This is a genomic window from Candidatus Magnetaquicoccus inordinatus (assembly GCF_004217665.1).
Classification (GTDB): Bacteria; Pseudomonadota; Magnetococcia; order Magnetococcales; family Magnetaquicoccaceae; genus Magnetaquicoccus; species Magnetaquicoccus inordinatus.
The window spans coordinates 1-40,375 of record NZ_RXIU01000009.1 but is presented as its reverse complement, the minus strand read 5'-3'; the positions used below and the strand labels follow the sequence as shown (position 1 = coordinate 40,375).

The 40,375-nt window shown below is 52.3% G+C and carries 35 protein-coding genes and 1 tRNA gene; 20 read left to right on the top strand and 16 right to left on the bottom strand.

Annotation, left to right across the window (positions count from 1 at the left end; genetic code table 11):
- The 11 genes from EJP87_RS17585 to EJP87_RS01770 form a co-directional block, all read left to right on the top strand.
- The coding region (locus tag EJP87_RS17585) for a L,D-transpeptidase Cds6 family protein (protein WP_320412205.1) at nt 1-580 on the top strand (580 nt) is incomplete at its 5' end.
- 100 nt (nt 581-680) lie between these two features.
- The gene (gene arsS / locus EJP87_RS01815) at nt 681-1,655 is read left to right on the top strand and encodes an arsenosugar biosynthesis radical SAM (seleno)protein ArsS (protein WP_130470155.1); all 975 of its coding nucleotides are present in this window, start codon (nt 681-683) and stop codon (nt 1,653-1,655) included.
- A gap of 11 nt (nt 1,656-1,666) precedes the next feature.
- Nucleotides 1,667-2,347: a TVP38/TMEM64 family protein gene (locus EJP87_RS01810; RefSeq protein ID WP_130470154.1), complete on the top strand. Its 681-nt coding sequence runs from the start codon at nt 1,667-1,669 to the stop codon at nt 2,345-2,347.
- Nucleotides 2,348-2,376: 29 nt separating this feature from the next.
- Nucleotides 2,377-4,497 (top strand): tetratricopeptide repeat protein, encoded by a 2,121-nt coding sequence (locus tag EJP87_RS01805; RefSeq protein WP_193771059.1) that lies wholly within the window; start codon nt 2,377-2,379, stop codon nt 4,495-4,497.
- Nucleotides 4,494-5,528, top strand: coding sequence for a substrate-binding domain-containing protein (locus tag EJP87_RS01800; RefSeq protein ID WP_130470152.1), 1,035 nt, complete (start codon nt 4,494-4,496; stop codon nt 5,526-5,528). Before EJP87_RS01805 ends, EJP87_RS01800 begins: the two co-directional genes overlap by 4 nt.
- Nucleotides 5,525-7,501, top strand: coding sequence for a sensor histidine kinase (locus EJP87_RS01795; RefSeq protein WP_130470151.1), 1,977 nt, complete (start codon nt 5,525-5,527; stop codon nt 7,499-7,501). The genes EJP87_RS01800 and EJP87_RS01795 overlap by 4 nt, the downstream gene beginning before the upstream one ends.
- A 78-nt stretch (nt 7,502-7,579) precedes the next feature.
- On the top strand, nt 7,580-9,151 hold the full coding sequence (locus EJP87_RS01790) for a response regulator (protein WP_130470150.1): 1,572 nt from the start codon (nt 7,580-7,582) through the stop codon (nt 9,149-9,151).
- 72 nt (nt 9,152-9,223) lie between these two features.
- Nucleotides 9,224-10,081, top strand: a complete 858-nt coding sequence (locus tag EJP87_RS01785; protein ID WP_130470149.1) for a sulfurtransferase — start codon at nt 9,224-9,226, stop codon at nt 10,079-10,081.
- Between the two features lie 37 nt (nt 10,082-10,118).
- Nucleotides 10,119-11,471 (top strand): signal recognition particle protein, encoded by a 1,353-nt coding sequence (gene ffh, locus EJP87_RS01780; protein ID WP_130470148.1) that lies wholly within the window; start codon nt 10,119-10,121, stop codon nt 11,469-11,471.
- Nucleotides 11,472-11,693: 222 nt separating this feature from the next.
- Entirely contained in the window at nt 11,694-12,677 is a 984-nt protein-coding gene (locus EJP87_RS01775; protein WP_130470147.1) for a malate dehydrogenase, read from the top strand.
- A 98-nt stretch (nt 12,678-12,775) separates the two neighbouring features.
- Nucleotides 12,776-13,969, top strand: coding sequence for a cofactor-independent phosphoglycerate mutase (locus EJP87_RS01770; RefSeq protein WP_130470146.1), 1,194 nt, complete (start codon nt 12,776-12,778; stop codon nt 13,967-13,969).
- Between the two features lie 124 nt (nt 13,970-14,093).
- Here EJP87_RS01770 and rpmB read toward each other — a convergent pair whose 3' ends face one another.
- Nucleotides 14,094-14,390, bottom strand: coding sequence for a 50S ribosomal protein L28 (gene rpmB / locus EJP87_RS01765; protein WP_130470145.1), 297 nt, complete (start codon nt 14,388-14,390; stop codon nt 14,094-14,096).
- A gap of 177 nt (nt 14,391-14,567) precedes the next feature.
- Between rpmB and EJP87_RS01760 the strand changes: the two genes are divergently transcribed.
- The 7 genes from EJP87_RS01760 to EJP87_RS01730 all read left to right on the top strand — a co-directional run bounded on the left by EJP87_RS01760 (nt 14,568) and on the right by EJP87_RS01730 (nt 19,911).
- Nucleotides 14,568-14,780, top strand: a complete 213-nt coding sequence (locus tag EJP87_RS01760; protein WP_130470144.1) for a DUF1858 domain-containing protein — start codon at nt 14,568-14,570, stop codon at nt 14,778-14,780.
- A gap of 138 nt (nt 14,781-14,918) precedes the next feature.
- Nucleotides 14,919-16,736 (top strand): tetratricopeptide repeat protein, encoded by a 1,818-nt coding sequence (locus tag EJP87_RS01755; RefSeq protein ID WP_193771058.1) that lies wholly within the window; start codon nt 14,919-14,921, stop codon nt 16,734-16,736.
- A 41-nt stretch (nt 16,737-16,777) separates the two neighbouring features.
- The gene (locus tag EJP87_RS01750) at nt 16,778-17,560 is read left to right on the top strand and encodes a lipoprotein insertase outer membrane protein LolB (RefSeq protein ID WP_193771057.1); all 783 of its coding nucleotides are present in this window, start codon (nt 16,778-16,780) and stop codon (nt 17,558-17,560) included.
- The gene (locus EJP87_RS01745; protein WP_130470141.1) at nt 17,561-18,496 is read left to right on the top strand and encodes a 4-(cytidine 5'-diphospho)-2-C-methyl-D-erythritol kinase; all 936 of its coding nucleotides are present in this window, start codon (nt 17,561-17,563) and stop codon (nt 18,494-18,496) included.
- A tRNA-Gln gene (locus EJP87_RS01740) sits at nt 18,476-18,550 on the top strand. The genes EJP87_RS01745 and EJP87_RS01740 overlap by 21 nt, the downstream gene beginning before the upstream one ends.
- Nucleotides 18,551-18,580: 30 nt before the next feature.
- Nucleotides 18,581-18,985 (top strand): DUF2784 domain-containing protein, encoded by a 405-nt coding sequence (locus EJP87_RS01735; RefSeq protein WP_227657403.1) that lies wholly within the window; start codon nt 18,581-18,583, stop codon nt 18,983-18,985.
- The gene (locus EJP87_RS01730; RefSeq protein ID WP_130470140.1) at nt 18,982-19,911 is read left to right on the top strand and encodes a radical SAM protein; all 930 of its coding nucleotides are present in this window, start codon (nt 18,982-18,984) and stop codon (nt 19,909-19,911) included. Before EJP87_RS01735 ends, EJP87_RS01730 begins: the two co-directional genes overlap by 4 nt.
- Before the next feature lie 37 nt (nt 19,912-19,948).
- On the opposite strand, the gene EJP87_RS01725 is transcribed toward EJP87_RS01730, so the two are convergent.
- From EJP87_RS01725 to EJP87_RS01685, 9 genes are all read right to left on the bottom strand, one after another.
- The gene (locus EJP87_RS01725; protein ID WP_227657402.1) at nt 19,949-20,545 is read right to left on the bottom strand and encodes an NAD(P)H-dependent oxidoreductase; all 597 of its coding nucleotides are present in this window, start codon (nt 20,543-20,545) and stop codon (nt 19,949-19,951) included.
- 104 nt (nt 20,546-20,649) lie between these two features.
- Nucleotides 20,650-22,410, bottom strand: a complete 1,761-nt coding sequence (locus EJP87_RS01720) for a HAMP domain-containing sensor histidine kinase (protein WP_193771056.1) — start codon at nt 22,408-22,410, stop codon at nt 20,650-20,652.
- 60 nt (nt 22,411-22,470) lie between these two features.
- Nucleotides 22,471-23,166: a response regulator gene (locus EJP87_RS01715; protein WP_130470138.1), complete on the bottom strand. Its 696-nt coding sequence runs from the start codon at nt 23,164-23,166 to the stop codon at nt 22,471-22,473.
- Between the two features lie 205 nt (nt 23,167-23,371).
- A complete protein-coding gene (locus EJP87_RS01710) occupies nt 23,372-24,163 on the bottom strand; it encodes a phosphate ABC transporter ATP-binding protein (protein ID WP_130470137.1) in 792 nt (263 codons plus the stop codon).
- Nucleotides 24,164-24,205: 42 nt separating this feature from the next.
- Nucleotides 24,206-25,066: a phosphate ABC transporter ATP-binding protein gene (locus EJP87_RS01705; protein ID WP_130470136.1), complete on the bottom strand. Its 861-nt coding sequence runs from the start codon at nt 25,064-25,066 to the stop codon at nt 24,206-24,208.
- Between the two features lie 38 nt (nt 25,067-25,104).
- Nucleotides 25,105-26,007 carry a phosphate ABC transporter permease PstA gene (gene pstA / locus EJP87_RS01700; RefSeq protein WP_130470135.1) on the bottom strand — a complete coding sequence of 301 codons (903 nt, stop codon included), beginning with the start codon at nt 26,005-26,007 and terminating at the stop codon, nt 25,105-25,107.
- Nucleotides 26,008-26,015: 8 nt separating this feature from the next.
- Nucleotides 26,016-26,948: a phosphate ABC transporter permease subunit PstC gene (pstC, locus tag EJP87_RS01695; RefSeq protein ID WP_130470134.1), complete on the bottom strand. Its 933-nt coding sequence runs from the start codon at nt 26,946-26,948 to the stop codon at nt 26,016-26,018.
- A 1-nt stretch (nt 26,949) separates the two neighbouring features.
- Nucleotides 26,950-28,047 (bottom strand): phosphate signaling complex protein PhoU, encoded by a 1,098-nt coding sequence (gene phoU / locus EJP87_RS01690; RefSeq protein WP_130470133.1) that lies wholly within the window; start codon nt 28,045-28,047, stop codon nt 26,950-26,952.
- Nucleotides 28,048-28,120: 73 nt separating this feature from the next.
- Complete coding sequence (locus EJP87_RS01685) at nt 28,121-28,990, bottom strand: phosphate ABC transporter substrate-binding protein (RefSeq protein WP_130470132.1); 870 nt, start codon at nt 28,988-28,990, stop codon at nt 28,121-28,123.
- 340 nt (nt 28,991-29,330) lie between these two features.
- On the opposite strand from EJP87_RS01685, the gene EJP87_RS01680 reads away from it, so the two are divergent.
- Together EJP87_RS01680 and EJP87_RS01675 are read left to right on the top strand one after the other, a co-directional pair.
- Complete coding sequence (locus EJP87_RS01680; protein ID WP_130470131.1) at nt 29,331-31,148, top strand: M3 family metallopeptidase; 1,818 nt, start codon at nt 29,331-29,333, stop codon at nt 31,146-31,148.
- A 133-nt stretch (nt 31,149-31,281) separates the two neighbouring features.
- Complete coding sequence (locus EJP87_RS01675; protein ID WP_130470130.1) at nt 31,282-31,638, top strand: phasin family protein; 357 nt, start codon at nt 31,282-31,284, stop codon at nt 31,636-31,638.
- Nucleotides 31,639-31,701: 63 nt separating this feature from the next.
- Here the strand turns inward: EJP87_RS01675 and EJP87_RS01670 are convergent, their stop codons facing one another.
- The 6 genes from EJP87_RS01670 to EJP87_RS01645 all read right to left on the bottom strand — a co-directional run.
- Entirely contained in the window at nt 31,702-32,604 is a 903-nt protein-coding gene (locus tag EJP87_RS01670) for a bacteriohemerythrin (RefSeq protein ID WP_130470129.1), read from the bottom strand.
- 34 nt (nt 32,605-32,638) lie between these two features.
- Nucleotides 32,639-34,054 carry an efflux RND transporter periplasmic adaptor subunit gene (locus EJP87_RS01665; RefSeq protein WP_130470128.1) on the bottom strand — a complete coding sequence of 472 codons (1,416 nt, stop codon included), beginning with the start codon at nt 34,052-34,054 and terminating at the stop codon, nt 32,639-32,641.
- The gene (locus tag EJP87_RS01660) at nt 34,051-34,794 is read right to left on the bottom strand and encodes an efflux RND transporter periplasmic adaptor subunit (protein ID WP_193771055.1); all 744 of its coding nucleotides are present in this window, start codon (nt 34,792-34,794) and stop codon (nt 34,051-34,053) included. Before EJP87_RS01660 ends, EJP87_RS01665 begins: the two co-directional genes overlap by 4 nt.
- 44 nt (nt 34,795-34,838) lie before the next feature.
- Nucleotides 34,839-36,548: a TolC family protein gene (locus EJP87_RS01655; protein WP_130470126.1), complete on the bottom strand. Its 1,710-nt coding sequence runs from the start codon at nt 36,546-36,548 to the stop codon at nt 34,839-34,841.
- A gap of 148 nt (nt 36,549-36,696) precedes the next feature.
- Nucleotides 36,697-38,802 carry a zinc metalloprotease gene (locus EJP87_RS01650; RefSeq protein WP_193771054.1) on the bottom strand — a complete coding sequence of 702 codons (2,106 nt, stop codon included), beginning with the start codon at nt 38,800-38,802 and terminating at the stop codon, nt 36,697-36,699.
- A partial coding sequence (locus tag EJP87_RS01645; RefSeq protein WP_130470124.1) for an Ig-like domain-containing protein occupies nt 38,799-40,375 on the bottom strand: 1,577 nt, incomplete at its 5' end. The genes EJP87_RS01650 and EJP87_RS01645, both read right to left, overlap by 4 nt.

The window sequence follows — 40,375 nt, the reverse complement described above, 5'->3', positions numbered from 1 at the left end:
TATTGTTCCCGCTGCCGAACGCGCCAAAGCCAAAGGTCTGAGTGGAGAGGCCCTGGTTGTCGATGCCATTCGGGAAAATGTCTATCAATCCTTGCACGATCTGCGGGAAAACAGCGCCGAATTGACCCATCTGGAACAGCATGGCAAATTAAAAATGGTGGGAGCCCTCTACCATATCGAAGATGGTACTGTCGAATGGTTGCCGGAACGGCTACCAACAGCCACAGCCTCTGCAGCCCGTGATGCGGTGGAACAATCGGTCTATGCCTGGGCCAGTGCCTGGTCGGGCAACAAGGTGGATCGTTATCTGGCCTGTTACGCCCCCGATTTTCGTTCCGCCGCGTTTGCCAATCGCAAAGAGTGGGAAGCGCAACGTCGTAAAACCATCCAGGCAGCCGGTGCAATCAGCATCACCATCGAACAGTTGCAGATTGCACTCCAGGATGCCAACCATGCCAAAGCAACCTTCGTGCAAGGCTATCGGAGCAAATCCTATCAGGATAAGGTCAAGAAAAGCCTCTCCTTGCAACAAGAGCATGGCAAATGGCTGATTGTCGCTGAAGAGAGCGGCAAAGCCTGATTGATCCTGTTTCCCCTGTGCTGCTGGGGCTTGCCGCATCGGCAAGCCCCAGCCAGGGAGAGCTTCCAGCCAAAACCTACCTACATGATTGGCGGTTGCCATGTCCTGCGCAAGCACCTTCCTGGACACCGTTCGTCCTTATCTGGCACAAAAACAGTTGACCACTGTTGGCTTGCAGGTGATTCAACTCAATTTGGGCCTGCGTTGCAATCTTTCCTGTCAACATTGTCATCTGGGGGCCTCGCCGCGTCGCTCGGAAAGCATGAGTTGGGCGGTAATGGAGCGGGTATTGCGCCTGGTGGATAAGAGTGGCTGCCGGGAGGTGGATCTGACTGGGGGAGCCCCTGAATATCATCCACTATTGCGCACCCTGATTGAAAATCTTCATCACAGGCAGGTGGCCGTGCAACTGCGCAGCAACCTGGCCATCTTGATGGAAGAGGATCCGCAAATGGCTACCCTGCCCGCCTTTCTGCGCGCCCATCAGGTCACCATTATCGCATCGCTCCCCTGTTATCTGCCAGAAAATGTCGATGCCCAACGGGGCAGCGGGGTCTATCAACAGACGATTGCAGCGCTGCACAAACTCAATCAACTGGGATATGGTCGCGAGGATCACTTGCCTCTGCATCTGGTCTATAATCCGGGCAAAGCCTTTCTGCCTCCCAATCAACAACGTCTGGAAGAGGAGTATCGGCAGCGCTTGTGGCAGATGCACGCCATCCACTTTCACCGTCTGTACACGATGACCAATATGCCGATTGGTCGTTTTCAAGCGGAACTGCGGCGCTCAGGAGAGGAAGAGCGCTATGGGCAGTTGTTGCGCAACAGTTTTAATCCGGCCACCTTGGAACCTTTGATGTGTCGCAAACAGATCTCCATTCGCTGGGATGGAGCGCTCTTTGATTGCGATTTTAATTTGGCCCTGGGTTGGCCTGCCAATGTGCCAGCACAAGAACTGCAACCCGATTATGACCCGCAACAACTGGCGCATCGTTCGATTGTCACCGGCAACCACTGTTTTGCCTGTACCGCCGGTTGTGGCTCCTCCTGTGGCGGCGCTTTGGCTGCCTGAACGACCGGCAGATGAAAATTTCATGGCAAGGGATGGTGGTGTTGCTGTTGCTGCTCGCGCTCGGCGGACTGCTGCAACATCTGTTGACCCTGGAAAACCTGAAAGAGCTCTATCAAAAGCTGCAAGCCTTTTATCAGCTCTATCCAATCGGTACAGCACTGCTTTTTTTTCTCAGCTATATGAGCATGACCGCCTTATCGTTGCCCGGATTAACCCTGTTGATGCTTGCTGGCGGAGCATTGTTTGGTTTGGCCTTGGGAACGCTGTTGGTCTCTTTTGCCTCCAGTATCGGCTGTGCCATGGCATTTTTATTGTCGCGTCATCTGCTGCGCGATTGGGTGCAAGCACGTTGGGGAAAAGAGTTGCATCCCATACAGGAGGGATTTGCCCGTGATGGGGCCGTATACCTGTTGAGCTTGCGCCTGCTGCCGATCATCCCCTCCTTTCTGGTCAACCTGTTGATGGGTTTGACCCCCATCCCTCTACGCACCTTCTATCTGGTCAGTCAGATAGGCATGTTGGCTGCCACCATGCTCTATGTTCAGGCAGGCAGTCGCCTCAGCCAACTCCATCATCCCGCAGATATTCTCTCTTTGGAGCTGTTTCTGCTTCTGCTCCTGCTGGCCATGCTGCCTGTGCTTGCCAATACCCTTTTGAAAAGATATAAATCAATATATTCCATTATGATCTAAAAATGGTTTCCGGCCATCCGGGAGTGAGTATGTCTGGCAACAAAAATCCTGCCCCCCCTGTGCACGAACTGTTCAATGCCGCCCGAAAAGGAGATCCTGCTGCCCAATGGGCCCTTTCTGTCGCCTGTCAGGAGGGTAATGGTCTGGAGGCTGATCCTGAAGCAGCAGGCAATTGGGCGCGAATGGCTGCCGAACAGGGATTGCTGGAGGCACAACTGTGGCTGGGCGACCTCTACAGCGATGGCGAAGAGGTGGAAGCGGATGGTCAACAGGCACTCTACTGGTATTGCCAGGCCGCAGCGCAAGGCAATCCTGAACATCAACTCTTTGTCGGACACATTTTTTACAATGGTCAAGGCATCAACCCGGATCCTGCGCAAGCAGCATTCTGGTATGGTCAGGCAGCAGAGCAAGGTGCTGCCGATGCCCAGTTCAGTCTGGGACAAATGTATCGCAGTGGAGAAGGAGTTGTGCAAAATCTTACCCTGGCCGCCGAATGGTTAGGGAAGGCGGCCCAGCAGGGTCATCGTGCCGCCAGCAAGGCTTTGGCACAACTGCGCGCCGAGCATGCGCAAACTCTCTCCAGCGCCAGTGAACGGTTGACTCTGCTGCGCAAGGGGGCTGAACAGGGTGATGCTGCTCTGCAACGACAACTGGGTTTACTGTATACACAAGGGGAAGGTATCGAGCGCAATGATGCCGAGGCGGTCTTTTGGTTTTACAAGGCTGCTGAGCAACATGATCGCGATGCCTGCTATTATTTGGGGCATGCCTATGCCAAGGGTGTGGGTATTGGCTGCGACGAACGAGTCGCCTTGCGCTGGTACCGCAAAGCGGCCGAAGCAGGCCATGCCGAGGCGCGTTTTGCCTTAGGCAACGCCTATCGCAAAGGTCAGGGTATCGCTGTCGATATATCGCAAGCGCTGCATTGGTATCGACTGGCTGCAGAGGCGGGTCATGCGGGCGCCCAAGCGGCCTTGGCCGCCCGCTATGCGGAAGGAGAAGGGGTCGAGCAGAATGCACTGGAGGCATACAGATGGTATCGTGCGGCTGCAGAACAAGGGCATGCCAACGCCCAAAATAATTTAGGCAATCTCTACCGCAGCGGCAAAGGTGTGGAACGGGATGATGCGCAAGCTGCCCACTGGTTTCGTTTGGCTGCTGAACAGGGTCATGCCATTGCGCAATATAACCTGGGCCAGTGTCATGTCCATGGTCATGGTGTCAGACAGGAGGATAAAGAGGCGCTGCTTTGGTTTCGCCGGGCAGCCGCGCAGGGACATAAAGGGGCGCAATATCAGTTGGGGCAGTGGTATGAGGCGGGTCGGATAGTCACCCAGGACCACAAAGAGGCGCTCTCCTTGTATCGCAAAGCGGCAGAGCAGGGACACCATTTGGCTATGGTGCAGTTGGCTCACTGTTATGCGACCGGCAATGGCGTGACACAAAGCTGGCCGGAGGCTGTGCGCTATTATCGGCAAGCCGCAGAGGCAGGGTGTGCAGAAGCGGGCTACCATTTGAGCCGGCTCTTTTGGCAAGGTTTAGGAGTCAAACAGGATGAGCTGCAGGCCCAAAAATTGTGTCGGCAGGCTGCACGCCAAGGTGAATTGGCAGCCCAGATAGAGTTGGCGCAGCGCCTGCTGAGTGGGGAGGGTATCGCCAGCAATGCCGGTGAAGCGGTGCAGTGGTTGCGCAAGGCGGTGAGTCGCAACGATCCACAGGCACAAAATCTGTTAGGTATTCTCTATCGTGATGGTCGAGGGGTGGCCAGTGATAGCGCCGAGGCGGTACTCTGGTTTCAAATGGCCGCCGAACAGGGATATGCCGAGGCACAAAACCATCTGGGTACACTCTATGCGTATGGCGATGGCATCGAGCAGGATCCGCAACAGGCGGAATATTGGTATCGTTTGGCAGCAGAACAGGGTCATGCCGAGGCACAACATAATCTGGGTATGGTGTTGGAAGAAGGAATTGCATCGGGCAAGGATCCTGCTGCGGCACACGCCTGGTATACTCTTTCGGCCAGGAGTGGCTATCGTGCTGCCGTCAAAGAGCGGGAGCGTTTAGGACATCGTCTGACCAGAAATCAGTTGGCAGAGTCGCAGCGCCTGGTCAGAGCCTGGGTGGAAGGGAAGTCACATCAATGAAACGGTATAAAACAAATTCAAGCATAAATGGTTGGCTAAGTTTCCTCCTGCTCATTCTGGCTGTATGTCTCTGGCAGAAGGAGCTGCATGCGGAACATATTGTACCGACCACCTTGCGTGGTCCTGCCTTTTCCCATCCCGATGAGGTTCTTGAAAAATCAGAAGAGTGGCAAAAACAGCCGATCCGTTATCGGGAACAGGATCTAGGAGCAGAGGTTGTTTTATTGCTGGATCAAAATATTTATCCGGGATTGCTGCCACTGATACAGGAGTTTGCGCGCAATCAGCGAATCAATGTCTCGGTACGAGAGGGAACCTGCGGTCCGGCGGCTGAAGGAATCAATCGCAAGGAGGTAGATATTGGCGGTTCCTGTTGTCCGGCGGCCAAGGTGGATCGTCTGCCCGGTTTGCAATGGCATACCATCGGTATTTCTCCTTTGGCAATTCTGGTCCATGACAAAGATCCGCTGCAACAGCTTACAGCAACAGAGGTCCGTGATATTTATCGCGGCAAAATCAGTCGTTGGTCACATTTGGAAAATATTGGCAAACACTATCCGAAAGAGTTGCTGGTGCGCCCAGTCACCCGCTTGCATTGTAAAATTCGCCCCGGTCACTGGCGGTTGATTCTGGATAATGAAGAGCAGTTTGGCTCACGCATCAATGAGGTGGGAACCATTTTGGATATGGTTACCACGGTAGCCAAACATCCTGGCACGATTGGGTATTTGGAAAACTGGCAGTTATTGAACGATCCGCGCTTCAATAACAAAGTCAGGGCGATTGCCATTGATGGGCAGGATCCAACAGATACCAACACTCTGAAAGAGGGGCGTTATCCCTTTTATTGGGTCTATAATGTTTCCACGTGGAGTGCCGAGCATCTGGCAAATGGCAAAGCACAACAACTGGTCGAATATCTAATGGCCAATGCCGGTCGCGTGGATCCCTCTTTGCGTTTGGTTCCCGCCACTGAATTGCGCAAAAAAGGTTGGCAATTCAGAGGAAATGAGTTGATCGGGGAGCCATGATGCCACAAGAATTGACTGGTTTTCGGCTGCTGTGGAGAAGAGTCTGGCGTCATACACCGTTGACCAGCAAAGCGTTGGTACTCACTGTGCTGTTGGGAATATTTTTTTGGGGAACCTTGGATTGGTGGCAATCGGCACGCATTCGTGAGTTGTTTCATGAAAAGATGCTGGAAGAGTTGCAACAACAAGCAGAAAAAGATCGATTAATTTTTGATGATTATATCCGCCAACAAGAGCAGGCGGTCCGTTTACTGGCGCAATTGACCCCTTTTGTGCGCTATGTGGATGAAAAAAATGCAGAGTGGCAAAGCGCTCCCCAACAAATAAAACACTGGAATCACGAAAATCGTCCCCCCTGGTTACCGCCACGCTCAGTGATGCGTGGTTGGGTGGCGGCCCCCTATATTCTCCTGCTGGATGCCAAAGGGGGACTGCGCGAACAGTTTGTTCGTGATGAGGGATTGGCACCGTTATCAGAAACAGAATTGGCGACAACGCTATCCCGTCTGTTGCGCTCTGAAGACTATACCCATATTGCCAGTGACAACCAGGGTGAGATCTTTTTATTGACCCTGTCTGGAATAAATGGCAGCAATCCGCTCAGCGAACCCAAGGCGCTGTTGGTCTTTTATGCGCCATTGAATCATGATTTTCTCTCCCTGTTCCGTACCCTGTCGGAAACACAAAGTGCTGTCGCCTTCATCCACGGAGAGAGCAACCAGGTGATTGCCTCGACGCAGCCGGATGTGATCAGCAAAGGGATGCCACTTGAGCAACTCGCTAAAAATTATTCCATTTTTGGTAAAAAATTCCTGGATTACAGCTTTGCCATCGATGTTCCCATCCATTTTGCCACCTTGGAACCGTTGTCCGCTTTGGCTGCCGCCAGTGAACAAATTGTCCGTGCCGAACGACACCAACGCACCATTGGCTATTTATTTATTGCGGCCATATTTTTGCTCTTGGTTTTTTTTATTGCCAAGAGAATCCAAGATTTTACAGAACGCATGTTGGGAACAGCCATTGACCGACTGGGTCTCAAACGAAAAAAGGTGGCATCTGGAGACCAGTTGCTGGTGATGGCCGAGCAGTTTTATTGGATGACCAATAAAATTGCCAAGTCGCGCATCAAGGAGGCTGCCCGGCAACTGGAGTTGCAACAAAACAATGAGGCGTTGGAACAATCGCTGATCATGATCAAACGCACGCAAACCCAGTTGATGGAAGCGGAAAAGATGGCCTCGTTGGGCAGCCTGGTCGCAGGAGTCGCCCATGAAATCAATACGCCAGTGGGGACCGGCTTCACGGCAGCCTCCTTTCTCGAACAACGTGGTCGAGAGTGCCGTCAATTGTTTGAGCAAGGCAATTTGCGCAAATCGGATTTGGAAAATTTTTTCCGTGATCTCAGTGAATCGACGGAGATGATTTCGCAAAATTTGGCGCGTGCGGCAGAGTTGATTCGCAGTTTCAAACTGGTTGCGGTCGATCGTACCAGTGAAGAGCGGCGTCTGTTTGCTTTGCATGACTATATCCATCATGTATTGCTCAGCTTGCGTCCCCGTTTGAAACACACCCACATCCAAGTGGAAGTGCTCTGCCCGGAGCATTTGGAAATAAACAGCTTTCCTGGTGTGTTTTCCCAAATCATCACCAATCTACTGGTCAACTCTTTGCAACATGCCTTCCTTCCCGAAGAGGAGGGAAAAATAATTGTCGAAGTAGTGGTAACAGAGGGTGACATATTGTTCTGTTATTCCGATAATGGCTGCGGCATGAAAGAGGCGGATCGTGCCCGCCTCTTTGAGCCTTTTTTTACTACCGCGCGCCATCGCGGAGGGACAGGCCTGGGGATGCACATTGTCTATAATCTGGTGACCCAGGTGCTGAAGGGATCCATTCAATGCAGCAGCAGCCCCGGCCAGGGAACCCGTTATGAAATTCATATCCCTTCCGAAAGTCGCAGTGAGGGTTAGATGACAAGCAAGAAGAGCCCCGGCCAGGAAAGCCGTCATGAACTTCATTTCCCTTCTGCAAGCCTATGTGAGGGTTAGATGACAACGGATCAAGATCGACTGGTATTTGTGAATGACCCTGCCGCCGAACAAGAGGATGCGGCCGCACATCTGCCGTGGAAAGTGATGGTCATCGACGACGATAATGATGTCCATTCACTGACGCATATGGTGTTGCGAGATTATCAGTTCGAGGGACGAAGATTGGAATTTCTCTTCGGCCACTCCGGACAGGAAGCCAAACGGCTGATGGAAGAAAATCCCGACACCGCAGTATTGTTACTGGATGTGGTGATGGAGCGGGAAGAGGCTGGTTTGGAAGCGGTCGATTATATCCGTAACCGCTTGGGCAATCGCTTTGTCCGCATCATTCTGCGTACTGGTCAACCGGGCCGCGCTCCGGAACAAAAGGTGATTACCAGTTATGACATCAATGATTACAAAGAAAAAACCGAACTGACCTCGCAAAAATTGATGACAGCCGTGACCGCATCGTTGCGCGCCTATCGCGACTTGAAAATTATTGAGGAGAATCGTCGCGGTCTGGAAAAGATTATTCTCGCCACACAAAGTCTGTTTGAAATGCAGTCGTTAAAAAAATTGGCCACCGGTATTTTGATTCAACTGGTGGCTCTGCTGGAACTGGAAGAGGGAGCATTGTATGTGCATCCGGCTGGTTTTGCTGCCACAGACAACAATGAAAGCCTGACTCTTTATGCGGGAACCGGACTCTATGAAGAGTTGATAGGCAAAACCGTTCAAGAAACCTCCAATCAGCAGGTGATTGCCCTGGTGGAAAGAGCCCTGCAGCGCCAAGAGAGTTTTTGTGAGGAAAATGTCTATGTGGGCTATTTTCGCACCCGCAATGGCTCGTTGAATCTGCTCTTTTTGCAAGGAAGCAAACCGCTCAATGCCCTGGATAAAAAGCTGATAGCCATATTTTCCAACAATGTCTCTTTGGCATTCGATAATGCCTATGCCAATCAGGAGATGCTGGAGACGCAACAAGAGCTGACCTTTTCCCTGGGGGCGGCGGTTGATTCACACTCCCAGCAAGCAGAGTTTCATTTACGCCGGGTGGCGGAGTCGGCTCGTTTATTGGCCAGACTGGCAGGGTTGTCTGATGAAGAGGCGGAGCTGATCTGGTTGGCAGCACCCCTGCACGATTTGGGTAAGATTGCCATTCCTGACACCATCCTGACCAAGCCGGGTCGCCTCTCTCCAGAGGAGTGGGCCATTATGCAGGCGCACACCGATGTGGGAGCACGTCTGCTCAAAAACAACAAACAACGGGTCTTGCAAGCAGGCGCCATCATCGCCGGAATGCACCATGAACAGTGGGATGGCAAAGGTTATCCCAATGGCTTGGCTGGTGAAGAGATTCCCATTTTTGCCCGCATCACCTCATTGGTCGATGTTTTTGATACACTTTCACATGATCGTCATTATGAAAAATCATGGAAAATCAATACGATCATTGATTTTATCACCCAGAATCGTGCAACACTTTTTGATCCCACATTGGTTGACCTCTTTTTGCTGCATCTACCGGAGTTTTTGCAGATTCAGACCTCCCTACCCAACCCCGCCCCCCATGAGCCAAGCAACTAGGATGGACAATGCAAGCGATGGGCACCAACAAAAGCATTTACCAATGATGGTCCAGTATTTGACAGGAGCGATATGAGCACATTGACTTCCGTGCCAGCGGATAACCCTTTTCCCTCTTTGTTTGTCGATACGGCTTGGTTGGCCGAACATTTACAAGATGAAGGGCTGCGCATTCTGCAAATTGGTGGTGAAAAATATTATCCGCAATTTCATATTCCTGGCGCATTGTTACTCTCTTACGGCGATTTGGTCTGCCAACGGGATGGGGTGCCGGCCATGCGACCGGAAAGCGACTATTTGTGTGAACGTTTTGGTCAGTTGGGTATCAACCGGGAAAATCCGGTTTTGATCTATGACACCGCAGGAGGTGCTGATGCAGCACGTGCGCTTTGGACACTGGCCACTCTGGGCCATCCGGCACTGGCGGTTCTCGATGGAGGATTGGGGGTCTGGTATCGGGAAAACAGACCGATGACCGGACAAATGAGCCCCCGACAGGCAACACTCTATTTTGCAGCTCCCAACCCGCAATGGCAGGCGGAGGAGAGAGATGTTTTAGACGCAGCAAAAGAGGATGCAACGGTTTGCCTGCTTGATACACGTTCGGTGCAGGAGTATCAGGGGCAAACCTCCCGCCCTCCGCATGGCCATATTGCGGGTGCCCGTCTCTTTCAGTGGATGGACAGCTTGCACAGCCAATTTGATCCGCGTTTGCAAGAGAGAGAGAGGTTGCTGCGCCTGCTGGCACAAGTGGGTCTGCAGGATCCGCAACAGGAGATCATCACCTATTGTGAAACCGGCCATCGCGCTTCCCATACCTGGTTATTGTTGCGCTATTTGGGATTTACGCACGTGCGTTTATATGACGGTTCGATTGCTGAATGGCGACTACTCAATCATCCTGTAGTTGCTGGTTCTCAGCCCCGTTGAAACAGTCATCCACTGTATTTTTGCTAGGAATTTGACCATGTTTGACGCCCTTTCTGATCGTTTTGAGGCAGTTTTCAAAAAATTGCGCGGTCGTGGCAGTCTGAATGAAAGCAATATTCAAGAGGCCATGCGCGAGGTGCGGATGGCCTTGCTGGAGGCAGATGTCAATTTGGCCGTGGTCAAAGCTTTCATTGCTCGGGTGAGCGAAAAGGCGATTGGTCGAGAGGTGTTGGACTCCCTTACCCCTGGACAGCAGGTGATTCAGGTGGTGTATGAGGAGTTGGTACAGTTGATGGGGGAGAAAAACAGCCGCTTGCAGTTGGCTACCCAGCCCCCGGCAGTGGTGATGATGGTGGGTTTGCAAGGTTCGGGAAAAACCACCACCACCGCCAAACTGGCCTCCTGGTTGCGGGAGAAGGAGCGGAAAAAATGTCTGTTGGCCTCTTTGGATGTCTACCGCCCTGCGGCCATGGAGCAACTGGCAACGGTGGGCAACCAGGTCAATGTGGCCACCCTGCCGATTGTGGCCGGTGAAAAACCGCTGGCCATTGCCCTGCGCGCTTTGGATATGGCACGCAATGGTGGCTATGATGTGCTCTTTTTGGATACCGCCGGTCGTTTGCATATCAATGAAGAGTTGATGCAAGAGTTGCAAACCGTCCAGAAACATATTGATCCGGTAGAAATATTGCTGGTCGCCGATGCCATGACCGGTCAGGATGCGGTGACAGTCTCACGCAGTTTTAATGAACAATTGGATATTACCGGCATTGTTCTAACCAAAACAGATGGAGACGCCCGTGGGGGCGCAGCACTTTCCATCCGCCAGGTGACCGGCAAACCGATCAAATTTTTGGGAACTGGCGAGGCTCTCGACAAACTGGAGGCATTTCATCCCGAACGGTTGGCCTCACGCATTCTGGGCATGGGTGATGTCTTGACCCTGGTGGAAACTGCCATGGCCAAGGTGGATCTGGCCGAAACAGCCAAACTGCAGCAAAAATTGCAACACTCCTCTTTCACTCTGGAAGATTTTTTGGCCCAGATGAGCCAAGTCAAAAAGATGGGTTCCATCTCTGATCTGGTCAATATGATTCCAGGGGTCAAACAGGCCATCAAAGGTCAGGATCTTTCGGCAGGCGAAGCACAGATGAAAAAGACCGAGGCGATCATTCTTTCCATGACGCTGCAGGAACGACGCAAGCATATGATTCTCAATGCCTCACGCAAAAAACGGATTGCCAAAGGATCCGGCACCACGGTGCAGGATGTCAATCAACTGCTCAAACAGTTTGTACAAGCGCAAACCCTGATGAAACGATTGGGGCGCATTGGACAAAAAGGGATGATGCGCGGCGGTTTGGGCAATTTAACCAGGCGTCCCTTTTAACCCTTTTCGCGCACCAACACTGGTCGATTCAGAGCAGACACTTTCCACATAACTTGCCCTCGGAAAGGAGGAGAGCACTTGCCAATTTCCTGCAGGTAGGTCATCCTGCAAGTGCAAGGGAGAGCTTTTCCCTGCAAGGTTGCGAAAACAATAAGCAGTTTTATCTTTTCAAATATAAATGATTTTCTTTTGCTCATCCATCTTCATGCCTGGGAGAAAATTATGTCCAAACCGATTCGTGTTGCGGTCTCCGGTGCTGCCGGCCAAATTGCCTACAATCTTTTGTTTCGCATTGCCTCCGGCCAACTATTTGGCAAGGAACAACAGGTGCATTTAAGCTTGCTGGAAATTCCCCAGGCGATGACCGCTTTGACCGGTGTGGTGATGGAACTGGAAGATTGCGCCTTTCCGAGCCTGGCTGGAATTGATATTTCTGATCAAGCAGATGTGGCATTTGATGGCATCAACTGGGCGTTGTTGGTGGGTTCCCGTCCGCGTGGTCCGGGTATGGAACGGGCGGACCTGATTCGTGTCAATGGTCCGATTTTTGTGGGACAAGGACAGGCCCTCAATAAAGCAGCAGATGACGTGCGGGTGATGGTGGTAGGTAATCCCTGCAATACCAACTGTCTGATTGCCATGAACAACAGTGATGTGCCGGCAGATCGTTTTTCGGCGATGATGCGTCTGGATCAAAATCGCGCCTCTGCTGCCTTGGCAAAAAAAGCAGAGGTATCGGTCTCTGCAATTACCAATATGGTGGTGTGGGGTAACCATTCCAACAATCAATATCCCGATTTTGAAAATGCCCGCATCAATCACCATCCGGCCATAGAGGTGATCAATGATTTGACATGGTTAAGGGATACCTTTGTCAAATCAGTACAGGAACGGGGAGCGGTCATCATCAAGGCGCGCGGTCTCTCCAGCGCGGCATCAGCCGCCGCTGCCATTCTGGATCATGTCTCCTCCTTGATCCATGCCACACCGGCAGGTGACTGCTACTCGGCAGCCATTCGTTCAGAAGGAACTTATGGGGTTGATCCCGGTCTGATTTTTGGGTATCCGATGCGCACCCTGGTGGATGGCACGAAAGAGGTCGTGGAAGGGTTGACCTTCACCCCATGGGCACATGAGCGTTTTAACTTTGTTCTGGACGAGTTGCGCAGCGAGCGCGAAGTGGTAAAAGATCTGCTGCGCAAATAGCAACCCCGCACAGGCAAGCGTCGCGCCCGGCAGTCGGCTGGTGGCAAGCAATCCCCCCGACTCGCCGGGTACTGACGAAGGCATGGATGGAGAAGATAATGAAGTATGTAATTTTTTTGGGCGACGGAATGAGTGATCGACCCATGGCTGAGCTGGATGGTCGCACACCCTTGATGGTTGCCCGTACCCCCAATCTGGACCGCATGGTCCGGGAAGGGATCGGCGGTTGGTCGTTGAATACACCAGCCGGTTATTATCCGGGCAGTGACATCGCCAATCTGGGTGTATTGGGATATGATGTCACGCAGAGTTATACTGGCCGCAGCCCTTTGGAAGCAGCGGCCATGGGAGTGGTCTTGGGAGAGCAGGATGTGGCGTTTCGCTGTAATCTGGTGACCCTCGCTGAGGACAATCGGATTATGGATGATTTTTCTGCGGGTCATATTTCGACCGAGATGGCGGCAGAGTTGATTCGCCATATCAACGACCAATTGGGCAGTGAAGAGTTTCAATTTTATCCCGGGGTCAGTTACCGTCATTTGCTGGTCTGGCGCAATGGACGGCAAAAGGTCAGCTCTGTACCTCCGCATGATATTACGGGCAAAGAGATTTTTGCTCATTTGCCACATGGTGAGGATGCCGAACCGATTGCGGCTTTGATGCGGGCCTCCTGGCCGTTGTTGGCCGATCATCCTGTCAACGAGGCGCGACGCCAGCGCGGGGAAAAACCGGCTACCAGTATCTGGTTATGGGGACATGGCACCAAACCGTTGTTGCAACCTTTTCGGGAGCGTTTTGGCCTCTCCGGGGGGATGATTTCGGCGGTCGATCTGATGCGCGGCATTGGCACCCATATCGGTTTTGAAGTGATTCATGTTCCCGGTGCAACGGGCTGGATTGATACCGATTATGAAGGCAAGGCACGGGCCTGTCTGGATGGTCTGACTCGTCATGACATTCTTTTTGTGCATGTCGAATCTCCCGACGAAGCGGGCCATGCGGGACGCTTGGATTATAAGATTCAGGCAATTGAAGATTATGATCAACGTCTGATTGGTCCGGTGTTGCAGAGCTTGGCCGAGCGGGGAGATTTTCGGGCGGTTGCCTTGCCGGACCATCCTACTCCGGTTGCCACGCGCACCCACAACTCTGATCCGGTACCTTTTGCCATGTTTGGCACGGGAATTGAGGCAGACAGCAATACGGCCTATGATGAGCGGTTGTTGCAAACCGGGTCACGGCAATTCAATCCCGGCACCGAGATGATCCGTTATTTTCTGGGCCTCTCTTGACCACTCTACCCACAAGGAGATCCCTCCATCCATGCTGTTACAGAGGGATCTCCTTGATAAGGATTCTGCCCCCAGTGGCTGCCTTGCGCAACACCAACGGGGCAGAAAACCGAATCACAATCAATCAGGCGTTGGCAGCAGCAGCTTGCCGTTGACCGATCAATTTTTGCAGTTGGCGCACGGGGCGTTCCAACTGATCAGGAGGACAGGTCAGCAAATAGATGTCCAGACCACCGACATGGTCGATGGTACGCAGGACACAGGAGGGCAACGACAAGCGCACAAAGGTTCCTAAAGTTGCGCTATACAGCGAACGCTCCTGCATGTTAACCAGCCATTGGTGACTGGTACGGCGATGCGAGTGAGAGACATTTTTTCCAGTTTGCGGGGGCTTGCCGCCAAGGGTCGCTTTCTTGGCCATATAATGGGTTCCTTTTTACTAATCAGGGATGATTGTGCTGGATGATTCACTAAAAACGCGCTATCTTATCCTTGTAGAGCGGTGCTCGTCAAGACTATGCTTAACGCATTGGTGATTATGATCCAGGCAAGGCATGGGCGTGGCTGTTGATGAATCTGTTTGCTGCTGGAGAGGACAATGACAGGGGAGATTGACCCAACCAAGAGCATGGCTCAGTTGGTGCAAGAATTTCCGCAGTTGGCGCGTATCCTTTGGGAAAAAGGGATCGAATGTTCTGAATGTATGGCCTCACAGGTCGATACTTTGCATGATGTGGCGCGCATGTACAAACTCGACATCAAAAGTCTGATTCAACAAATTCAATCGGCTGACACCAGCACGACGACGTGACTTTTCTTCAAAAATCGTCTATCCTGCATTAATTCAAATCTGTCATCGCTGTTGGCGAAGCGAGTGTGGAATTATATGAACTTCAATGAGTGGTTCTCGAAACGTTGGGTCCGCGTCTGGGTAACAGCGGGAGTTTTATTGTCGCTGATTGCAGCCCTATTGGGCGGCTGCTTTGCCCCTGGCCGAAACGATGCGGTCGACAATAGTGACAGCTCTTCTGGGACGGGCCAGGAGCAGGTGTTGCGTGCTGTGGCGCCCAGTATGCCGCATCAGCAACACAATGATCCCTTCAGCGTCGAAGTGCGTGAAGGTCGCGCCTACTATTATTATCTGCTGGGCCAATTTTTATTGCGCGAACGCAACTGGCATGATGCCGAACGGGCCTTGACCGAAGTGGCCAAAGCTGATCCCACCTCGGCAGAAACCCGGGTCATGGTTGCCCATCTGGCTACCCAACGCGGTGATCTGCCCAAAGCCATCCATTATGCCGAAGAGGCCATTGCGTTGGATGGCAAAGATGAAAAATCACGTCAACTTTTGGCTGGCCTGCTCACCGCCACCAAAATGTATGACAAAGCAGCCCTGCAATATGAAGAGATCTTGAAGATCAATCCAGATCAAATGACAGCGCGCCTGCAATTGGCACAACTCTACGGACGAACCAATCAGATTGAGTTGGCAAAAAAGAGTCTTACTCCCCTGTTCAACAAATCCTCGCAGGCATGGAAAGCCCATTTGGCTTTGGGACGTGCCTATGCCAACATTCCCGATCAAGAAAAGGCTGTCCTCCACTTTCGCAAAGCCCATCAACTTGATCCCGACAAACTGGAAACTGTGCTGGCTTTAGGGGCTGCCTTGCAAGAGTTGAAACGCCCTAAAGAGGCTGAGGCGGTCTATCGCTCCTTTTTGAACAGCCATCCCGACAGCAAAGAGATCCACAGTCGCATGGGACGCCTGCTGCTCAATCAGGATGATCAAGAGGCGGCACTGAATGAATTTCAAGCCATCAGTCAGATGGCTCCAGACAGTATTCCGGCACGTCTGACCTCGGCCTTGATCCTCTTGAGCCAACGTCGCTTTGAAGAGGCGTTGCAAGAGTTGCGTCTGGCAGAGGCAACCCGCTCCGACGATGGACGAGTCGCCTATTATTTGGGGCAGGTTTTGGAATCATTGGATCGTTTTACGGAAGCAGAAGAGACCTATAACCGGATTCAACCGACTGAGCCCTTTTATTCTGATGCCCAACTGCGCCTCTCTTTATTGGAGGCCGAAAGCGGTCGCCGGGAAGCAGGAGTCAATCGTCTGCGCTCCCTTTTGGCGGCCTACCCCATCAGCAATAAAAAAGCTGCCGATAAATTGAACAACAACTCACCAGCCGATCCCAAAGTACGGGTTACTCTGCTGGTCGCTCTCAGCGTCTTGCTGATGCAGGATGAAAAATATACAGAGGTCTATGATGTAACCACGCAAGGGTTGGCCATTGATCCGGATCATAACCGCTTGCGTTTCAGCCGGGCCATTGCCCTGGATAAACTCAACCGCTGGTCGGAAGCAGAACAGGATCTCTTGCATCATCTGAAACTCAATCCCAATGATGCCAATGCCTTGAACTATCTTGGTTATACCTGGACCGAACGCAATGAACGTCTCGAAGAGGCACTCAAGCTGTTGGAAAAAGCTTTGGCCTTGTCCCCAGGTGACGGATTTATCACTGATAGTGTGGGTTGGGCTCTGTTTCGCTTGAATCGCCTGGAGGAGTCTCTGCTGCGCATGCGCGAGGCTGTACGCCTGGAACCAAAAGATGCCACTATCACCGAACATCTCGGTGATGTTCTGCATGCTTTGGGCAAAATGGAAGAGGCCAACAATGTCTGGAAAAAGGCATTGGAACTGGATCCGGGCAACGAACGCTTGCTGAAAAAGGTTTCAGCAAATGCCTCTTCCACCACTCCTTGATGCGCAATGCCACCAGAAACAGCCGTAAGGAGAGCCGCTCGTTGACTTGTCGATTGTTTTGTATCAGCGGCTTATTGCTGTTGGGGCTGCTCACAGGTTGCACACCTCACCCTCCTCCTGTTCTGCAAACCCTGGCTGTCGCCCCGCATCTTGTTGCACAACGTTACCAAACAGATCAACAACAACGGCAACAACTTTTGCGCCAATGGCAATCCCTTGGCATATTGGAAATTCGCTCTGAAAAGGCCAATCGTCGTCTGCGTGCAGAGTTGCAGGGCACAGGCACAGAGAAAGCCAAGGTCACTCTCTTTGGCTTTATGCAAAATATTGCCGGCGTTATCGCCGTTACAGCAGAGCAGATTGAACTGGTCGATGCAGACAAACAACAGATCACGGTGGTTCCTGCCACTGCCGAAGGTCTCCACTATTTGTTGGGTATTGCCTTGCCACCGGAAGATTTATTGCACTCCTTGCTGGCCATGGCTGCCCCACTGCAAGGAGTAGACCCCGATGTGGCAGGGGGATGGTTAACCAAACAAGGAGAGAGCCTGCTGCTCGATCCCCGGAGTGGATTGGTTCGGGAACGCCAGGGAGAGACCCGCGAGGGGCGCTACCGGGTTGTTTATCAATGGTCCACAGAAGAAGAGAGCTCTGTACCCCCTTTGCCGCAACAGATTGCAATCGATCTGCAGCCTGCTGATACGCACATTCAGTTTCGCTCGCGGCAGTGGCAAATAATAGCACAACCCTTTGCAGCAGATACCTTTACCCTGCGTGCACGCTATCCCGATTTTACTGTCGAACATCCTTGGCAAGAGAGATAGATGCTGTTTCCTCCCTGCACTTTTACCGCACCAGCCAAAGTCAACCTGGGACTGCGCATTGTGGGCCGCCGGGAGGATGGGTATCATCGGCTGTGGAGTGTGATGAGCTTTTTCCCTCTCTATGACCATCTGACCTTTACAGCCGACCAATCAGCTATCACCTTGCGCTGCGAACCTTCGGTTACCGATCATGCTCACGATAATCTGGTTTGGCAGGCCGCCTGGCGTCTGCAGCAAGAGAGTGGCATCCGCTCCGGAGTTCATATCCACTTGCACAAAGCCATTCCACACGGTGCAGGATTGGGTGGCGGCTCCTCGGATGCTGCCCTGACCCTGCTCGCCTTGAACCAGCTCTGGCAACTGCATTGGTCACAGGAACAGTTGTTGGCATTGGGTGTCCAGTTGGGAGCGGATGTACCCTTTTTCCTTGGGCAGACCACCGCTTTGGCCGAAGGGATCGGGGAGCAACTGACTTTTCTGCCCTCGCTCCCGCAACTGCCACTGCTGTTGATCTATCCCGGCTGTACGCTCTCCACGGCACAGGTATTCCGGCAATGGCATAGCGAACGTGCTGCCGGAGAGGCGTATAACACTCCCCCCCTTGCTATCCCCACTGCGAAGGAGGCTCTTGTGCAGCAACTGCACAATGATCTGCAGGCAACTGCAATTAAGCTGCAACCGGAGATTGCCTTATTGGATGCTGCCTTGCGCCGCCACGGTGCGCTTGCGGCACTGATGTCTGGCAGTGGCAGCGCATTTTTTGGCATCTTTCGCCAACTTGAGGAGGCAAAAGAGGCTGCACGCAGCTTACGCACTCGCCATCCCGACTGGCAGATTTTTCCTGGAGTGACCTTTAATCAACACCCCTTTTCCTCTGCTTGGGAATCTGCTATAAAGGGGGCTGTAGCGAACGGATGGGCCGTCGCCAAGCGGTAAGGCCCCGGATTTTGATTCCGGTATCCCCAGGTTCGAATCCTGGCGGCCCAGCCAACTCCTCACACACCTCATTTTTCCTCTCCTATGGGTATGCTCTACCGCCTGTTTGCGGATTGTACAGCTCTCTTTCATATCAGTTTTGTTCTCTTTGTTCTGTTTGGTTCAGCACTCGTTGCCCGCTATCCTGTGCTTCTCTGGTGGCATCTGCCTGCCGTCACCTGGGGAGTAGCGATTGAATTGATCGGCTGGAACTGTCCACTGACTTATGTGGAAAACCATTTCCGCCAGTTGGCTTTAGAAAATGGGCAAGGTTGGAGTTTTGTTGATCTCTATCTTTTGCCCATCATCTATCCAGCCCTGTGGTTTCCTGGTGGATTTCCCTCTTGGGGCTTTCCGGTGATTGGCATTGTGGTGTTTGTCATTAATTTTTTTGCCTATCACCGCATCCGTAGAGGAAGAAAAGCCTCTGAGAAGGCTCCCAGCGCATGATCCCCTCTTATTTGGCTCTCTATCACTCTGGCCAATTGGCCAGAAGAGTTACTGAAGCTGAACAGAGAGCCCGTCATTGTGATTTATGTCCCCGATGCTGTGCGGTGGATCGCCACAAAGGCGAGCGTGGAGCCAGTTGCCATACCGGGATTTATGCGCGAGTGGCCAGTGCACATGCCCATTTTGGTGAAGAGGAGCCTTTGCGTGGCACACATGGCTCTGGCACCATCTTTTTCAGTGGGTGCAATCTGCATTGTCAATATTGTCAAAACTGGTCACTCAGTCATGGCGGTGAAGGAAGCGAACTCGCTCCCTATCTTTTGGCGCGGCAGATGCTGCAGTTGCAGGAGCAGGGCTGTCACAATATCAATTTTGTCAGCCCAACCCATGTGCTTCCGGCTATTCTCGCCGCACTGCTCGAAGCCATTCCGTTGGGCTTCAGCCTGCCTTTGGTTTACAACAGCGGCGGCTATGATTCCCTGACAGCGCTGGCACTGTTGGAGGGAATAATCGACATCTACATGCCGGATATGAAATACAGCGATGCCGCCATTGCTGAACGTTTGAGCCGGATCAAGGATTATCCCACCCACAATCGTGCAGCGGTCAAAGAGATGCACCGGCAGGTAGGAGATCTGCAGATGGATGCACGAGGGGTTGCCCAACGCGGTTTGCTGGTGCGTCATTTGGTCTTGCCGAACGGTTTGGCTGGGACAGCAGAGACAGTGCGCTTTCTGGCCGAGGAGATCTCGCCGCACACCTATGTGAACATCATGGGGCAATATCATCCCTGTTATCACGCCGAACGGATCCCCCAGTTGAACCGACCGCTGACGGTTGCAGAATATAAAGAGGCCGTGGCTCTGGCCCGCAGCCACGGCTTACGTTTGGATCAACGACATCGACAAGCTGGAATGTTTTTATAAAATGGCTGCTGTGTGCAGAAAGTATGGAGTCAATTGCTTATACTGCAGGAAAGTGCGCACGCAAATGGGCTTCCAATCGAGCAAAATCGGCTGCTATTTCTGGAGCCTTGTGCACATCATGACAGGCGAAAGTGGGCAAAGCCTGCATGCCGAGAAAACGAAAACTCAGATGCAATGGTAAAAACATGTCATCCACACCCTTGCCAGCCATGAAGGGCTCCTCGGGATTGCCAAAGGCTTCTGCCGGGGCATTATAGGTGAGCGAAAGCATATAACGTCGTGGCGCCATCCCTCCTCCCATTCCATAGTTGCGTTTGGGATCCTGGGAGCTGCGTCCATCACTGTAAAAAAATCCTACTGCCGCCCCTGCCGAAAAAATTTCATCGATATATTTTTTCCCGATCCAAGGCAAACCCATCCAATAAACAGGAGTTTGGATAATGATCACATCGGCCCAAAGATGCTTTTCCACCTCTTTGGCAATCTGATAGCCTTCATTAACAATAGTCAAGGCAACCTCATAGCCACTATTTTGTAACTGCTGCTGCATTCTGCTCACCAAAGAGGCATTCAATTGCCCAGGAGAGACTGGATAGGGTTGGTGGCAATTGATGATCAATACCTTTTGCATCATGGCATACTCCTGCCTACTGAAAGAAAAGATTGCGAATGAAAGTCATGTGTTATGCACAAGCTCTACACAGTTTATCAACCTCACATCATGCGACAAAAGAACCATCATGCCGGACAAACCGGTAGTGTAAACCAAAAACAGCATCCACTGGGTTGCACAGCAGACAATCCCACTTCCCCCCCCATCGCCTCCACCAACTGTCTGACAATCGCCAAACCCAGACCACTCCCCCCCATCTCCCGTGAACGCCCAGGATCCACACGATAAAAACGGTTGAACAGTTGCCGATGATGCTCTTCGGCAATCCCTTCGCCATTATCCTCCACAGCGATGATCATGCTCTTGTCATGATCAGGATGTGGCCTGCTGCGCAAAATAATTTGGCTCCGCATAGGTGTATAGCGAATGGCATTGGCCACCAGATTGAGCAAAACCTGTTCGACAGCAGAGGGATCGGCAAAAAGGGTGACATCGGCCCCAATTTGATTGCTTAGCACGATCTCCCGGCTTTCCATCCAATGGTGCAATGATTCACTGACCTGTTTGCTGAGTGGCAACAAAAAAAACTCCTGGCAACGAAGAGGATAACTTCCTGATTCCAAACGAGAGAGATCCAACAGATGCGCAATCAGTTGCGACATGCGCAGCGATTGGCGATAGATGGCCTCCACCAAAAAATTTACCTCTTCCGGCTCGTTGTTGCCATCCATCAAAGTTTCTGCATTCAAACGGATGATACTGATTGGGGTACGCAATTCATGGGAAGCGCTGGCAATAAACTCTCTTTGCACCTGCTGCAGACGATTTTTTTCAGTAATATCACGCAATAAAAGAATGCAACCTTGGCCATTGGCTGTGCAAGAACTGGTCAGCAATATCTGTCGCATATCACGCCCTGCCAGAACGATCTCTCTTCGACAGACCGCACCCTGACTGGGCGGCAGCAACCCCAGCAACTGCTCCTCTGGAATCAACTCTGACAGATTACGCGATACCGGAGAGGAGGATAAAGCAAAGATCTCCATCACCGCATGGTTGACCAGGATGATTTGGCCACGCAGATCAACAGCAATCACACCATCCAAAATCCCTTCCAGGATAATTTTGAGACGATCCCGCTCCAAAGAGACTGAAGCCATCACCTCTTCCAACTGGTTAAGCAGCAGATTGAACGAAGAGGCCAATCCACCCACCTCATCCTGGGAATCGGTAACCAACCGGCTATTGCTCTGCTGACCGGCAATAGATTTGGCCTGTTTGACCAAGGCACGCAAAGGCCTGGTAAACAAACGAGCAGCCAAACGACTCAGCAATGCAGCCAAAAGAGTGGCAAACAAAACGGAATATATGACCAAACGACGTAATGAAGCAATCTCCTCTTGCAAATCATGTAGCGAGCGAGCAAGACGGATGATCATCCGTTGCCCCCCCCGGTCAATGGCATAGGCCAAATAATATAAATCGGTATTGACCGTAGTAGAGGTGCGTATGGCACTGCCGACACCATGCAGCAGTGCTTCCGCCACTTCTGGCCGTTTATGGTGGTTTTCGATGGTTTGCAACTGATCTGCTGCAACCGATGAATCTCCTACAACCCATCCATCCCCATCAATAAAGGTGACCCGCATCGCCATGATAGTGCCAAGTTGGCCAGCCATCTCCTGATAGGTTGCAGGGGCAACCGGCGCGGGCAGAGCCTGCACCATCCATTCCATGCTCTGCAGATGACGCAGCAAATCGCTACGAATCAGATCCATGCGGACCGATTCCACAATCTCCTCAATAATCAGGCCGCAGATTGCCAGTGACACAACGATGATGGTGAGAAAATAATAGAAAAGCCTGTTTTTAATACCTTTATTCATAACAGGAACCATTTCATGGCCGCAACAATGGCTTTGTCATGAAAGCGAGGCTGATCTGCATCAAGGTACTGCTCGCAGACGGTAACCCATCCCATGTACGGTTTCAATATACTGCTCCGCTTGCCCCAATTTTTTGCGCAATCGATCGATGTGAACATCCACGGTTCGACTTTGTACATACGAATCAATACCCCACACATCATTCATCAAAACTTCTCTGGTTTGCACTCTGCCCCGTCGCTCCAAAAGCAGCGCCAACAGTTTGAACTCCATGGTGGTCAAACGTACCTCGCGATCTGCCGACCAGACCCGAAAAGCAGCCACATCCATGCGCAACAAACCAAATTGCAGCTCTTGCTGAGCGGTGCTGGCAAAATCTGGGGCTGTTCGGCGTAACAGAGCTTGGATACGCAACATCAGTTCACGCATACTGAAGGGTTTGACCATATAATCATCCGCACCCATCTCAAAACCGACAACCCGATCAATCTCTTCCCCTTTGGCCGTCAGCATCAGAATGGCGACAGAACGGGTACGGGGATCGGAGCGCATTCGCCGACACAACTCCAGACCGGAAATATCGGGCAACTGAAGATCCAACAGCACCAAATCGGGCAATAAAGCTTGCGCCATTTCCAGCAATGCCTGACTGCCGTTTAGCGCTTGGCGCACAGCATAATCGTTCTTGCGCAGATTCAAGGCCAAGACTTTGACAAAATCTTTTTCATCATCAACGATCAATACGATTTTAGACATGGTGTGCTGTTCCGACATGATACGATTTTAGAGATGGCATACTGTTCCGGCATAACTGGAGTGACCTGTCCGCATCATTCTCGCACTGAACTGGGAATAGCCATTGCAAAGCTGTTGCATCGATCAGTTTGGACAGGCCACTGCTTTGGTAATCAATTACACTCCAGGGCATGGGCTCCAGGGTGACAAGAAACTTGCGTCTGGATTATCCATAACGCCCTTCGATATAGTCTGCGGTTTCCCGATACTGCGGTGTGACAAACATTTTATCGGTATCGGTATGTTCTACCACCTTGCCCATGAGCATAAAAATGCACTCATCGCTGGTGCGCCGTGCCTGCGCCATGTTGTGCGTCACCAACAAAATGGAATATTCGCCACGCAACTCCCATATCAACTCTTCGACTGCAGCCGTCCCTTTGGGATCGAGCGCAGAGCATGGCTCATCCATCAACAAGACTGCAGGTTTAACCGGCAGCAATCTGGCAATACAGAGCTTTTGACGCTCCTCCAATGAGAGATCGATCGTTGCCTTTCTCTTCAGTTTATCTTTGACCTTGTCCCAGAGCAATACCCGCTGCAAAGCGGCTTCGACAATCTCATCCTCCTGCCGAGAGGAGAGTTTGACATCTGGAGGACGATGCAGACGATGACCAAAAATGACATTGTCATAGATGGAAATGGGTAAAGGATTGGGACGTTGGAAGACCATGCCAACCTGCTTGCGCAATTGGGAAAGATTGACATCGGGATCATAGATGTTTTTGTCAAGCACCTTGATCGCCCCGGTGATGCGCACATATCCCAAACGCTCGTTGATGCGGTCCACGCTGCGCAACACGGTGGATTTGCCACAACCGCTGGGGCCGATCATGGCCGTAATAATCCCCTGTTTAATCTCCAGATTGACATCAAACAAGGCTTGGAAGTGACCATACCACAAATTAAGATTGATGGTTCTGATGGCGATTTCCTGTTGAATTTCCTGCTTATTCATGGCTTTCTTTGTGTCCTGTCCTGGCTTGATTGGTTGATCGACCTAGCCGAAACGGCCATTGATATAGTCATCGGTACGTTGGTCACGGACTTTGCCGTTGAAAAGGGCATCGGTATCGCCGACCTCGACACAGGAACCATTGAGAAAAAAGGCGGTTCGATCGGCCAAACGATTGGCCTGCTGGACCAGATTGGTCACCAAAATGATGGTCATCTGGTTTTTCAACTCCTTTAACACATCTTCAATCCGCATGGTGGTCACCGGATCCACGGCAATGGAAAATTCATCCAGCATGAGCACTTCAGGATCCTGGGACAGAGCCCGGGCGATGGTCAGTCGCTGTTGCTGCCCTCCCGATAACAGGCTGCCCAGTGAGCCTAGCCGCTCTTTTACCTCGTCCCACAAAGCGGCTCTCTTCAATGATCTCTCAACAATTTCATCAATTTGACTCTTATTATTGATCCCACGCAAACGTGGTGAAAGAGCAACATTGTCATAGATGGAGAGGGGTAAACCTACTGGCAGAGGAAAAACCACACCAATCTTGCTGCGCAGGGCATAGACATTTCCCCAGGAAGTGACATCGACGCCGTTAAAAAGGACTGAGCCTTGCACATTCATGTTGGCGCGCATCATATCCATGCGGTTGATGGCATTCAGAAAAGAGGTTTTACCGCTGTTGGCCGGTCCGATGATGCCAAAAATCTGATTGACCGGTATGTCCAGGTTGACCCCGGATAGAGCCGTAAATGGGCCATAGCGGATGCTCAGATCACGAATGGAAATTTTATGGGCTGGTTGCGTCGCTGCAGAGCGCTCCAGACGCTCTTTTGGGCTGGTTGCTGCTGGAGTGGTTGCTCGTGTGGCTCCAGAATCGGTATGTGGATCAGAATGGCTGTTCATCTGTTTCTCTTCTCACGGTATCGGTTGTTGTCTGAGGTTTACCATTTTTTCTTGCTGCGCAGATACATGCGCAACCAGATGGAACAGGTGTTGATGATCAAGACGATACCGAAAAGCACCAGAGCGACCCCAAACGGAATCTGCTCTGGAACACCGGGCACCTGAGTGGAAATGGTGAACAGATGTAACGCCAGAGCCATGGTTTGATCCATCACACTGGAGGGCAGAAAGGGTAAAAAGAATGCTGCCCCAGTAAACATGATGGGAGCTGTTTCGCCTGCTGCGCGAGAAACCTGTAAAATAATGCCGGTAAGAATACCGGTCAGCGCATTGGGCAGCACCACATGCCAGATGGTTTGCCAACGAGTCGCCCCCATATTCCAGCAGGCTTCTCGAAAGGCAAAAGGAACCGATTGCAACGACTCCCAGGAAGCGACAATCACTACCGGCAAGGTCATGACTGCCAGAGTCAGACTGGCAGCCAGAATACTGGTGCCAAGGTGAAAAAAGGCCACAAAAGCGCCCAGACCAAAAAGAGCATGGACGATGGAGGGCACACCAGCCAGATTGATGGTTGCCAGGTTGATCACCCTGGTCAGCCAATGATCCTGTGGCGCATATTCACTCAGATAAATGGCTGCCGCCACTCCCAGTGGCACCGAGGCCAACAAGGAGATGGCCACCAACCATACGGTACCCAACAGTGCCGGCAGAATACCGCCCGCTGTCATGCCATTGCTGGGAAAGGTGGTCAAAAACTCCCAACTGATGGCGCTACCACCCTTCTGGAGCAGAGTGAAAATAATCAGAATGACCGGAATGACCAAAACCGCAGCCATCAGACCAAACAGAATCATGAACAGCTTTTGCACCTGAATATTTTTGAGGTTGATCGGTTCAGCCTGAAAGCGAGTGGATGTATGGGTTGCAGTTTGATTCATGGCGGTTCTCACTGGTTCTTGATCCCCCGCACGATCAGGTCGGCGGTCATGTTGATGATGAAAGTTATGCTGAAGAGAAAGATACCGATAGCAAACAGAGCCTGATAATGGTCTGATCCTACCGGAGTTTCACCCAATTCAGCGGCAATGGTTGCCGTCAAGGCACGAATGGAATCAAAGACACTGCCAGGAATGGTCAAAGCGTGACCACTGGCCATCAAGACCGCCATGGTTTCCCCAAATGCCCGTCCCACACCCAACAAAGCGGCAGAAAGCAAACCATTTTTTGCTGCGGGCAACACCACTTTGTAGATCACCTGCCATTTGGTGGCGCCCAGAGCTTCTGCCGCTTCGCGATAGGTATCTGGCACCGCCTTGAAAGCATCCTCGGCTATAGAGGTAATGATGGGAGCAGCCATCAAGCCCAGAATAATTCCAGAATTGAGTACATTCAGGCCGATAGGTACATCGAAGATATCGATAATCAACGGATTCATGATCATCAGACCGATAAACCCCCAAACCACCGATGGAATAGCGGCCAACAATTCAATCACCACTTTCAACCACTCGCGGGTTTTGCCACGGGCAAACTCAGCGATAAAAATAGCGGCACCAAAGGAGAAGGGCAGCGCTACTGCCATGGAAATCAGTGTCACCGCTGCCGTTCCCGCCACCATTGCCAGCGTGCCATAGCTGGCCTGAATGGCAGAGGTGGGGCGCCATTTGGGAGAGAGAAAAAACTCTGCCCAATCCAGTTGATGAATGATAAAACCAGAACCCTCCTTGAAAACAAAGACAAAGATTCCCAACACAAAAATGACTGCCGATATTCCACAGATAAACATGAAACTGTGAAACAGTTTGTCGATATACCAATCCCGATTGCGGACATCCCCTGCGGCGACCAGCGTACTTGCTTTCTCTAATGGAATGCTCATCTTACACCCCTTCTTCGCCGTTGAGCAGTTCCATCAACTGGGCAAGATTGGCCACCAGGGTACGGTAGATCTCCTCAAAACGTCCGGCATTTTCACCAAGAGCATTACCACCAGGAAGCGGACCCACATCCCATTCCAAAGCAACCGTATGAAAAGGAACCTCCAGCCCATTTTGCCCGACCGGACTGTTCAGACCAATTATGATATGTACCCCTCCCAACTCTGGAATGATCTGTTGCAGATTTTTGGGAGCAATGTTCTGCATGTTAAAACCGTGGTGGCGCATAAAATCGACCATGGCCGAACTGCATTCAGCAGCCGGTTGCCAGGCAGCACTGCGAAAACGTGCTTGCTCACTATATCCTTTACGCGCAATCACCTCTGCCATTGGCGCCAAAATGGAGTTGTCGGCATCCAAAAAGAGGATCTCATGAATACGCTGCGGAACGGTCTCACCTGCCAGGATAAAAAGAATCTCCTCGCAGACATTGGCCGCCCGATTTCCCACACGTTCCAGCATGTAGGATATGGTTTGCAGATCGAGCATCCGCATGGCCACCTCACGTCCCCCCTCCTGCCCACAAAAAGTGACCAGATCGTTGAGAATGACGTTGAGGTCAACGCTTACCTGACTGGAATCTTTCAATGTCGAACGCGCCAATTCCACATCTTCCGTAGCAAAAGCGCTCATGCTTTGCCGCAAAATGGCCTGCGTATGTTCAGCCATTATTTTCAAATCGCGCAGAATATTGCCCTCTGGAGGCTGGTGCAGATGAATGGCCTCTCTGGAGATGGTTCGGGCATAATCGCCCATCCGCTCCAACTCCATGACCATCTGAATCACCGAGGTGACCATGCGCAGATGTCCCGCGCTGGGCAGATGGCGAACAATAAAATTGTGACATTGCTTGTTGAGACGTGCGCATTGTCGATTGATGGGAAAATCACGCAGCACGGTCATGTTGGCCAGTTTTTCATCACCCGTGAATAATGCGGTGAGGCTGTCGGTCAGCGCCTGACCCACCATTCCCCCCAGCTTGACCACCTCCTCCTTGATCGCTGTAACATCTTTTTGCAGCTTTTCCTCATAAATAGGCATCTCTAAACCATCTCCATTCCATTAGTCCGTTGGGCAAGGCCACATATTGTCAATCCCTCACCAGGGGATCAGGTTATTTGCAAGGAACAGGTTTGGCTGGGGCATACCCTTTCTTGCTCACCAGACATTGACCATCTTTGGCCATGATCCAATCCAGATAGGCTTTAATTTCACCGGTCGGCTCGCCATTGGTATACATGAACAGTGGCCGGGCAATGGGATAGGTTTTATCAACTGCTGTCTCCATGCTGGGAACAACCGCTGCAGAGCTATCCTCTTTCTTGATTGCCAACATCTTGGTCGTCTCGTCGGCATAGGCCATACCACTGTAACCAATTGCACAAGGAGTCTTGCCGACTAAATCCACCACATCTTTGGATCCGTGCATATCACGGGTACCCATAATAAAATCCTTTTTATGCAGCACCGCTTCACGAAAATATTCGTAGGTTCCCGAGTTGTTCTGCCGAGAGATCAGAATGATTTTTTGCCCTTTGCAACCCGGAACCTCGACACCCAACTGTTTCCAGTTATTGACATCACCACCATCGCCATACATGCGTGCCAACTGTGCCAGAGAGATCTCCTTCAAAGGATTGCTCTTGTGCACAAAGACGCCCAGCGCATCAAAACCGATGGTCAACTCTTTGGGATGAATGTTATTCTTCTCTGCCAACTTGACCTCCTTTTGCTCAATCTGACGGCTGGAATTGGCAATATCCACAGTGCCATTGAGAAGCGCGGCAATGCCTGTACCGCTGCCACCACCTGTGACGGCAATCGCCACTTCCGGCTTGACCTTTTGATACTCTTCGGCCAATGCCTGCGCCACATTGACCAAGGTATCCGATCCTTTGTTTTGAATCATGGAGGCAGACCACCCTGTTGAAACAAGGCTCAACAGGGAAACAGCGGCAATAGTGGCGATGGGTTTCATTTTCATGATTATTCCTTTATGGGTAGGCTTGGTTGTCTTGTTGAGAGCAGCTCTCGACATTCTTGGCGAATTTGGTAATGAATATCATACAGTTATAAAATTTTGATCAAGCAGATATAAAAAAATTGTAAATTTTCGCGCCAACTCCTTTGGCGATGAGCCATCGCGCTTTCTGTGTAGGTTTTTTGTTTCATTTACCAGATTTATTCATCGATACAAAATATTGATAACAACACAATAACAACGACCTGTCTCACCAAAATCAAACAGCGGACTCTTGGCAAAAGAGAGGAGATAGTGTTACCCTGCCAATATTCATTAACTATTCAGGAGTATAAACAATACCATGAACAGCACCCCCTCCTTATCGCTTCCGGTTTGGGATCTGACTCCCATCTACCGTGACCTGGAGGATCCGCTGCTGCAGGAGGATCTGCAGTGGCTGCGCGACCACTATCCCGCCTTTTCTGCACAATTTCGGGGAAATTTATCGCAACGACTGGGTGATGCTCTGGAGGAGTGGGAACGCTTTGCCGAACGCTTAAACCGCATCTATTTTTATCTGCATCTCGCCCATGCGGCCCAGCTTGAGGATGAGGAGGTCAAAAACCGTTTGCATGCGGTCAATGTGCTGGTGGACAGTTTGAGCGGCGAGTATACCAGCTTTTTTACCATCGAGCTGGCTGCCCTCCCTGATGAGATCTGCCAACAGCACTATGCCACCGATGCCCGCTGCCAACGGCTGCGTCCCTGGCTGGAACAGGTGCGTCTGCAACGCCCTTTCATGCTCACTAGCGAAGTCGAAGCCGCCCTCGGCAAACGGGCCACCTTTGCAGCCTCCTCCTGGTCCTCCTTTTATGATGAGGTCGAGGCGGATTTGCGTTTTTCTCTCCCGGATGGTCCGGCCACTCTGGAACAGACTCTGCACCAGATGAATATCCATCCCGATGCAGAACAACGGTTTCAGATCATGAGCACCTTGAACAGCGGATTGGCTGGCCCGTTCGCCCGTTTTTCCGCGCAAGTGCTGAACATGGTGGTCGGCAGCAAACGGGTCGAAGATAAAGAAAGGGGCTATCCGCACCCCATGGCCTATCGCAACCGCCATAATCGTCTGCCTGATGCGGTGGTTGAGGCTTTGCACCAGGCGGTAGTCACAGAAGCAACGCCGTTATGCCAACGCTATTATCAACTGAAAGCCCGCCTGCTGGGCTTGCCCCTCTTGCGCTGGAGCGACCGCAATGCCCCCCTACCCTTCGCCGATCGCAGTCGTATCCCGTATGCCGAAGGCTGGCAGATCGTTCTCAATGCCTTTCAGCATTTCAGCCCGGAATTGGCGCAACTTGTCCAGGATCTGGCACAACGCGGCGCCATCGATGTACCGGCACGCCCTGGCAAACAGAGCGGTGCCTTCAACTATTCGGTAGTGATCCCAGGAGGAGTCACCCACTCTTATCTGCTGCTGAACTATCAGGAGAGCAGCCGCGATGTGATGACCCTGGCCCACGAACTGGGTCACGCGGTACACGGCTTGCTGGCTGGTGCAAGCCAGGGCGCCTTGTTGGCCTCTGCGCCTATGGCCTATGCGGAAACCGCCTCCATCTTTGCCGAAATGACCACCTTCCAATTTCTTCGCCAACGTCTGCAACAACAAAACAACCCGGCTGCCCTGTTGGCCCTGCTCACCGAACGGATCGAAACCTTTCTCAATTCCGTGATACGGCAAATTGGCTTTTCATTCTTTGAGCAAGAGGTGCACAACCATGAAGGGCGCTTGAGCGCCCAGGATCTTGGCCGTATCTGGCAAAACTCCCTATTCCGCTTTTATGGTGCCGAAGGCGAAACCTTTCAGTATGCCGCCACAGAAAATCTTTGGTGCTATATCAGCCATTTTCACAATCCATTTTATGTCTATGCCTATGCCTGCGGAGAGCTGCTGACACAAAGTCTCTATGCCGCCCAGGAAACTCTAGGCAACCAGTTTGAACCACTGTATCGCCAGTTGCTGCGTGCCGGAGGAGCACAGGATCTGCCGGAATTGCTGCGTCCTTTTCATTTGGATCCCTGTCATGCAGATTTTTGGCGCCAGGGAATTCGCAACAGTTTGTTGCCTCTCCTGCAAGAGGCCGAGGAGCTGGCCAAAACATTTGCCAAAACAGGATGAGCCAGACAAAAAAAATGTGTTTTTGGCAAAAATAGTGATTGACAGAGTGTGGGTAGAGGATTATGCTGCACTGCAACAAATGCTGCGGTGCAGCAATTACACTCTTCAAACCTCATAAACAAGGGGACAGACAATGGACGGAAATCTTGCCAAACAGATCATGGAAGCAAACAGCAAAATGTTGAATACTTTGACTGGTTTGCAAAAAATCAACGAGCGGATCATGAAAGAATTGGCCGAACGCCAGCTCAACAATGCCGAAACTCTGGTCAAAGCAGGTTCTGGTCAGATCAACAGCCTGGCAGGATTGAAGACAGTGGAAGATGTGGCGCAAGCGCAAGCCGGTATGGTGGCAGAGATGGGTCAGTTGATTGTCGACAATGCGCGTCAGACCCTGGATCTATTGAGCCGCAGCCAAGCCGAAGTCAATGAGTTCATCGAAAAGAATGTGCATGAGATGGTTGATCAGGTAAAATCGCAAGCATCATAAGCAATCGAACGAAGATGTTTGATGGCCGCCCCGTTGCCTCCCCGGCAACGGGGCTGGGTAGCCTTAAACAGGAGTGCTGTGCTCCGCCTCCGCCAGCGCCTGCTCACGATCGACCAAAGAGAATCCCTGACGCAACCACTCCTGAATGCCGCCGATCAATTCGCAAGCGGGCAGATCATGTTCCTGAAAGGCTTCCAAAGCAATCGCTGCCCGTGGTCCTGAGCGACAGATCAATATATACCACTGTTCACTGTCAAACTGCTCTGGGGCAAAACGGGCAGAAAAAGAGCGGCGAAAAGGTTCGGTATCTTGTCGGTTAAGCAGATTGTGGGCACAGGGATAGAGTTGTGAACCAGGAATAATCCCCTCCTCCTGTTCGCTGACGGTACGCAAATCAAGCAATACAGCGTTGCTGGCGGACAGCTCGATGATGCGCTTGAGTTGTTCGGCTGAGATCATCTCATTGAAGAGAGCCTTTTCGGTAATCTGTCTGCTCTCAGCCAGTTGAAAACAGCCCCGATATTGGCGATCATCCTGGTTGATATGGGTGGTGAGCCAATCGAACAAAAAGGACTCCAAGGCAGCAATCGCCTCGACATGCCGGGTGGTCACGCTCTCCTTGAGCTGTTGCAGATGACCTGTCAGCTCTTGATGCTGAGCAATATGCCGCGTCAACAGAGGATAGTCATGTTGCCGCATCAACTCCTCTTCGGCCTGGAAATGTTCTTGTGTATATTTTTCCAGACGGGGAAAAATGGCATCGATGGGATCCCACTCCTCATCAATCGGCTGTTGGTGCCGAAAACGCTCTGCCAAACGACTGAACTCGACAATATAAAAAAGCAGCCGCTGATGGTCGTTATTGAATCGTTCAACACCTACATCGGCTACTTGCAACTGTGCCGATCCTACTGTGGCAGAAGATGACGGCTCCACTCCTGCCGCAGCAACTGGCAACTCTTCCATGACCCTACTCCTTGTTGGCGATTGACCCTTCCCCCTAAAGACCCAACTTTTGCCGTAAAGCTGTTAACGGTCGGCGCAACAGATCATACAACAGCGGCACCTCTTCACCAAATAATTTTGCTGTCCCTTTCAACCCCAAACGCGGCGGATTCGGCAAAGGCTCGGTCATTTTGTCAAACTGCAAAGTGCTGCGCAGCCGATAGGCCAACACCCCCTCCGGAGTAGCGGCTGCCTCATAGGAGGCATAGCGTAAACTTCCTGACAAGGGGTGCAGTGGATCGGTATTGAGAAACAGACGGGTTTCCGCACCCGCTTGCAACACCAGAGCATCGGCAACCGGCAACAGTATCTCCATCTCCATATCGTGTTGGTCAGCGATGGCCAGGATTCTTTCGCCGATACGTACCGGACGTCCCAACCATTGGTTGACATCAGCAAACAATACCACACCCGCCATTTCGGCACGCACCTGCAACCGTTGCAACAGTTGTTTGGCATGCTCAGCCTGGGCAGCAGCACGCGCCATCGCAGCACGCAAAGCGGCCAATTCACCTCCACTCTCACTGTTTTGCAGAGCCTTGCTGGCCATTTTTTGATATTGCGCCTGGGCAATAGCCAACTCTTCGCCAGCCACCTGGAAACGATGCTTGAGCTCTGCGGGATCCAGATCAAACAGGGGTTGCCCTGGTGTGACCAGATCATTGGGCAAGACATGAAAACGCTGCACCACCCCATCCAGTGGTGCCGCCACAATATAGGGCTGGCGGGCAACAATGGTTGCCGGAGCCAGCACCGATTGCCGGACTGGCAGCATCAATAACGCCAACAACAGCAATAATACTATTGCTTTGCGCCATATCGCTCGCGGCCATCGCCAGGACCAAACCGACTTTTTCTCCTGCAACGCTATCGTCAAAGCCTGGGCATAACCCTCGCCAAGCTGTTGCAGCAACGTCTGTTCATTGCTCTCCCAGGGTTGATCACGCGCCAAAAGAAGCCCCCCCAAAGAGTCATGGCGCAGAGGATGGCGCAAGGGAAGCCACAACAGATACGGATGCGACCACTGCGACCATTCGCCAAGAACCGCCTCGGAGAGCCGCTCCTTCTGCAATGGGTGCAACTGCTGACTGATCTCTTGACGGCTGTATTCCCGCAGCAGACGTTGCAACCATAACACCTGGGGGGCATGGGCATCCCACTGTGCCACACCGGAAATGGCTATCAGTTGCTGCTCCTCTACACCTTGCAGCCAGAAAAAAGCCTGATGGTAGGGAAGCAGACGCATGCTCTCATTGACCATGATAAAGCCCAGTTGCGGCAAATCGAGCGCATGACGGCTCTCTTTGAACAAGGAGAGAAGTTGTGTCAAACCAGCGAGTTGGCGTGCGAGAAGGCGCGGATCAGGCAGAAGCGTTTTTTCTTGTTGCTGCCTCTCAGCAGAGGGGTTCATGGGGCGGGAGCAGGAGAAGAACGGTGCCAATTGGGTAAGGTGACCGGTCCACCCATACCAGGAAGCAGTTCCTGAAACTCTCCCTGAATACGGCCCACAATCGGCATGGTCTGACTGACCGGATCGATGCGTCCGCCGCTGCGAATCACCTGGAGCGGATAGCTTTGTCTGGTCTCTTCGAGAAAGATGGAAAAGCTGCTGCCAACCGGCAAAGCGGCATGGTAACGGGAAGGCACAATCACCCGGACTTCAAATGGTCCCGATGAAGAGATATCCAGCAACGGTTTGCCCTGGGGAACACTCTCATGGGCATGCACCGACAGCGCATGCACCCGGCCAGCAAAGGGCGCTCGAATCGAACACATCTCCACCAGTGCCTTTTGTACGGCCAGTTCGGCTTCTGCCTGCATCACCTCCGCTTCATTCAAAGCCAGCTCCAAACGGCTGGCAGCACGCACCGCAACCAACTCCCGATTGGCCTGCATCTTTTTGCGAGCGGCAAGCAGTGTGGCTTGAGTCTGGTGCAATTTGGCCTGACGCACGGTACAGACAAAACTGATCAACAGCTCATTTTTTTGAAACAGCTCTCCCTCCTGTTTATGAATCGCCTCGATCTGCCCCTCCATCAGACTGGAGAGCCAAGCCTCCCGCTGGGGAACCAATAATCCTCTGGGTAGTGGTTCATCTGCTGAGACGGCAGAGGCCGCAAGAGTGGCCAGCAGAGCCACACTTGCCCACAAGAGTGACACTCTCCCTCGCCATTCTGAACTACCGCCGCTGCCGATCATGGCAGCCCCGAAGCCTCGTCGCCAGGCAGCAAATAATACCATAAGGGGGAGTCATCCGAGAGGCGATTCCAACTGATTTTATTGATGCGCAATGGCTGCTCAAAACCAGAGCGGGGCGCAACAAGGGATAACGGTTTGCTGATGGCAGCCAACTGTTCGCTGGCTCTCTGCAAACCATCCGGCCAGCGCTGCATCGACTCCTGTATGGCCCGACTGAGGACATCGGGATCGTTTGTCTCCACAATATCAGGCAGGGGATCTACACCCACCGAGAGCGACAAACGACCGGCGGCATTATGCAGTTCGGCATAGGCCAACTCCTTTTGCAACCGTCGATAAATAGAGCGGGCTTTGCTTTGCATACGCTCCAGATCGTTGCGGGTTTGCAAAGCTGCCGGCGCTTTCGCCCCATGGGCAACTTGCTGATGCAGACGCTCTGCCGCCTGACTCATCTGCTCGATGATCCGATACTCCTCGCCGGTTTGATCATAACGGATTTTTGCCACATGCAGTTGGGTCAAAATAGCCATGCCCATCGACAGACGGCGCGCCTTGGCAATTTCTGCTTTGGCCTCCGCTATGGCCATCACTGTCGGGGCTTTGAACAGGTTGAGCAGATTCCAGGCAACTTGCAAACTGCCTTGCAACCAGTTTTGATGATAGAGGAAGGCATTGCTGGAAAGATGATACCCCCCTTCCACATTCAGGGCAGGAAAAAGTTGCAAAAGACTGGAGCGGGCTTCGGCTTGATCCATTCTGGTCAAATAATCCTCTTCGCGCAGCTCTGGCCGCAACAGCAGAGCCATCTCCTCCAACTGCCGCAACTCTTCGGGCAGACGTGGCAAAGTGGCACTGCCACTGTCAGGCTCTTGCAGAGTGAGCGCAACATTCAGATCATGGTTGATCAAAGCGGAGAGTTGTGTCTGGGCAACGCTCAAATCACGCTGCAGGCTGGTAATCTGATAGATGGTCTCCAGCAAACCGATTTGATATTCCAGGGCCTGGCTGGGAGGTTGCAGCAGTTGTCGTTCGGCCTGTTGTGAATCGACCAAAGCTTGTCGGGCTTCGTTCAAAAAGGAGCGGATTTCCGGCAACAGGCGTTGGGCAGCCAAGGCGCGCCAGAAGGATTGTCGCACCTCTTGCAAAATATCGTGGATCACCTTGCGCCGCCGCTCCTGAGTGATCAGATAACGATCTGCCTGCTGTTGGGCGCGCAGATAGTTGAGACCAAAATCGAGCACATTCCAGGCAACAGTCAAATTGCTTTCGATCATCTCACGCTCGGCGGAGGTCGAAGCCTCCAGCGATTGCACCCCGGTAAACAAAGAGCGACTGCTGGCTCCCGCAGGGTTATTGCGCGAGGAGTAGCCAGCCTGTACCGTCAAACGGGGCAACAGCTCCATTTCAGCCATATCGCTCTGGCCAGAAGCCAAGGTCTCTTCCATGCGTTTGAGTTTATGGTCCAGATTATACAGTATGGCCCGAGCCATGGCATCGGAAAGGGTCAGGGCACGGGTGATCGGTTGCACATTCTTGAAAACGGCCTGGCGATCCTGCACCATCCGTTGCCACCGCTCCTGCTGGTTGATCGGTTCAGGAACCACGGTACAGGATCCGAGTAAAAGAGCGGCAGAACACCAGATTGTGCAGGCGGGTAGCCGACAACTGCAGCGCTTGTCGTTCTCATGACATGAATTGGTTGCCATCTGCCTGTTCCATTGTGCCAAATAGTGCCACACAGATTTGTTAAGTGGCAATTATTGCTTCATATTTATTCAGTGCCAATCATTGGCTCGGATTCATTCATTGCCCATTATTGCCACAGATTTATTCCGTGCCAAACTACCCACACCATTAAAAAGCGGATTCACGCACCAGAATAGCCATCAACCGACGCCAGAAAGAGGAGAAGAGACTCTCTTTGGCGCCATTGAGCAACAGATCTCCCACCAGCATGGCATCCGGCAGAGAGCACCCTGCCTCTGCAAGCGGACGCAACTGCAATCGATACAGCGCCTCTTCAGGAAGCAACCGCTCATTTTCTTTGCGCACGCTGATAGGACCGCCATGCAGGCTGGCCAGTTGCGGCCAATCCAGCACCGTGATTGCTGCCGGACTAATGGACTCCACCCGTACCGCACAACGCGGCAGGGTCAAATCATGCGCCACAAACCAACCAGAGCTCTGTGCCAAAACCTGCTGTTGATGTTGTTCATCCACATAGGCATGGATGACCCGATCCTCAGGCTGATGCAGGGCAAGCAACGGCTCTTCACGACTGACCCAACGGCCTGGCAGCAAAGCCTCGCCGGCCATCTCCAGCACCCCGGCAAAGGGCGCACGCAACAACAAACGCCCCTGCAACGATAAAAGGCTCTGTTGCTGGCTTTGGGCAGCAACAAGACGCGAAACCGCAACCAGCCTTTGTTCGCGATCACTCTCTTTAATACCAGGACGTTGGCTCTCAAAGAGCCAATGTTCCTCTTCCAATCGATTGATTAGCAATTGCTGTTCCAAATCAGGAGAACGCAAGCTCAGCAAAGGTTGACCGGCATGCACCCTTTCGCCTCTTTGCACCCATATTTCGGCAATACGTGCCGGAGTGGGCGAATAGAGGGTGGTAAAGGTATGGGCATGCCACAAGGCAGGCAGAACCATTTGCCCCTGCCAGGGGAGTATGAGAAGGGCAATCAGGGCAAGTGTCAACAACGCCAAACGCGAGATGGCTCCTGAGGAGAGACGTTGACGCATCTGCCACCACACACGCGCCTCACGAAGCAAGGGAAACACAATAAACCAACCGATCTCCACCAGGAATAAAAATAGTCCCAATATTTTGAAAAAGGTGTGGTAGACCAACAAAGCAATGCCATAAAACAGAAAAAAGCGATAGATCCATACGCTCCACGCAAACACAATCAACAGACGCTGGCGTGCCAGGGGAAAGAGTTCGGGTGGCGGATCAGCCACCCCCAACAGAGAGCGGCGCAGTTGCCAACGCCCCAAGGCAAAGGAACGCTCCTGCAAATTGGCCATATCCAATAAATCAGAGAGCAAAAAATAGCCATCAAAACGCATCAGTGGATTGCCATTGACCAGCAAACCCAGCACCCAGCTTACCGTGGCCAAGGTAAACAATCCGCTTTGCCAAAGGGGATCATCGGTCAGATTCCACAACAGACAGGCCAAACCAGCCAACAGCAGTTCCGCCGCCATACCAGCCATCGCCACATGCAGGCGCTGTCGACGACAGGGCAGGCGCCAAACATCCGTCGTATCAATATAGAGAACAGGCCACATCACCAAAAAGGCCACCCCCATGCTGGCGATATGACAGCCATAGCGTTTGGCCACCAGGGCATGTCCCCATTCATGAACCGCTTTGGCCAGCCAAATACTCAAGCCCAAAATCATCGCCCCTTGCCAACTCCATAGCAGAGGCAGCGTGGCAAAAAAACGGTCCCATTGTCGGGAAACCAGATAGAGCCCCAACAGACCCAAAAAAACGATCACCCATAGAAAACGGGCACGAAACAGCCAGGGCAACTGTTTATACAACCGATTCAAAAAGGGATCGGGGTGCAGCAAAGGAATGGTAAAAAAGAGATAGTGATGCAGCAACCAGCGCCAACCAGAGAGCTGTTGCTGTTGACTGGCAAGCAGTTGCTGTCGGGAGGATTCGCCCTGGGGTTGCAGAAGATGATTGACCGACAAAAAGTGCAAAAAACGTTGCAGATCGACATCCTGCAATGTCAGCGTGCACTCCTTGTTGATCCCTTCGAGAAGCTGTTGGCCATCGCTCACCCGACTCCAACGACGCAGCATCTCAGTTTCTGCCCAGCCCAAGCGAAAATAGCGATGTCTGGGTCGATCATAGAGCAGCCAAGCCGGGGCCCCCCCCTCTCCGCGCGTGCGGGTCAACAGTTGCAGATCCTGTCGCAGCGGCGGCAGTGGCCTCATGCCCATACTGCCAACAGTTGCCGCATCTCCTCAAGAGAGGCCTCTTCCCATCCCTCGATAGTGGCATAGAGCCCTTGCTGTTCTGACTCTGGCTGACTGACCCAAGCGGTATTGTGGAAAGCTGTCGCCTCGAAAGCTGCAGGCAGAACGCTGTTACTGCTGCTTTGTCCCGCTTCGGGAGCATCGGGCAAAAAGAGCCCCTCCCCGGGGTCAGAGTCACCCACAGGCAGATCAAACTCCGGCCCAAAATAGAACCATCCCGAACGCACTGCAAATCCCGGCATGCTGTTTGGGTCGCTCAATATGGGTGAAGCGGCCTGACTGCTTTCCGACATCACGGCAGTCAAAACAGGTGTTTGCAACGCACCAGGAGCGACAGTCGAGAGGGAACTTTGCACGGCGTTTAACACCGGAGTGATCAAACCACCATCCTGAACACCCGGATTGCTGTTGCGCACCGCGGTCAACAGCGGCGAACGGGAATCCTGCAGCGCCACACTGCGCTCCACTTGATGAATTGCCGTCAGAATGGGTGCTGCCTCTTGCAGCGCTGCAGGTCGCAGCAACCACTCCCCTTCGCTGCCCGGCTGCCTGTTTTCCACACCTTTATTGATCGGCATGGGTGGTTTTTCCGGCAGCAGTGGCGGCAGCACATTCAGCCGAATCCGGATCGGAAACCATCCCAACTCTGTCCACTGTGGGGAAACCTGATCGCTAAAGGTGAATTGAAATCCATCTCTGGCCACCCAACTGCCATCATGCTCATAGCGGAGCAAACCCAGATCCAGATCGGCTTGGCTAAAGTTCATCCCTATCTGCAGCAACTGCGCATTGCGCGTCAGTGTGCCATACAGGGGCAGAGAGGCCACTGTAAACACTATCTCCCCAGGACTCTGCTCCACATCAACCACCCGCAAATGGTTGGCGTTGATCGACTCCTCGGCCCCTTGACGCAACTGCAAGCCACTCACCCTTTGCAAAACCGGCAGATCATTGACCGGAAGAACGGCAATTTCTACCGTTGTCCGCCCGATACGTGCATCCCCGCTGTTGAGAATATATTGAAAACTATCCATGCCAAAAAAATCATGATCCGGCTGATAGAGAAAGGATTGATCAGCCAGCCGATAGAGATGGCCATGGGCAGTCGGGGTAAAACCGATCACCTGCAGAGGCCCGGCCAGATCGGGATCATTGTCATTGCCCAGCACAGAAAAGGAGAAGGTCGCACTATCCTCCTGCACCACTATCCGGTCTGGCGTGGCCTGCAGAGCATCCTCAATGGGGGCTACAACCAGGGTGACCAGAGCTGAGCTGCTGTTACCCTGACCATCCTCAACCTGATAGCGAAAAGTGTCCACACCGTTAAAATTGAGATCGGGTTGATAGCGGTAGAGATCGTTACCAAGGGCAATCAGTTGCCCATGTTGTGGTCCTTGTATCACCTGGGCGCGCAAACTGTCGCCATCGACATCCACATCATTGGCCAACCATTGGCCAGCGGACAAACTGAGGGGAGAATCCTCCTCCGTGGTAAAGGCATCCGCACCAGCCACTGGCGCATCCTGTACCG

Excerpts from the sequence above, each read along its gene's own strand:
- arsS (WP_130470155.1), top strand. The coding sequence starts at position 681 with ATGTCCTGCGCAAGCACCTTCCTGGACACCGTTCGTCCTTATCTGGCA.
- EJP87_RS01810 (WP_130470154.1), top strand. The coding sequence starts at position 1,667 with ATGAAAATTTCATGGCAAGGGATGGTGGTGTTGCTGTTGCTGCTCGCG.
- EJP87_RS01805 (WP_193771059.1), top strand. The coding sequence starts at position 2,377 with ATGTCTGGCAACAAAAATCCTGCCCCCCCTGTGCACGAACTGTTCAAT.
- EJP87_RS01800 (WP_130470152.1), top strand. The coding sequence starts at position 4,494 with ATGAAACGGTATAAAACAAATTCAAGCATAAATGGTTGGCTAAGTTTC.
- EJP87_RS01795 (WP_130470151.1), top strand. The coding sequence starts at position 5,525 with ATGATGCCACAAGAATTGACTGGTTTTCGGCTGCTGTGGAGAAGAGTC.
- EJP87_RS01790 (WP_130470150.1), top strand. The coding sequence starts at position 7,580 with ATGACAACGGATCAAGATCGACTGGTATTTGTGAATGACCCTGCCGCC.
- EJP87_RS01785 (WP_130470149.1), top strand. The coding sequence starts at position 9,224 with ATGAGCACATTGACTTCCGTGCCAGCGGATAACCCTTTTCCCTCTTTG.
- ffh (WP_130470148.1), top strand. The coding sequence starts at position 10,119 with ATGTTTGACGCCCTTTCTGATCGTTTTGAGGCAGTTTTCAAAAAATTG.
- EJP87_RS01775 (WP_130470147.1), top strand. The coding sequence starts at position 11,694 with ATGTCCAAACCGATTCGTGTTGCGGTCTCCGGTGCTGCCGGCCAAATT.
- EJP87_RS01770 (WP_130470146.1), top strand. The coding sequence starts at position 12,776 with ATGAAGTATGTAATTTTTTTGGGCGACGGAATGAGTGATCGACCCATG.
- rpmB (WP_130470145.1), bottom strand. The coding sequence starts at position 14,390 with ATGGCCAAGAAAGCGACCCTTGGCGGCAAGCCCCCGCAAACTGGAAAA.
- EJP87_RS01760 (WP_130470144.1), top strand. The coding sequence starts at position 14,568 with ATGACAGGGGAGATTGACCCAACCAAGAGCATGGCTCAGTTGGTGCAA.
- EJP87_RS01745 (WP_130470141.1), top strand. The coding sequence starts at position 17,561 with ATGCTGTTTCCTCCCTGCACTTTTACCGCACCAGCCAAAGTCAACCTG.
- EJP87_RS01735 (WP_227657403.1), top strand. The coding sequence starts at position 18,581 with ATGGGTATGCTCTACCGCCTGTTTGCGGATTGTACAGCTCTCTTTCAT.
- EJP87_RS01730 (WP_130470140.1), top strand. The coding sequence starts at position 18,982 with ATGATCCCCTCTTATTTGGCTCTCTATCACTCTGGCCAATTGGCCAGA.
- EJP87_RS01725 (WP_227657402.1), bottom strand. The coding sequence starts at position 20,545 with ATGATGCAAAAGGTATTGATCATCAATTGCCACCAACCCTATCCAGTC.
- EJP87_RS01720 (WP_193771056.1), bottom strand. The coding sequence starts at position 22,410 with ATGAATAAAGGTATTAAAAACAGGCTTTTCTATTATTTTCTCACCATC.
- EJP87_RS01715 (WP_130470138.1), bottom strand. The coding sequence starts at position 23,166 with ATGTCTAAAATCGTATTGATCGTTGATGATGAAAAAGATTTTGTCAAA.
- EJP87_RS01710 (WP_130470137.1), bottom strand. The coding sequence starts at position 24,163 with ATGAATAAGCAGGAAATTCAACAGGAAATCGCCATCAGAACCATCAAT.
- EJP87_RS01705 (WP_130470136.1), bottom strand. The coding sequence starts at position 25,066 with ATGAACAGCCATTCTGATCCACATACCGATTCTGGAGCCACACGAGCA.
- pstA (WP_130470135.1), bottom strand. The coding sequence starts at position 26,007 with ATGAATCAAACTGCAACCCATACATCCACTCGCTTTCAGGCTGAACCG.
- pstC (WP_130470134.1), bottom strand. The coding sequence starts at position 26,948 with ATGAGCATTCCATTAGAGAAAGCAAGTACGCTGGTCGCCGCAGGGGAT.
- phoU (WP_130470133.1), bottom strand. The coding sequence starts at position 28,047 with ATGCCTATTTATGAGGAAAAGCTGCAAAAAGATGTTACAGCGATCAAG.
- EJP87_RS01685 (WP_130470132.1), bottom strand. The coding sequence starts at position 28,990 with ATGAAAATGAAACCCATCGCCACTATTGCCGCTGTTTCCCTGTTGAGC.
- EJP87_RS01680 (WP_130470131.1), top strand. The coding sequence starts at position 29,331 with ATGAACAGCACCCCCTCCTTATCGCTTCCGGTTTGGGATCTGACTCCC.
- EJP87_RS01675 (WP_130470130.1), top strand. The coding sequence starts at position 31,282 with ATGGACGGAAATCTTGCCAAACAGATCATGGAAGCAAACAGCAAAATG.
- EJP87_RS01670 (WP_130470129.1), bottom strand. The coding sequence starts at position 32,604 with ATGGAAGAGTTGCCAGTTGCTGCGGCAGGAGTGGAGCCGTCATCTTCT.
- EJP87_RS01665 (WP_130470128.1), bottom strand. The coding sequence starts at position 34,054 with ATGAACCCCTCTGCTGAGAGGCAGCAACAAGAAAAAACGCTTCTGCCT.
- EJP87_RS01655 (WP_130470126.1), bottom strand. The coding sequence starts at position 36,548 with ATGGCAACCAATTCATGTCATGAGAACGACAAGCGCTGCAGTTGTCGG.
- EJP87_RS01650 (WP_193771054.1), bottom strand. The coding sequence starts at position 38,802 with ATGAGGCCACTGCCGCCGCTGCGACAGGATCTGCAACTGTTGACCCGC.